Source organism: Nocardia sp. NPDC058480 (assembly GCF_042720495.1).
Classification (GTDB): Bacteria; Actinomycetota; Actinomycetes; order Mycobacteriales; family Mycobacteriaceae; genus Nocardia.
In genome coordinates this window covers 1-56806 of record NZ_JBHXMN010000025.1, presented here as the reverse complement: position 1 = coordinate 56806, position 56806 = coordinate 1, and the positions used below count along the sequence as shown (strand labels likewise).

Sequence of the window (56806 nt, the reverse complement as noted above, 5' to 3'; positions counted from 1 at the left end):
CAGGTGACGATCACCTCGCGCCAGGTGAACGGTTCGTCGGTGTAGGGCAGTTTGCTGCTGATCGCCCAGGTGGCCATCAGCCAGACCAGGCGCAATCCCACGACGACCGCGATCACCGCGACGGTGACCCCGGCCAGCCCCGGCCAATTGTGTCCGGTGGTTTCGATCACCACCCGCAGTTCCAGCCCGATCAGGGCGAACGCGAAACCGGTGATGAGCATTTCGGTGATGTCCCAGAACGAGTCGGCGACCAGGCGATAGTCACGGTCGCCGATTTCGGTGACGGCATCGGTGAGGTACAGCGCGCAGACCAGCACGGCGAGCACCGCCGAGCCCTCCCAGTGTTCGGCGATGCCGTAGGCGGCGAAGGGCAGCAGCAGGCTCAGGGCGACTTGGGCGGTGGCGGTGTCGAGGATCGTGGTGAGTTTGCTGCCGAGCCAGCCGAGCACCAGTCCGACGACAACCCCGACCACCGCGGCGATCGCGAAGTCAGCGAGCGCGTGCCACGGGCTGAACAGGCCGGTCATGACCACCTGGATACCGACGGTGTAGATCACGATCGCGGTGACATCGTTGAACAGGCCTTCGCCGCCCAGGGTGACGATCAGTCGGCGTGGCAGGCCGAGGCGGCCCGCCATCGAGGTGGCCGCCACCGGGTCGGGCGGCGCGACAAGGGCGCCGAGCACCACGGCCGCGGCGACGGCGGTGCCAGGACTCCAGGCCTGGAAGACCGCGGCGACCGCGATCGCGGTGGCGATCACCAGGCCGACTGCGCGCAACGCGATGGTCTGCCAGTTCTCCGCGAACTGCCGCCACGAGGTGCGGCGGGCGGCGGCGTAGAGCAGGGGCGGCAGGACCAGGGGCAGGATCAGCTCGGGCGGGATGTGCAGGGTCGGCACGGCCGGAATCAGGGCGAGCAGGCAGCCGAACAGGGTCATCAGGATCGAGGGCGCGAGACCGATGCGCGCTCCGAGCGGTTCGGCGAGCACGGCCGCGAGCAGGATCACCAGAGTCAGTACCAACTGGTCCATAGCTGACCAGTCTCACCGACATCGGTGACGCGCGGGGATCGACCCGCCGCCGGTCAGGGCTGCGTCCGGCGGACACGACTCACCTGCGCCGACTGCGCCGGACCGGCCAGCTCCACTCACCCGTGTCGACCGCGCAAATGGCCGACTCGGCTTACCACCGTCGACTGCACTGGATGTCTGGTCCGAACGTGATTCACCGCGACATCGACGGCGCGGTGTGATCGAGAGTCACAGCTCAGGGTAGGACGGCTACCGCCGGCGGGAGCAGAATCGGCGGGAGGGGGAACGGGAGTTGCAGAACCGGGGGCGGGGGCGGCGGTGGGGGTGGCGCTGGGGCTGGTTCGGGTTCGAAGACAGGTGGTGGTTCGACAGGCGGGGGCGGCGGCTCGTAGGCGGGCGGCTCGTAGACCGGAGGCGGCGGCGGGGGCTCGAAGGCAGGTGGCGGCGGTGCCTCGACAGGCACGGGCTCAGGGGCCGGTTCGGGTCCGGGCGGCGGGGGTGGTGGCGGCGGGGGTGGCGCGGGAACCGGTGCTGGAGGCTGGACATCGGGAGTGGTCACCGTGCATTGCCATTTGCCGTCGTCGTGGACGCGCCAGTGCGCGGTGATGCCACCGGCCGAGCAGTTTCCGCCGATCCGGCGGGCGGGCCACGGTGGCGCGAATTCCTTGGCTTCGGAGGCTTGTTGATCGGCGCCGGCGATCGGGGGTCCGTTGGCATCGGATCCCATCGGGTTCACCGACGGGTTGTCGTCACCCTGGTCGGCGCGCAGCACCAGACCGAGCGCGACCACCAGCGCGAGGATCGCGGCGAGTACCGCCGCGATCGCGATCATTCGAGTACTGCTGCCGGTCCGTGTTTCGGGACCCTCGCTGCTCTCTGCCATCGCACCGCCTCCGCCGCGGACCAGGTCCCCCGTCCAGCACGCTACCGCAAGGTTGCTCGCAGACCACCGATCTCGGCCGAACAACTACTGGCCAGGGCAGATACCTATATACGATGGTTGCCAGATATTTACTTGATCGCGACCCGCACCTTCACAGCGTCGGCGTCGGTGTTGTGCAGTGCCTGGGCGATCAGCGCGTTCAGATCGAGCTGCGGAGCGGTCGCGGTGACCGATTCGGTGAGTGGGCGCAGCCCGGGCAGCAAGGCCGAGAGCTCGGGGCCGAGCTCGTTCAGCTTGGCGGTGAGCTGCTCGAGCAGCGGCACCAGACCGCCGTCGCGCAGGTATATCTGCGGATCGCCGCCGCTGGCCCGGCCCACCGCCTCGACGAACTGATCGAGCACCTTGCTCAGGCGGATGAACTCGGGCGCTGCCGCGGAGGTGGCAGGTCCCGCCCAGCCGATGTCGCCGGATACGTATTCGAAGTTGTTCTGTAGTTGGCCGATCGCCGGGGCGCGGCTCATGAGCGCCGCGGCGAGCAGGTCGCCCGCCCTGGCCAGCTCGGGGACCACATTCTCGGTGCCGACCATCGCCGTGCCGAGCGTGTCGACCAGGGAGCCGACAACCGCGGGATCGAGCTGCTCGACGGTCTTGGTGACCAACCGCGCGACCTCGGGGATCGACATCGGGGTGCGCACGTTCTCCCCGGTCAGGCGCTGCCCGTCGGTGAGATAGGGCCCGTTGGCGTCGCGCGGTACGAACTGCACGTACGGCTCGCCGAGCGCGGACAGATGCTCGATGGTGACGACGCTGCTCATCGGCACCTTGTGGTCGGCGCCGAACCGGAAGCCGACCTGCACGCGGCCGCTCGCCGAGGTGTCGACCCCGGTGACCTCGCCGATCTCGATACCGGTGAGCAGGATCGGCGAACCGACGCTGAGGCCACCGGAATTCGCGATCTCGATCGAGGCCGCGGTGTAGTCGGCGAGCGGGTCGACGCGCACCACCCCGAAGGTCAGGTAGCTCGCGCCGAGCGCGGTGATGACGGCGATGCCGCCGAGGGAGGCCAGTGCACCGATCTTCATCGCACCATTCCGATCATCCGTAGCGCGGTGACGATCTGCGCCAGCTGGTCTTCCTCGGACACCTCGACACCGGTGACGTTCACCTTCGGTCCGCGCTCGGCGAAGGGAATGATCTTGTCGCGCAGCAGCGCGGTGAGCAGCGCCATGTTGGTCGAGGAGCGCAGGTCGGCCGAGCCGCCGGTGGCCAGCGGCAGGAACGCGTTCGCGGCGGCATCACCGGAGCTCGCGATCGGGGCCAGCCAAGTGAGCGAGGAACCGACCGGGCCCAGTGCCTCGAAGATCTTCATGGTCTTGGCGATCGAGTCCTGTGAGTCCGTGAGCGAAGCCACGGCCGCGGGGGTGAGGATGTTCGTCAGCGCGGTTTCGGTCTCGTCGTGCAAGATCGCCGCATTGCGGGACAATCCGTTGACCAGCAGGTCGACTTTGTCCAGATTCGCGGCCAGGTCGGCGGCGTCAGCGCCCATCACGGCTGAGATGCGCGCGGTTTCCCTTGGATCCTGTGGCATCACCGCGTTGATCCGGCCGAGCATCTCCTGCAGCTGACCGATCGCCCCACCCTGGACGAACAGGGCCATGGTGGCCATCGTGTCTTCCAGTTGCACAGGCGGTTTCGTGCGTTCGATCGGGATCGTGCCGCCGTCGCGCAGCAGCTCACCGAAGCCGTCCTTGGGGGTGGTGAGCGAGAGGTGGATGTCGCCGAGGATGGTGTCCTGGCGCAGTTCGGCGATGGACTTCGCCGGCAACGCGACTGTGTCGAGGATGTCGGCCTCGACGATGACGTAACCGCCGCGGCCCGCGGGGGCGTCGGCGGGCTGGACCACCCGCACACCGTCGACGATGCCGATCTCGGCGCCGTTGGCGATCACCTTGGACTTGGCGGGCAGGTTCAGCGCGCTGCTGAACTCGATCTGCACGCGGTAGGTCGAACCGCTGACAGTCGAGCCGGGCACCGGCACCTCGGCGGGGTCGAAACCACAGCCGCCGACCGCTAGCCCGGCCGCGACCACGAGGGCTATAACACTGTGCCGCAACATCTTTCGGGGGTTCATCGAGCACCTGCCATTCCCAGCACAACCTGCACGAGATTCACATCGGCCAGTCCCTGCGCCGGATCGGGGCACTGTCCCGGAATCAGCGCGTTCACCGCGGTACACACCTGGTCGGCCTCGCCGCTCGGCAGTGCGACCTTCGGCGGCGCGTAGGTGATCGCGGTGCCGCCCGCGGGATCGGTGGCGCTGCGGAACGCCGAGGCGAGCGCGGGCATCTTCGCCACGATCTCGCTCAGGGATCCGACGTTGGCGCGCAACAGCTTCACCAGCGGGACCGCGTCGTCGAGCGCGCCGATCAGCGGGTCGCCGAGGATGATGGCGATGTCGTTGAGCATCGGCAACACCTCGCTGAGACCGTCGAACAGCGAGGTGGCCGGGATGAGCAGGTCGTCGGAGGCCATGTTCAGCAGTGGCGCCAGCCGGACGAGCATCGTCTGCAGGTCACCCCAGTTGGCGGCGACTTTGTTCGACACCGAGGCGAACGCGTCGAAAAGACCGGCGAGATGACCGATATCGGCGTCGGGCTTGTTCATCGCCGAACCGAGAGTGTGGATGAGTTCGTTGATCGTCGGGCCGGTGCCCTCGGTTGCCCGGTTCAGCGAGGACAAACCGTCGGACAGGACGCTGGGCTGACCTGCGGCACCGCCGGCGAGCTGATCGGACAGGCTCGCCAGCGCCGTGAGTGTTTCGGTGATGCTCTTGGGAGTCAGCGTTTTGGTGAGGCAGCCGCCGTCGAGCGGGGGCGCGGTCTTGCCGGTGGTGAGCACCGCCAGATTGCGGTCCGCCGCGATCGAATACGCGACCGTGGTCGCGGAAGCGTCGGAGTAGACCGGGAATTCGGCGTCGACCTCGAATTCGACCCGCACCTTGGCGCCCTCGTTGCGCACCGCGGTCACCTCGCCGACGTTCATGCCGCGCATGGTGACGTGATTGCCAGGGTAGAGGCCGATCGCGTCGGGCATGAGCGCGCAATAGGATTCGGTCTTCTTCATCGGATCGAAGGCGACGAAGTAGCCGCCGGTCACCAGCGCGACGAGCACCGCGACACCGGCGATCGACATGAACGCCTGGGATCCGAGCAGTCGTTTCAGCATCAGCACGCCTTCCCGGGCAGCGGTACGCACACGCGGGCGCTGGACTGGTCGACCACGACACCGGCTTCGGGGGTCGCCAGCTGCGACAACTTGGTCTGCAGCTCGTGGACAGTCCCGATCACCGGCTCGAGTCGGCCGCTGAGTTCCCCCAGTCGCGGCAGCGCGTCGGCCAGCGCCTGCGCCTGCGGTTTCAGCGTGGACTCCCAGCTCGGGGCCAGGGCGGCCAGACGATTCACCACCGAGGTGAGCAACCGAATCGCTTCGGCCAGTTCGGCCTTCTTGCTCAGCAGCAGGTCTTCGAGGAGGTTGACGTTGTCCATCAACCTGCCCAGATCGGTCTTGGCGCCGTCGTACATGGTGACGTACTCGTCGACGACCGCGATCGACTTCGACACCTGGGTGCGCTGACGATCGAGCATGTCGACGTACTTGCCGACGGTGTCCAGCGTGGTGCGCAGCGCCTCCGGCGAGGTCTCGATCGCGGAGTTCGCGGCGGCCAGGTTGTTGCGCACGGTATCGCCGTCGACGGCGGCCAGCGGCGCGGTCGCATCCTGGAAGGTCTCGATCAGGCTGTAGGGCAAGCGAATTCGATCGGAAGGAATCGCCTTGTCGCCCAGGGGTGCCGAACCGGCCGGGTAGAGCGCGACGTAGTGGCCGCCGACCACGGTGAGCATGCGGACATCGAGCGAGGACTTGTCCCCGACGAACACCTCGTCGTTCACGGTGAACTGCATGAGCACCTTGTCGGGCTGCAGTTCCAGGGAGGTGACGCTGCCGACCGAGATGCCGGCCAGACGCACGTCGTCGCCCTCGCGCACCGACTGCGCTTCGCTGAGCTCGGCGGTGTAGGTGTGCTTGCCCAGCGGCACCACGTAGACCACGCCCGCGGCGATGATGAACAGCACGACCAGGCTCAGGCCGATGATCCCCATCCGCAGTTCCCGTGCGCGTTTGCTCGGTTCGTCGAGGATCGGCCGATTACCGGCGAAGAGCCCGGTCAACTTCGTCAGCGGTTGCATACGGTCACCTTCTGTCCGGCGATCAGCACCCGCAGCGGCGCGGGCACCTCGGCGGCACCGTTGCTGCAGTGCGGCGTGAAGTCGGCGAAGCCGCGCGCGAGCGAGGCGTCGACCGTGGCCAGCAGACCGGGGAGCTTTCCGAACACCTCGACAGCTTCCTGTGGATTCGGGAAAAGCCCGCGGATCATCGCGTCGACATCGGCGCCGCCGCCTTCGACCAGGCCGAGCGAGGCGAGCAACCGGTCCACCGGTGCCAGCACCGAGGGCGCTGTCATCGCGAACTGCGCGACGCCACCGATATTGCGCTGCATCGCCTCGAAGACATCAGTGAGCCGGGCCAGCAGCGGTACCAGGTGTCCGACCCGCCCGCCGTGGCGATCGGACAGTTCGGACAGGTTGTGGATCAGCGTGCTGATCACCTGCTGGCGGTCATCGGCATAGCTCGCGAGCTGGTCGATCGCGGTCAGGGCGGGGCCGAGGCCGGTGCCGTCACCCTCGATCACGGCGAGCATGCTCGCGGTGAACTGGTTGATCGCTTCCGGCGACAGCGTGGCGAGCACCGGCTTGAGGCCGCTGAACAGGCTCGTCACGTCGAAGGACGGGACGGTCATGTTCGCGCCGATCCGCGCGCCCGCGGCGATCGGCGTGCCCGGATCGGGCGCCTGCTGCAGGTCGATATAGCGCTGGCCGGTGAGGTTCTGGTACCGGATGGCCAGCTTGGAGTTGTCGTAGATCGGGGTGTCGGTCTTCACGGTGATCGCGACCTTGGCCTTGTCGCCCTCGAGGCTGATCTTCTCGATCTTGCCCACCTGCACGCCGAACATCCGCACGTCGTTGCCGACCTTGAGACCGTTGGCATCGGTGAACAACGCGTCGTGGGCGTTGGTGTCGCCGTCGACCGGACGCTTGATCAGGGTGAACACGAACCCGAGGATGGCGACCATCACCAGGGTAAAAACGCCGAGGCGCAGTGCGGTTCCGCGAATCTTCATCGCCCACCGTCCTTTCCGAACAGCGGCACCGCGATGCCGGGGACACCGCTGAGCTCGACGTCGAGGTTGAGGACCGGACCGTCGGGTCCGTCGGGCATGGCGCCGCGCAGGTTCTGCAGCAGGGCGGTGAGGTCGGCACCGGTCTGGCGCGGGTTCGGCGACATCTGCGCCAGTGCCACCAGCATCGGGGCGAGCATGTCGGTGGTCTCGGCGAAGTGCCCGCCCGCGGTACTCAAGGTGGTGCTGAGGGCTGGCAGGATGCCGCCGCCGATCACCCCGACACCGATGTCGTAGCGCTCCTTGTCGACTTGAACCACCCGGATCTCGCGGAGCTCGTCGACTACCTTCATGGCGGCGCCCGCGAACTGCCCGCCACCGTCGAAGGCGGGCCCGAGCTTGCCGAACATCTCCGAGGGCATCACATCCTGGTTGTCGGCGATGGTCTTGGAGACGGTGATCAGGGCCTGCACCAGCGGGGTGAATGCCTTGAAATCGGCGGCCAGCTGGGAGATGACGGTCGCCATCTGCGGGCTGGTCACGGTCATGCCGACCTGCGAGAGGCTGCGCAGGATCGCGCTCATCGTGGCGTCGTAGACCCGGTCGCCGTTCGCGCCCGTGAGGTCGAGCACCGCGCCCTCGCGCAGCGGCGAACCGCCCGCACCACGGCGCAATTCGATCTCGGCGATGCCGAACAGGTTGGTCGGGGCGTAGTCGATCGCGAGGCTGTCGTCGATGCCGACCAGCCGGTCGGAGTCGAGCAACAGTGCGATCTGCTGGGTGCCGCGCTCGCCGGGGGTCACCTCGGCGACCTCGCCGACCGTCACGCCGTCGACGCGGACCTGGCTGCCCGCGCTGATGCCGTCACCGAGGTGTTCGGTGTGCAGGGCGATGCGCAGGCCGTCTTCGGTGCGCAGGTTGTTGTAGGTGGCGGTCGCGAGGACTACCACCGCGATGAGGCCGAGGATGATCGCGCCGGTCAGTCGCGCACTGCGCCGATCGGCGGCGACTCCGGGCATTCCGTAGTTAGGCACTAGCTCACCCCGTAAAACTGATCGCCGAGTTGAAGCCCCAGAGCATGATCGAGAGCACCATGTCGATGGCGATGATGGCCACCGTGCTCGCGCGCACGGCGCGGCCCGAGGCGATGCCGACTCCTTCGGGGCCGCCGGTGGCGAAGAACCCGAAGTAGCTGTGGACCAAGATCACGACAGTGCCGAACACGGCCACCTTGATCACCGCGGCGATCACGTCGAAGCCGGTGACGAACTGGAAGAAGTAGTGGTCGTACACGCCGGCCGACTGCCCGTAGACCATCGTGAGCAGCCCGCGGCAGGCGCCGTAGGACAGGATCAGCGCGATCAAGAAGGTGGGCACGATAGCGATGGCGCCCGCGATCACGCGGGTGGTGACGACGAACGGCACCGAACGCAGGCCGAGCGCCTCGATCGCATCGATCTCCTCGGAGATGCGCATCGCGCCGATCTCGGCGGTGATCCGGCAACCGGCCTGGGCGGCGAAGCCGATGGCCGCGGCGATCGGAGCCAGCTCACGCGTCGTGGCGTAGGCCGAGACCACGCCGGAGACCGGGCCCATGCCGAGCATGTCGAGCGTGGCGAACGATTCGACGCCCACTGAAGCGCCCATCACCAGGCCGAGCACGATCATCATCGGGACAGTGCCGCCGCCGACGATGATCGACCCGCGGCCCCAGGTCATATCGGTGACCGCGCGCAGCGTTTCCTCGCGATAACGACGCAGTGTCAGCGGCACCGAGGACAGCACCTGCCAGACGAACACCGCGACGAAGCCGAGCGATTCACCGGCGGTGACGATCCGCTTGCCGATGCCGGCGAGGTTGCGGAGCCAGTGCAGGGAGGTGGGGATATACGAAGAGGCAGCCATCACGCCAACTTCGTCGGTAGGAACATGGCGGTGATCTGGCTGGACAGCAGGTTGACGACCGCGATCGAGACCACCGAGAGCACCACCGCCGCGTTCACCGCGTCGGCCACACCGCGCGGTCCGCCCTTGGCTTCCAGTCCGCGCTGGCACGAGATGATCACGACCAGGAAGCCGAAGATCAGCGCCTTGAGCAGCGACACCCAGACGTCAGCGGCGGTCGCGAACGAACCGAAGGTCGACCAGTAGCTGCCCGGCGTCACACCCTGACCGCCGACGGCGACCGCGTAACCGGCCAGCACGCCGACGAAGATGATCAGCACATTGAGCATCGGGGCGACGATCAGCATCGCGACCATGCGCGGGATGACGAGCCGGTGCACCGGGTTGATGCCCATGGTGTTGAGCGCGTCGATCTCCTCGCGGATGGTGCGCGCGCCGAGGTCGGCCGCGATGGCCGCCGCCCCAGCGCCACCGAGCAGGAAGCCGGTGGCGATGGGCGCGCCCTGCTTGATCACGCCGAGGCCGCCGGTGGCGCCGAGCATGGAATCGGCGCCGAGGCTGTGGATCAGGTTGCCGACCTGGACCGAGACGATCACGCCGAACGGGATCGCCATCAGGACCGCGGGAATGGCGGTGACCATGATCAGGCGCCAGGCCTGCACGAGGGTCTCACGCCACTGGAACTGCCTACGGGCGATGTCGGAGAACGAGCCGCCGACCGATTGCTGTGCGAGATCGACCGCACGCCCGAAGGTCCGCAGCGACGACACGACGGTGTCGGTGAAGTTCTTGCGGACGATCTGGGTAGCGGAATCCGGCTTCGCGGCGTGCAGGTCGAGGGACATCAGGGATGCCTCCGGGCCGCTCGTGAAGCACGGGGCTTGGTGATTTTCATACCGCACTCTCTGGCTTCGGCGTCTTTGCCAACTCCAGCAAGCTAACCGGTACTCTGCGTCACAACAAAATTTCCAGTGGGTGACCCTCGTCGCTTTTCCGCGGTTTCCATGACAGATTCACAGGCCGTGTGATCCGCAACACCCCAGCTACGGGCTTGCGGCGAGGAACACAAATGCCGCGAACAATGCCAGGTGAACGCCACTGTGCAGTAGGGTCGCGCGGCCTGGGACGATCGTCAGCGTGCCGACCACGACGGTCAGTGCGAGCAACACCATCTGGGTGGCGCCGAGACCGAGCACCAGCGGACCACTGAGCCAGATGGTCGCGATCGCGATCACCGGAATGGTCAGGCCGATACTCGCCATCGCCGAACCGAGCGCCAGGTTCAGCCCGATCTGCACCTGATTGCGGCGCGCCGAGTTCACCGCGGCGAGGGTCTCGGGCAGCAGCACCAGCATCGCGATCACCACACCCACCGCCGACTGCGGCAAACCGGCCGAGGCAATCGCCGACTCGAGCGCGGGCGAGACCACCTTGGCCAGGCCGACCACGCAGACCAGGGCCAGCACCAGCATGCCGAGACTGATCAACGCGGCCCGGTTGGACGGTGCGTGACTGTGGGTGTCGCTGTCGTCGACCGCGCCGCCGTCCTCCACCGGGAGGAAATCGTCGGGGTGACGCACCGTCTGCACCATCACGAACAGCCCGTAGAGCGCCAGCGAGGCGACCGCGGCGAAGGCGAGCTGCGCGGGCGAGAACTCCGGGCCCGGCGCACTGGTGGTGAACGTCGGCAGCACCAGACTCAAGGTGGCCAGGGTCGCGACGGTGGCCAGGGCGGCACCGGTGCCTTCCGCGTTGAACACCGCGACCCGCCTGCGCAACGCACCGACGAGCAGCACCAATCCGAAGATGCCGTTGCAGGTGATCATCACCGCGGCGAACACGGTGTCGCGGGCCAGCGACGCCGCCTTGTCGCCACCGGAGATCATCATCGTGACGATCAGCGCCACCTCGATCACGGTCACCGCCACCGCGAGCACCAGCGAACCGTAGGGCTCACCGACCCGGTGGGCCACGACCTCGGCGTGATAGACCGCCGCCAGCACCGCGCCGACCAGGGCGACACTCACCAGCGCGACGATCAATCCCGGTACCGAACGACCCCAGCTGAGTACGAGCACGAGCGCGGCGAGGATGGGCACGTACATGGTCCATTTAGTCGTCAACGCGGCAATCATGGCCCCCATCCTTCCAGCTACGGCCGGGTACACCCCGATCCGTCGACGCCCGATCTCGGCGATGGATTCACTCACACCCGCTCGATGGGGAACAATTCAGCGCGTGCGGACCCAGTTCACCCTCGAGCTCGTCGCTCTGGCCAACGATCTCACCCTGATGTCGCGCGTCGCCCATGACGCGACCGAGCGGGTCACCGCGGCACTGGCCGGCGCCGACCTCGCCGCCACCTACGAGGTGTTCGCGCTCGACGAGCAGCTACAGCTGATGTTCGCCGCCTGCGAATCCCGCACCATGGCACTGCTCGCATTGCAGGCGCCGGTCGCCCGCGATCTGCGTCATGTAGTGACCGCGATTCAGGTCGCCGGTGAGCTGTCACGGATCGGTCGACGCACCGAAACCGCTGGGCAGTACGTATATCGGGCGCATCCGGGCGTGGTCGCGCCCGCATCGGTGATCACCGAACTCGTGTCGATGGGCACGCTCGCGGCCGAGTGCGTCGCGCGCGTGAGTTCGTCGGTGGCCAGCGGTCGGTTCGCCGCCGAAGACGGCAGCGATATCGCGGCGATGGAGACGCTGTGCAAGCAATTGCGCACCGCGCTCACCGAGGCCGACGTGAGCACCGAGGCCGCGATCGACATGGCGTTGCTCGGCAGTCAGTTCCAGCGGTGTGTAGACCATGCCGCCCGCATCGCACGGCTGATCCGGTTCCTGGACACCGGGATTCCGCCGGAATCGGGATCACTGCCCGACTGATCGATTGTGATGTCGATCACCATCCGTTTGCCCTCCTGGATCACTGGTCATCTCCGTCGATAGAGGAACGCTATTGAGCCGCACCCGGTTCGCACTGTGCTGTGCGGAACCTCATAGCGGACAATCACTGACGACAGCTGGTGCGGCCGTTAGGTTGTGCCGGTTCATTTTTCGACGAAGCATCTGGGTGGTACGGGCATGAAGTGGTCTTCGATCAGCGGTTCTCCCCTGGGTCGAGCCCTGCTCGCCCTCGCCGCGGCGGTGTGTCTGGCCGTGGTGGTCACTATCGCGAACTCGTTGCTGGACAAGGTGAGTCCGACCGCGCCCGGCCCTGGTTCGGCGGGTGCGGCGACGGTGTCGGGCAAGGAAGTCGGCGACCTGGTCGCCACCCTCGTCGTCGCGAAGGAAGGCCCGATGACGGGCTACACGCGCGAGAAGTTCCCGCACTGGGACACCAACAAGCCCGAGCACGGCTTCACCGGCGACCTGGCCGAGTACGCGAAATGCACCAGCCGCGAGGTGATGATGCTGCGCGACGCCACCGGCAAGGTCAGCCTCGACGCCAAGACCTGCGATCTGAAAGTCGAGTCCGGCGGCGGCTGGCAGGACCACTACGGTTTCGTCGACAAGAAGACCGGCGAACTCGGGCCGTACAAGTTCATCACCGATCCGTCCAAGGTCGACGCCGAACACATTGTCGCCCTTGCCGAAGCCTGGCGATCCGGTGCGGCCGACCGCGACGAGGACACCCGCCGCCGCATCGCCAACGACTCGATGAACCTGGTCGCCGCCGACCCGTCGGCCAACCGATCCAAGGGTGATCAGGATCCCGCGAACTACTTGCCGCCCGGCAACTTCCGGTGTGCCTATGTCGAGCACTACGTCAAAGTGAAGGTAAAATACGCCTTGACCGTTGATACCGCCGAGCACACCGCGTTGCGCACCGCAGTCGATGACTGCCTCCGCCGAGGAGAGTTCACATAAGCGAGCCCATCGAGATCACCGCCGAGAGCGCCGTCATGACCGAAGAGGAAGGGACGGTGTCCGGCGAGCTCGATGTCATGCTCGACGATGCGGGCAAGGGCCTCGTCCGCTACCGCGGCACCGATACCTGGTACACGATCGGCAACATCGACTGCGAACCTCCGCGCACCTGGGACTGCGTCGCCGACTTGGTGAAGGCGATCAAGAAGGACGCGGGCACCCGCGATGTCGCCGGGAACACGGTCGTCTTCGAAGCCTGAGGCTCCAGCTGGCAATCTGGTAGCCATGCCGACTGCCTATCGACAGCCTCCGCCCCCTGACGTCGCGTGGACCTCGCTGTGCCGCCGGACGCCGATCGTGGCAGCTCTGATCGCGACCGCGGCGGTGCTGATCACCGCCCTCACCTGGCAGGTCACCAGCGGCATCAGCGGGATGGACACCGGGGTACTCGACTGGATGATCGCGCACCGAGGCGAACCGCTCACCAGCATCGCCGCGGTGATCACCGACCTGGGCGACACGCTGTCGATGGCGATTCTGGCGGCGCTCGCCGTCGGCTGGTTCGTGCTGCGGCGCAATCTACCGGTAGCCACTCTGGTCGCGATCACGTCGCTGGGAGCGGGTGTACTGGTGTGGGTGATCAAACGTCTCGTCGGGCGCAATCGGCCGCCCGAAACGTCGCGGATGGTCTTCGAACCCAGCCTGTCCTATCCGTCGGGGCACACGCTCGGCTCCACGGTGGTCGTCGGCATCGTGGCGATCGTCCTGATTCCCCAGATCACCAAGCACTGGGTCCGGATGGCCGCGACCGTGCTGGCGGTCGTCTTTCCCGTCGCCGTCGGGTTGTCGCGCATCTACCTCGGCGTCCATTGGACCACCGATGTGCTGGCCGGTTGGATCATCGGGCTGCTGTGGCTCGTCCTGTGTGTCACCGCCTTCACCCGCGGGTGGCAGACACCGGAGCGCGGATAGCCCTCGGTCGCCTGCCGTGACCGAGGGCGGTGCGGGTCAGCCCGCGGTAGCGGCCGATTCCGCCTGCACGGGCGCGTTCCAATCGATGCGGTAACGCCGTTCGGCGCCCATCGTCTTCTCCGGGTTCATCACCGTTCTGACCATGAGCGGCATCATCGCGTTCATCATCTTGCGGGCGAACGGGCCAGGGGTCTTGCTGTGGTTGATCTTCGCCGCGCGCGCCGCGACGCCTTCCACGCGCGCCCGGCGCAACCGCTCGTAGACCGCGAAAGCCTCGGTCGGCGCGGCGATATCGCGCAGGCAGCGCGCCAGCTGCACGGCGCTCTCGATCGCCAGTGACGCACCCTGTCCCGAGCTGTTCGACGGTGCGTGCACCGAGTCACCGACCAGCACCATGCGGTCGCGATACCAGTGCGGCACCGGCGGCATGATGTGCAGCGCACCGGTTATCTCGAGGTTTTGTGCCGTGGTGCGGCGGGCGAATTCGGCGCCGGGAGAGTCGGGGGCGTAGGTCTCGCGTAGCACCTCCAGCCAGTGCTCGGCGGGCAGGCCACGTGCTTCGGTGAGCGAAAGGTATTGCTTGCTCGGCAGATTCGCACCCCACGCCACCCGACCGTCGGCCAGCTTCCAGTACAGGTAGTAGGCCTTGGCGCCGAAGGCGAACACCATGGTGTCGTCGGGCAGGTCGAGACCGGATTCGACCAGGGCACCGAAGCCGAGCATGCCGGTGTAGTCGGGTCCCGGCGCGGCCGGGTCGATCAAACTTCGTACGGTGGAACGGATTCCGTCGGCTCCGAGGAGGACGTCGGCGGTCGCGGTGGAGCCGTCGGTGAAGTGCGCGGTGACGCCCTCGGGATGTTCGTCGACGCTCGTCAGCCGCTTGTCGTAGCTGAACGGCACGCCCGCGGCGACCGCGTGATCGTGCAGGGTCCGGTGCAATTCACCGCGGTCGACGGCCTGTAGCGGCGGCTGATCGGCCAGCACCGGCAAAACGTGTTCGCGACCGCTGACGCGCAATCGCATCTGCGCGACCGGCAAGGCGATCTCGCGCACCGCGTCGCCTGCACCGATGATGTCGAGCGCCGCGACGCCGTTGGGTGCCAGCGCGAGCCCGGAGCCGATGCCCTCGGACGGACCGGAATAGGCCTCGTAGACGTGGGCGTCGATGCCCGCTTTATGGAGGGCGGTGGCGGCGACGGGTCCGGCGATGCCGCCGCCGATGATCAATGCGGAACGGGTGGTGGACATGGGTGATCTCCAGATCAGTGTCGGCGCCACCCAGCTATCCTGTGGTTGCCTCACCTCGAGGCCGGGCGCGCCTGGTTTCGGGACGGTTTCTCGGGCTCGGTGGGGTGTTGCCGCACACCACCGGGTCCGGGTCTTGGGCGGAGCTAGTCGTTCCCCCTCTCGCCGAGTTCGGGAATCTTGTCGGCGGGCATGCCGTCGACATGCCACTGCCGCCAAAGCTCGAGGCCCTCGAAGGTGCCCGCGGCGAGTTCGTCACGCAGGGAGCGCGCCCAGCTCGCCTCGGCTTCCAGCATCGCCAAGCCGAATTCGGATTCGACGAGAAACAGCCGCGGCAGCGTCAGTTCGGTCAGCTCGGCCCTGGTGGTCGCGATGGTCTGCTCCAAGGCCGCGATCCGTGTGCCGAGCAGGACGGCCACCTCGTCCGGTGGCAGCACCGCCAGAATCGACAGGCCCGCGGTGAACCGGTGGTGTTCGGGCTCGGGCGCGGCGAGCAGTTCGCGGGTCCAGTCCGCCATCTCGGCGCGGCCCGCGTCGGTGATCCGGTAGATCACCCGCTCGGGGCGCGCGCCGTCACGTTCGCTGCCGATCACCTCGAGGAATCCGGCTTTCTCCATGTTCTGCACGACGGTGTAGAGCGAGCCCCACTTGATGTCCATGTCGCGGTCTTTGCCGTGGGCGCGCAGGGTGGCGGCGATCTCGTAGCGGTGCATCGGACGCTGCACGATCACCGAGAGCACGGCGAGCGCCAGCAGGTTGTTCACTTTGCGCTTCGTAGCCATCACTACCTCCTTACTCGTCTACGAATATACGTCTACGAGTATTCGGCGGCAAGGTTTGTCCAGCGGAGTGAACAGCCGAATTCAGACTTTCGATACCTCGCTGCTATCAGCGCCCTGGTCGAGCAACTGGGCCGCGATCTTCGACAGCGCCTCGTCCAGCAGTGCGCGGTCTACCGGATCCTCGGAATTCCAGTCGTCGAGACGGTCGCCGAGCCAGCGCCGCCAGCCCGCTCGCAGCTTGTCGACCTCGGCGCTACCGTCGCCGGTCAGCGTGAGGGTGCCCGCGTCATCGCGCAGCAGACCCGCGTCGGCGGCCTGCCGGAAGACCGGCGAGAGCACCTCTACCGGCAGCCGGTGTCGGTAGGCGATGGCATACACCGAGGCAGGCGCACCCTCCTTGGCGTAGAGGTACACCTGCCCCAGCGCCCACGCCGCGTCCGGCCGCAGCGTGCTGCCGGAGGCCGCGATGAGCTCGGGGATGAGCGGTTTCTCCGCCCTGGCCTTGCGCACCGTCGTGGCGACCGCACGTTCGAGCTGCACCACCCGGTCGGGCGAATCGGGCACCGAGAATCCCTCGCCGACATCGCCTGCACCGTGGCGGGCGCTGTCACGCAGCCGCACCTGCGGCAGGAACCAGGCGACGACGAAACCGACCAGCGCCACCGGAACGACCCAGCGGAACACGTGGTCGATCGACTGCGCGTAGGCGTCGACGATGGGCGCCGCCTGCTCGTGGGGCAGTTCCCGCAGCAGCTTCGGATTCGCCGCCACCTCGGGCGAGACGCCGGGCGTCTGTCTCAACGCGTTCTCCAGCGCGGTCGTGCTCTGGTTGGTGTAGAGCGTGCCGAAGACCGCGGTACCGAACGCGCTGCCGAGGGTGCGGAAGAAGGTGACGCCCGAGGTAGCGGTGCCGAGATCGGCGTAGGGCACGGTGTTCTGCACGACGATGGTGAGCACCTGCATCGACAAGCCGAGTCCGGCGCCGAGAATCAGCATGTACAGCGATTCCAGCCAGATGCTCGTCTCGTATCCCATCGTCGACATCAGGCCAAGACCCACCGCCATCACGGCCATGCCGACGACCGGGAAGTACCGGTACTGCCCGGTCTTTCCGACGACCTGACCGGAGAAGATCGACGTGATGAACAGCCCGACCACCAGCGGCAGCGTTCGCACGCCGGAGATCGTCGCCGTCGCACCGTCGACATATTGCAGGTAGGCGGGCAGGTAGGTCATCGAGCCGAGCATCGCGAAGCCGACGATGAAACTGAGCACCGACGACACCGTGAACACCCGGCTGCTGAACAACCGCATCGGCAGCATCGGTGCCTTCGCCCGGTTCTCCACCAGCACGAACCCGGTGATCAGCAGCACGGCCAGCACGAACAAGCCGATGATCTGCCAAGAGCCCCACGGATATTCGTTGCCGCCGAACTCGAGCCCGAGGATCAGCGCCGAGACCCCGAGCGCGATCAGGCCGATGCCGAGGTAGTCGATCACCGGCCGGGCGACCGCGCGCAGGTGCGGCAGCGTACGCGCCGCCATCACCACCATGATGATCGCGATCGGCACATTCACGTAGAAGCACCAGCGCCAGCTGGCGTGGTCGGTGAACAGGCCACCGAGGGTTGGCCCGATGACGGTGGTCACGCCGAACACCGCGCCGAGCGCGCCCTGATATTTGCCGCGTTCACGCAGCGGAATGGTGTCGGCGATCAGGGCCATCGAGGTGACCATCAACCCGCCAGCGCCGACACCCTGGATCCCGCGCGCCACGATCAGCATGACCATGCCGCCCGCGACACCGGCCAGCGCCGAGCCCGCGATGAAGATGATGCCGCTGATCTGGAACAGCAGCTTGCGGCCGAACAGGTCACCGAGTTTGCCCGCGAGCACGGTCGCGACGGCCTCGGCGAGCAGGTAAGCGGTCACCACCCAGGCCATGTGCCCCGCGCTGCCGAGGTCGGCGACGATCGAGGGCAGCGCTGCCGACACGATGGTCTGGTCGAGTGCGGCCATGAGCATGCCGAGCACGACCGTCGCGAAGACGATGTTGATCTTCGCCTTGCTCATCGGTTCGACGGGCCTGTCTACAGCAACACCATCCGGCATTGGCCCAGTATGGGCTTTCAGGTCCGGCACCGGAGCCCAGTGACACGGCAGCAATCGCCGCCGATCACTCAGCGCACGGCGTAATTTCCCAGCCCGGGCTCGAGCGCGTCGAAGGCGATCTCGGCATCGCGGGTCAGCGCAGTGGCGATCTCGGTGGCGGATTCACCGTCGAGCGTGCGGCGTGTGATCTCGTCGAACAACACCCGCTGGACACTGGCGAGTTGGGCCGCGGCGACGCGCGGGGTGATATCGCCCGGGTCGGCGCCCGTCTCCGTGGCGAGCGCTTTCGCCAGCGCCACCTGACGGTCGTCGTGGAACTCGCGCACGCGCGCCGTCAGCGCGGGGCTGTCGGCGATCATTCTCGCGAACGGCTCTCCGCTGAAGCCGATGATTTGGCTCTGCGCCGCCACCGCCGCCAGGTAGGCGTGGCGCAGCGCGGCCAGTGCCGATTGGCCCGGCGCGCGTTCGCGCACGATCGCGGCGAGCTGGTCGATGTAGATCTCCCCCAGGTCGAGGGCGAGGTCTTCTTTGCGGGGGAAGTAGTTGGTGACCGTCATCTTGGCGACGTCGGCGGCTGCCGCCACCTCGGCGATGGTCACCCGGTCGAATCCGCGAGCCAGGAACAGCTCGGTCGCCCGGTCCGAGATCTGCTCCCTGGTCTGCTGCTTCTTCCTCGCCCGTAGGCCCGGTTGCGTCGTCATGTCTCCAGCGTATCTGAATTCGTCCTAAATTTGTTCTTGACATATTTTTAGGTTCGTTCTAAGTTTGTGTTCGTCGCCGCAAGCGACACGATCGAAGGAGACAGCGCATGCCGCACGGAACCGATATCGCCGCCGAGCCCCTCAGTGCCCGTTCCACCCACGAAGGAGCAGCCGATATGGCCCGATACACGACATTCCGCGACGCACTCTCCGCGCCGGAGCCGCTGACCTTGCCGACGCCGCGCCGGGCCAGCGCGGCCGCACAGTTCCCGTCCACGCGCCGAAGCGGCTCCGGTTCGGCGATCCGCGGTGCGCAGACCCGCTCGACCACCGTGCGCCGTCCGATCCGCATCCCCGGACGCTGACCAACCCGACCGGCGGGGCGATCCACTCGCCCCGCCGGTTGCCGGCCCACCCTGTTCGTCGCACACCCCGGGAGCTCTCTTGACCGTCACCGCCGACCCCATTCGCGACTACCTGACCGCCATCGGCCGCACTCCCCTGCTGACCGCCGAGCAGGAATACGCCCTCGGAGCACGCATTGCCACCGGTGCCGCCGCGCGCGCCGAATTGGCCGAAAATGATTCAGCCGGTGTCGAACTCACCGCAGCACGACGAGAGCTGTTGCGCCGCGACGAACTCGACGGTCTGCGCGCGAAAGATCAGATGGTGCGGGCGAATCTGCGCCTGGTCGTCTCCATCGCGCGCCGGTTTCCGACCAACACCGGCATGTCGCTGCTCGATCTGATCCAGGAGGGCACGCTCGGGCTGATGCGCGCGGTGGAGAAGTTCGACCACGAGCGCGGACTCAAGCTCTCCACCTACGCGACGTACTGGATCCGGCAGTCGATCGGTCGCGCGCTCACCGATCAGGGGCGCACGATCCGGCTGCCCTCGAATGTGGCCGACGTGCTGCACCGGGTGATCCGGGTGCGGCGCGAGCTCACCCACCGGTTGGGGCGCGCGGCCACGACGGAGGAACTGGCCGCGGGCGCCGAGCTCACCGTCGCGCAGGTCGAGGCGGTGCTGCGGCACGAAGCCGAGCCGGTATCGCTGCACGCGCCCGTCGGCGAGGACACCGACCTGGGCTCACTACTGCCCGACAACACGCCCGCGCCGGCGGATGTGGTCGCGGATCGGATGCTCGGCGGCTACGTCGAGGCGGCCTTGGCGGTGCTCACCGAACGCGAATCCGCCGTCATCCGGCTGCGTTTCGGCCTCGACCGCGGTGAAGGCCGCACGCTGGAGGAGGTGGGCTCGGTGCTCGGCTTCTCCCGCGAACGGGCACGCCAGATCGAGGCGAAAGCCATGACCAAGCTGCGCAAACCTGCCTGCGCCCGTACGCTGACCGGATTACTCGGCTGACGCTTCCCTCCTATCTTACTCCGGAGTAAGATAGGCGCATGGCATGGAAACCAACTGACATCGCGGACCAGTCCGGGCGCACATTCGTGATCACCGGGGCCAACGGCGGCCTCGGTGCCGAAACCACCAAGGCGCTGGCAGGCAAAGGCGCCACCGTGATCATGGCCTGCCGCAATGCGAGCAAGGCGCAGCCGATCGCCGACGCCATCCCCGGCGACGTACGGGTGGCCACGCTAGACCTGGCCGACCTGGCTTCCGTGCGCGAATTCGCCGACCAGCAGGGCGAATTCGATGTGCTGATCAATAACGCGGGCCTGATGAACATCCCGTTCTCGCGTACCGCCGACGGGTTCGAAACCCAGTTCGGTGTCAACCACCTCGGCCATTTCGCGCTCACGGGACTGCTGCTCGACCGCGTCCGCGACCGGGTGGTGTCGATCGCCAGCATCGCGCACAAGCAGACGCCGAAGCTATGGATCGACGACCTCAACTACGAGAACCGTCGCTACCAGCGCAATCTCGCCTACGCCCAGGCCAAGCTCGCCAACCTGATGTTCGGCCGTGAACTACAGCGCAGGCTCACCGAAGCCGGCTCGGCGAAGAAGTCCTACGCCGTGCACCCCGGGGTCTCGGCGACGGACCTGTTCGCCCGCACCGAGACCCCCCTCGACAAGGTCAGCAAGCCGTTCATCAAGCTCATCGGCCACCCGCCGCACAAGGCCGCCCACTCCACCCTGTTCGCGGCGACCGAACCCGACGCCGACCCCACCACCTATTGGGGCCCCAATCGGTTGATGCAGTCGCAGGGGCCGGTCGAGGCGTGCCCGTCGAGCAAGATCTCGCGCGACCCGGAGCTGCTGCGCAGGCTGTGGGAGGAATCCGAGCGGATGACCGGGATCAGCTACAAGTTCTGATAATTCTCATTCCACAACCGAGAGCACGATCTTGCCGCGGGTGCGCTGATTGTCGCTGATCTCGTGGGCCTTGCTCACGAGATCCAGCGGCAGAACGGTCGCCACGTGAGGTCGCAGCGCACCTGTTTCGACCAGGTCCGCGATGGCGCGCATGCCCGCACGGTCGGCTTCGACGATCATGAACCCGGCACGCAGGCCGAGCGGGTGGGCAACTTCCACCAAGGCGGCTTCCGCCGGGGAAGCCAGCGAGACGACGATGCCGCCGGGGCGCAGGGTCCGCAGGGAACGCGGGCCGTATTCGCCGCCGATGGTGTCGACGACGATGTCGATGTCCGCGGCCGCGTCGACGAAATCTGTTGTCGTGTAGTCGATCACCTCGTCGGCACCGAGATCGCGGACGAAGTCGTGATTGTCGGCGCGTGCCGTGGCGATGACGTACGCGCCGCGCGCCTTGGCGATCTGCACCGCGACGTGGCCGACCCCGCCCGCGGCGGCGTGGATCAGGACGCGCTGTCCTGGCTGTACGTCGGCGGTGTCGACGAGTGCTTGCCAGGCGGTCAGTGAGACCAGCGGCAGGGCAGCCGCCTCGACGTGGGTGAGGTTCGACGGCTTGTGCGCGAGATGGCGGGCCGGTGAGGTGATGTACTCGGCGTAGGCGCCCGCGGCGCGCGGCTGACGCGGCATGCCGAACACCTCGTCGCCGGGCACGAACAGGGTGACCCCGGTGCCGACGGCCTCGACCACGCCGGACACATCCCAACCCAGTGGTGCGATCGCGCCGAGCAGTCCGCCGGTGCCGCGATGCCACGAATCGGTGGGGTTCACCCCGGCCGCGTGCACGCGGATCAGCACCTCGGCCGGTCCTGGACTCGGCTTGTCGACCTCGATCACGCGCAGCACCTCGGGTCCGCCGAAGGTGTCCTGACCGATTGCCCGCATGGCTTGTCTCCCTGTGTATCCCAGGCCGATTCGGAGCGATCCGACCGTGTGGAGACCACGATGCCGGGTCAGTGATCCGGCGACGAGTGGCAAGAAAGCCAAGATGTGCAAGGATCTTGCCATGCATCGCGTGGTGGTTCTGGCCGTAGACGGCGTGTATCCGTTCGAACTCGGCATTCCCGCCAGAATTTTCGGCACCGCGGCCGCGACCGATGGCGCGCCGCTCTACGAAATCCGTACCTGCAGCTTCGACGGCGCCCCGGTGCAGACCAACGCTGACTACTTGATCTCGGTGTCCGGTGACAGCACCACGCTCGACGAGGCCGACACCCTGGTAATTCCCCCGTTCTCCGGTTGCGACGGTGCCGAAACAGACTGGATGCCACCGGAATTACCGGACGCGCTGGCCAGACTGCCTCCCGGAGCCCGCATCGTCAGCTTCTGCACGGCGGCCTTCGCACTGGCCAACCTCGGCCTCCTCGATGACCGGAAGGCAACCACCCACTGGGCACAAGCCGACCGTTTCCGCGCGCTGTTTCCGCAGGTACGCATGGACGCCGACGTGCTGTTCGTCGACGACGACCGCATTCTCACCGCGGCGGGCAGCGCCGCGGGCATCGACCTGTGCCTGCACCTGGTGCGCCGCGATCACGGCAGCGCCGTCGCCAATCGGGTCGCTCGCTTGTGCATCGTGCCGCCGTGGCGCGACGGCGGGCAAGCCCAGTTCATCGATCGCCCGATCCCGGAAACCGCCGCCGAGAGCACCGCCGAGACCCGCGCGTGGGCGATGACCCACCTGGACCGTCCGCTCCCGCTCACCGAACTCGCCGCCCACGCCCGCATGAGTGTGCGCACCTTCTGCCGCCGCTTCCGCGAGGAAACCGGGCTGCCACCCGGCCGGTGGTTGATCCGCCAACGCGTCGATCATGCTCGTCACCTGCTCGAAGTCACCGAGCTGCCGATCGACCGCGTCGCCGCCGAAGCAGGCCTCGGCACCGCCGCCTCCTTGCGCCAGCACCTCGCGGCCACCATCGGTGTCTCCCCCACCGCCTACCGGCAGACCTTCCGTACGAGGGCACCGCACTGACTACTCGACCGGAACCACCCGACCGCACGCCATCACCACCGACCGAGGCTCACGTGTGGCATCGATTCCGGCCCACGGGCGACGGTCGCGGCGCAGCGGGCATGAACGCTGGTCCCCCGAGCACCGAGCACGGTGGTCCGGCGTGCACCCCGGACCACCGTGCTGTGCTGTGACGTCCGCCTCCGGGGTTCGCCGCGGCTGCGACCTGCCCCTACGCAGCCTGTAGTAGGCGGGTACCGTGGAGCGCGTGTCCGTTCCACCTCCTCGCCCGGCGTACAACCGTCCGGCCCTGATCGCGCTGGTCTGTGTCGTCGCGCTCGGCTGTCTGGCGCTGGCCTGGTGGCAGTGGGAGCGGTTCGATTCGGTGTCGGGGACCGGCAAGAATCTCGGCTACGCACTGCAGTGGCCGCTGTTCGCCGCGTTCGCGGTGTTCGCCTATGTGCGGTTCGTGCGACTGGAACGCGAGGCCGACGAGCCCGCGCCGCCGAGTACGGGCAAAGCCGAGGCGCCACGCGAGATCCCCGCGGGCATCCTGCCCGAACGCCCGAAGGCCGCCCCGGCCGACGACCCGGAAACGGCCGCCTACAACCAGTACCTGGCGCAACTGCACGCCAGCGACATCGATGCGCAGGTCCGCACCGCCGGCTTGCGCTCCCCCGAGAGGAACGCCGGGTGACCGACAACAACACCACCGCACCGTCGCTGGACAAAGACATCGCCGCGCCCGCGGGCAGCGCCCCTGCGGGCAGCGCCCCCACCGCCAAGATCGCCTCGGCGCTGCAGCGCTACCGCGTGCTCGCCTGGGTCACCGGCCTGTGGCTGCTGCTGCTCACCATCGAGATGATCGCCAAGTACGGCTTCGGCGTCGACACCCCCAGCTGGATCGCGGTCGTGCACGGCTGGGTGTACTTCGCCTACCTGCTGGTCACCGCCGACCTCGCCGTGAAGGTTCGCTGGCCCATCGGCCGCACCGTCGGCACCCTCATCGCAGGCACCATCCCCCTGCTGTCGTTCTTCGTCGAGCACCGCAACGCCAAGGACGTCAAGCAGCAATACAGCGTCTGACCTAGCCGAAAAGCGCCGCCGCCCCGGTAATCCGGAGCGGCGGCGCTGTCGTTGTACGGTTATCTGCCTGGACGGGGGATCACCAGGCCTTCACGCAAGCAACGCCTGAGAGAGATTCTGCAGCAGAGCCTGTTGATCTTGGTTCGAGACGTCAGGCAAGGCCGGCCAGGGCCGGGATCAGTTGGGTGAGGGCGCGGCCACGGTGCGAGATCGCGTCCTTCTCGGCGGGGGTGAGTTCGGCGGCGCTGCCGGTGCCGCCCTCAGGGAGGAACAGCGGGTCGTAGCCGAAACCGCCGTCGCCGTTGGGTTCGCGGGCGATGGTGCCCGGCCATTCGCCGCGCACCACCGTGGTCGTGCCGTCGGGCAGTACCAGCGCGCAGGTGGAGACGAAGCGGGCGCCGCGACGGTCGTCGGGGACGTCGCCGAGCTGAGCGAGCAGCAGGGTGTTGTTCGCGGCATCGTCGCCGTGGCCGCCTGCCCACCGGGCCGACAGCACACCGGGCATCCCGTTCAGCGCATCCACTTCGATGCCGGAATCGTCTGCCACGCACGGCAATCCGGTCGCGACAGCACCGTCACGCGCTTTCGCGATCGCGTTCTCCTCGAAGGTGGCGCCGGTTTCGGGTGCCTCCTCGTAGGGCGGCACCTCGTTCAGGCTCACCAATTCGACGCCGGCCACACCGGCTTCATCGAGAATTCGGCGAAGCTCCTTCAGCTTCTTGGCATTTCGGCTGGCCACCAGCACGCGCGCGGCCACGACTACTTCTTCGCGGACGGCTCGGGCAGGGTGCCCGGGTACGGCAGCGCCAGCGCCGCCTTCTGGATCGCGAACAGCTGCTCGGCGCCGGCGAAGGCCGAGTCCAGCATCTTGTCCAGGGTCGACCGCGGGAAGGTCGCGCCCTCGCCGGTGCCCTGGATCTCGACCAGCGTTCCGGTGTCGGTGGCGACCACGTTCATGTCGACCTCGGCGCGCGAGTCTTCCTCGTAGGGCAGGTCCAGGCGAACGCGCCCATCGACCACACCCACGCTGACCGCGGCGATCATGCACGAAATCGGCTGCGGGTCAGCCAGTTTGCCCGCGGCGGCCAGATAGGTCACCGCATCCGAGAGCGCCACATACGCGCCGGTGATCGCGGCGGTGCGGGTGCCACCGTCGGCCTGCAGCACATCGCAGTCGAGCGCGATCGTGTTCTCGCCCAGCGCGGCCAGGTCGATGCAGGCCCGCAGCGACCGCCCGATCAGCCTGCTGATCTCCTGCGTCCGCCCACCGACCTTGCCCTTCACCGATTCCCGCCCACTGCGGGTGTGCGTGGCGGCGGGCAGCATCGCGTACTCCGCGGTGAGCCAGCCGAGGCCCGAATCCCGGCGCCACGGCGGCACCCCCTCGGTGACGCTCGCGGTACACATCACCCGCGTCTGCCCGAATTCCACCAGCACCGACCCCGCCGGGTGCGTGGTGAAACCCCGAGTGATCTTCACGTCGCGGAGTTCGTCATCCGCCCTACCATCAGCTCGTCTAGACACGCTGGACAGACTAACCCGCACTCCCCCACCCACACCGCACACCCCAAATCCGCCAGGCAATCCCCGCCTACAGGTCGAACGTCTCCCCCGGCGACACCGCGTGCACCGGCCCCGAAAACGCCGCCTTGGCCTCCGCGATCACATCCTCGCGCGAAGTCCACGGCGGAATGTGGGTCAGCAACAGCTCCTTGGCCCCGGCGCGGGTGGCGATCTCGCCCGCCTCGGTGCCCGAAAGATGAATCCCCGCAGGACGATTGGCCGGATCGTGGGTCCACGACGCCTCAGCCATGAGCACGTCGGCACCCTGCGATAACTCGACAACGGCATCGCACATCGCGGTGTCGCCGGTGTAGACGAAGACCCGACCGTCGGCCGCGGTGATCCGCAGCCCGTAGGACTCCGGCGGGTGGAACATCCGCCGAGCTTCCACCGTGTGACCGGGCCCGAACGGGATCGGCGTGTTCTCGACCCACGCCTGCGAGTCGATCACATCGGACCAATCGTCGGTCTCGCCCCCGATCTCCGCGGACGCGTTTCCGATCCGCAGCGGCGCGTCGGACGGCCCGCGCACCAGCGCCTTGCCGGTCGGCGGATTCGGGTGATAGCGACGCCACACCAGCAGCGCGGGCAGATCCAAGCAGTGATCCGCGTGCAGGTGGGTGAGGAAGATGTCGACATCGGCCGGGTTCATGTGCTTCTGCAACGCGCCGAAAATGCCGGGACCGAAGTCGATGACGGTCGGCCGCATATCAGGAGCCGTCAGCAAGTAGCCCGACGCTGGAGAGTCCGGGCCGGACACGCTGCCCGAGCACCCGAGAACGGTGAGGCGCATGCCCCCATGCTGCCACGACGTGCTGGTACTCACTGCAGGATCCCCCCAATTTCCATACCGGACCCCCGGTTACCGCGTTGGTATTGCGCGGCCGACCGAGGCTCCACGGCGGCGTCGACGTTCATCTGACGAGAGTACCCAGCCCGCGAGGACTCCACCCACCGCCCCGAAAAGATGCCCCTGCCAAGAAATTCGAGGGTCGCTCGGCAGCACCCCCCACAGCATCGAGCCGTAGAACACGAGGATCACCAGCCCCACCACGATCTGCCCCACATTGCGCGCGAACCACCCACGGCAGATCAGATAAGTCAGCCAGCCGAACACGATCGACGACGCTCCGACGTGCACACTCCCCGCCGACCCGGTGAGCCAGGTGCCGATGCCCGCGATCACCCAGATGATCGCCGTCGCCGCGATCCCACGCCCGATCCCGGAGAGCAACACGAGGAACCCGAGCACCAGCAACGGCAGCGTGTTGGCGAACAGATGTTCCCACCCACCGTGCAGCAGCGGCGCCCACAGAATGCCGTCCAGCCCCGCTACCGCACGCGGCTCGATGCCTGCCGCGTCCAGTTCGCCGGGCGCCCCGGGTGGCCGATCGTGGGAGAGCACCATGTCGACGCCCTCGATCACATACAGAGCCCCCACAAAGCCCAGAATCGCCACCACCGCCCGGACCCACGACCCACCACGCGAGGCACCGGTCCCGGGACTCGCGCTACCGCGCAACCCCGAGATCCGGTCGGGATCGAACGAGGCTCCCACCCCACCGCTCATCGACATCGCCTCCACTCCGGCAAGGGACCGTCGAACAGCCCATTGACCTGAGCGTACCGAAGCCGGGTGACATCGGGTCAGGCCCAGAGTTGCCCGTCCAGCTTCTCCTCGGCTTCGTCCAGCGTGCCGTCGTATGCCCCGGTAGACAAATACTTCCAGCCACCATCGGCGACCACGAACGCGATATCGGCCCGCTTCCCGGCCTTGTGCGCCTTCTTGGCGATACCGAGCGCGGCGTGCAGGATCGCCCCGGTGGAGATCCCGGCGAAGATTCCCTCCTCGCCGACCAGTTCGCGTGTCCGCTTCACCGCGTCGTAGGGCCCCACCGAGAATCGGGTGGTGAGCACTTTCTCGTCGTAGAGCTCGGGAATGAACCCCTCGTCGATATTGCGCAGGCCATAGACCAGCTCGCCGTACCGGGGTTCAGCGGCCACGATCTCGATTCCCGGCACCTGTTCGCGCAGGTAGCGCCCGGTGCCCATCAGGGTCCCGGTAGTCCCGAGCCCCGCGACGAAATGCGTGATCTCCGGCAGATCGGCCAGCAATTCCGGCCCGGTCCCCTCATAGTGCGCGAGTGCGTTGGCCGGATTGCCGTACTGGTACAGCATCACCCAATCCGGGTTCTCCGCCGCGATCTGCTTGGCCTTGGCCACCGCCTGATTCGACCCACCCGCCGCGGGCGAGTCGATGATCTCGGCGCCGAACATCGTCAGCAACTGACGCCGCTCCACCGAGGTGTTCTCCGGCATCACGCACACAATCCGGTAACCCTTGAGCTTGGCCGCCATGGCGAGCGAAATCCCGGTATTGCCGCTGGTCGGCTCCAGAATCGTGCACCCGGGTGTGAGCCGACCATCGGCCTCGGCCTGTTCGATCATCCGCAGCGCGGGACGGTCCTTGATCGACCCCGTGGGATTGCGGTCCTCGAGCTTGGCCCACAGCCGCACATGATCGTCGCCGTCCCATTGCGGTGACAATTTCTGCAATCCGACCAGCGGCGTATTACCGAGCGTCGCGATCAGCGATTCGTAGCGGGCCACGGTCTCAGGCGCCGCCGGCCACGGCGGGCAGGATGGTCACCGACGCGCCCGCGGGCACCTCGGCTGCCAGTCCACCGGAGAAGCGCACGTCCTCGTCGTCGACGTAGATGTTGACGTAGCGGTTGAGCTTGCCGTCGGACAGCAGCTTCTCGGCCAGCCCGGGGTGATTCGCGTCGAGGTCGGCGATGAGCGCGGACAGGGTCGAGCCCTCGCCCTGCACTCGCTTCTCACCTCCGGTGATACCACGCATGATGGTCGGAATGGACACGGTTACCGGCATGAGGGACTCCTCGGGGGTGGTGGCTTTTCTCGGACGGGTTCAGTAGGAATCGACGATGCGCACCGGTTCTTCGGTGACCTCGCCGTCGACGATGCGGTAGCTGCGCAGTTCGTGGGTCTGCGGGTCGCGCGTGGAGACCAGCACGTAGTGCGCGTCCGGTTCGGCGGCGTAGGAGATGTCGGTGCGGCTCGGGTAGGCCTCGGTGGCGGTGTGCGAGTGGTAGATGACGACCGGCACTTCGTCGGCGTCGTCCATCGCGCGCCACACGCGCAGTTGTTCACCGGAATCGAACCGGTAGAAAGTGGGCGAACGTTCGGCGTTGACCATCGCGACGAACCGTTCGGGCCGGTCACTGCCCTCGGGCCCGGCGATGATGCCGCAGGCCTCGTCCGGGTGGTCGGCGCGGGCGTGCGCCACCATCGCGTCAACGAGATCGGCCCTGATCACCAGCACTTCATCGACCCTTTCCACAACCTGCATGCGTGCTGTCGAGCACCTTCCTCGACAACCACTCACCCTATTCGGGTATTCCACGGGACACACACTCCGGTCCACCGCCGGTGCGGCAAGTCGCCGCGGGGCTGGTCAACAGGGGGCCGCACGGCGGCCGGGTCGACCGAGGGCGGGCGATGCCGACCGAATCGGGCGGAGCCGCCGATCAGTGCGGAAACAGGTCGTAGTAGGCGGGAATTCCGGCGATCGAAGTCGCGGTGAGCACGGCGTCGACGACCGCGCGTTCGACCACCACCGCCGCTGCCGTACACAGCTGGTCTAGCAGCAGCAGGTCCGAGGGGAACGCGGGCGGCAGCGCGAGCGGGGCGACGTCGATCGTGCCGGTGGACAGCGCGAACAGCGTGTCGCCGTCGAGCGGGGAGTGCACGGGCCGGATCGCCCGGGCGAGTCCGTCGTGCGCGGTGGCGGCCATCCTCCGACAGCCGGCCGGGTCGAGGGCGGCGTCGGTGGCGACGACCCCGATCGTCGTGTTGAGCACGATGGTCTTGGCCGGCAGCGCGGCAAGCGCGGCGATCTCGTCCGGCGTCCCCGTCCGCAGCCCGAAGAAGTCAGGTCCGTCGGTGCCGACTCCCCACGGCAACCCGGTGCGCGGATCGACGACCGATCCGACCGGATTGACCACGATCACCGCACCGACGGTGACACCAGCACCCGGACCGTCACCGAGAACCACACTCGCCGAACCGATTCCACCCTTGAGCGCACCCGCCCGCGCACCGACACCGGCCCCGGCGGTGCCCCGGGCGAACTCGGTCGACGCTGCCGCTGCCGCGCGATAACCGAAGTCCGCGCCGGGCCGGATGCCCCAGTCGCCGACCGGCAGATCGAAGATCACCGCGCCCGGCACGATCGGCACCACGCGGCTCGGATCGGTCGGGTCCATCGGAATGCCCTCGCCGTGTTCCTCGCACCAGCGCATCACACCGTCGGCGGCGGCCAGGCCGTACGCACTGCCGCCGGTGAGGAGCACCGCGTTGAGTCGGCGGACGGTGTTGGCCGGGTCGAGCAGGTCGGTTTCTCTGGTACCCGGTCCGCCGCCGCGCACGTCGACCGAGGCGGTCGCGCCACCAGGGACCCGCACGACGGTGCAGCCCGTCGCGGCACCGGCACCGGGCGTGGCGTCTGCGTCGAGCGCCTGGTGGTGGCCTACCAGCACACCGGCGACGTCGGTGATCGAGTTGCGTACCCCGGGGCCGCTGCGCATCGTGTCGTCCTTCGTTCGATCAGCGAATCCGGCCATCGCACGCGGGTCAGCTCACCCGCGAGAGCAGGTCAGGGAGCGAGCGCCTGAAGCAGGGAATCCTGCATCCAGGTCAGCCAGTGGTAGACGTCCAGATGCGGAGCGCGCGGATCTTCCGGATCGAAATGGTCGGGCGTGTCGTCGTCGATGTCGAGCAGGGTGCCCAGCGCGAGACGGACATCGGTGAGGGCGGCCAGCCACGCGTCGGCCTGCTCGGGCGTGAGCGCGATCTTGCCGCCCACTTCCGGGCAACTGTCGAGCACAGCCTGTCCAGCGGCCAGTTTCGCGTCGATGATCTCCGGCTCGTGCAGGCTGCGCAGCGCACTGTTGAGATCGGCGCGCTTGGCATCGGGGGAACCCGGTTCGGCGCGGTGGAAATCGGGCAGCAGGCGCAGCAGTTGCGGATCGTCGGGCGGGGTGGTGTTGCCGGTACGCAAGCCGGTGAGCGCGGCGAGTTCGTCTTCGGGGGCGTCGGCCGCGCGGTCACTGAGCAGTCCGGACACCGCGCCGATCAGGGAGCGAAGGACGGTGGCCTCGTGCTCGTCCATTTCGGATCGAAGCTTGAGGCCACTCAGTGAGTTCTTCCTGCTCCACTTACGCACAGGGCCCAGGTTAGTCCAGTGCTCAGTCGCGCTGCATGGTTGCCCAGAGGCCCGCCGCGTGCAATCGGCGCACGTCCTGCTCCATTTTGTCGCGCGAACCCGAGGACACCACCGCCTTGCCCTCGTTGTGCACCTGCATCATCAACTCGGTCGCCTTGGCTTTGCTGTAGCCGAAAAGCTTCTGGAAGATGTAGGTGACGTAGTGCATGAGATTCACCGGATCGTCCCAGACGACGGTGACCCAGGGCCGGTCCTCGGCCTCCAGGATCTCGGTGTATTCGGTGGTTTCCGGCGTCGCCTGCGGTGCCGACAGTGCGGCGTTCACAGCGTCGGTGACGGCGCCGGCCCGAACGGAATTGCACACGGCCATGAAAACCAGGGTACGACGAGGCCCCCAGGAAACAACACCCGCGGTGACTAGAGTTTCTGGTGTGCAGATCCGTGACGAGTTCGCCAGCACCGCGCTGCTGACCGACCAGTACGAGTTGACGATGCTGGCCGCGGCGCTGGCCGACGGCTCGGCCCGTAGACAGTGCACCTTCGAGGTGTTCGCCCGGCGGTTGCCGAACGGTCGCCGCTACGGCGTGGTCGCGGGCACTGCTCGCCTGCTCGACGCGCTGGCCCATTTCCGTTTCGGCCCCGACGAGCTGGCCGTGGTCGCGAAGTTCCTCGACCCAGCCACCGTCGAATGGTTGCGCGAATATCGCTTCGCCGGCGATATCGACGGCTACGCCGAAGGTGAGCTGTATTTCCCCGGCTCGCCGATCCTCACCGTGCGCGGCAGTTTCGCCGAATGCGTGCTCCTCGAGACCCTCGCGCTGTCGATCTTCAATCACGACAGCGCGATCGCCTCGTCGGCCGCGCGCATGGTGAGCGCGGCGGCCGGTCGGCGGATGATCGAAATGGGCTCGCGGCGTACACACGAACTCGCCGCACCGTCGAGCTCGCGCGCCGCCTATCTGGCCGGATTCGACGCCACCTCCAACCTCGAGTCCGTGCGCGGGTTCGGCGTGCCCGGTGCGGGCACCAGCGCCCACGCGTTCACCCTGCTGCACAGCGGCGCCGACGGCGAACACGAGGCAGCGGCGTTCCGCAGCCAGATCGACACGCTCGGCATCGGCACCACCCTGCTGGTCGACACCTTCGACATCACCAGGGGCGTCGCCACCGCCATCGAGGTGGCCGGTCCCGAACTGGGCGGTGTGCGCATCGACTCCGGCGCCCTCGGCGTGCTCGCAAGACAGGTCCGCGACCAGCTCGACGAGCTCGGCGCCACCGGCACCCGCATCGTGGTCTCCGGAGATCTGGACGAGTACGCCATCGCGGCGCTGCGTGCCGAACCGGTCGACGTGTACGGCGTCGGCACGTCGGTGGTCACCGGTTCGGGTGCCCCGACCGCGGGCATGGTCTACAAGCTGGTCGAGGTCGACGGCATCCCGGTCGCCAAACGGTCGAGTCACAAGCAGTCGCGCGGGGGTACCAAGAAGGCCGTGCGATTGGCCCGCGCCACCGGCACGATCGTCGAAGAGATCGTCTACCCCGAAGGCGGAGAAGCACCGGCTACCAACGGTTTTCAGGTGCGGGAGCTGCAGGTTCCGCTGGTTCGTGGCGGCAAGGTGGTCGACAATGTCGCGACGCTGGCGCAGAGTCGCGAACTGGTCGCGCGCGGCCTGGTCAGCCTGCCGTGGGAAGGTCTCAAACTCTCCGCCGGCGAGCCCGCCGTGCCGACGACGTTCCTCGGCTGAGGACCGCTGTTCGCCGAGCGGTGGCGCCCCTCGGCGATGTCCGCCATCCTCGGAGACCGGGTGGCCGCTCGGCGTTTCGCGGCGGAGAATGGTTCTGCTCGAACAAGGTGGAGGATGACATGGCACGCGGCCTGATAATCGTGGATGTACAGAACGACTTCTGCGAGGGCGGCTCCCTCGCGGTAGCAGGCGGCGCGGCAGTGGCCGCCGCGATCACCGACTTCGTCGCACGCGAGCACTACGCAGCCGTAGTGGCCACCCGCGACTGGCACATCGATCCCGGCCCCCACTTCTCCACCGACCCCGACTACGTCGACTCGTGGCCACCCCACTGCCGAGTGGGCACCCCCGGCGCCGATTTCCACCCGGCTCTCGACGTTTCGCCCATCCAGGAAACCTTCTCCAAGGGTGAATACACCGCCGCGTACTCCGGCTTCGAAGGCGCGTCGGCGGACGGCACCACCCTCACCGATTGGCTCCGAGCCCACAACATCGACGCCGTGGACGTAGTCGGCATCGCCACCGACCACTGTGTCCGAGCCACCGCTCTCGACGCCGCCGAAGCCGGATTCGACACCACCGTCCTGCTCGACCTCACCGCGGGTGTCGCCCCGGACACCACCGAGACCGCCCTGACCACCCTCCGCGATGCGGGCGTACAACTGCGTCCCTGAATACTTCTCCCATGGATTATCGATTCCCGGCGCACACCCGACCAGCCCTGACGAAGGCACTCGCCGAGACCGACAGCATCCACGACGCCGCCGACACCGTCTTCTGGTCGAACCCCGCCACCGACGATCTCCAGCGCCTCGGCATCGGCGCGTTCGGCAAGCTCCCCCCGGCCTTCTCGAACCTGCTGGCACTGTCGAGCCTGCACACCAGCGTCCTCGAAGCGGGTTTCTCGAGCTACCTGAAATCCCGCCGCAGCGAACTCCCCTGGGCCACAAGAGGTCTCCGCGCAGCAGGCATGCCCCAACTGGCCGCCGCGGCCATCATCGCCGCCCGCGACGCCTCCATGAGCTCCCCCAACGACGACCTAGACCGCTTCTGGGAAGACGAACACCAAACCCTCGCCACCCCCGACCAGATCCGCCGCCCCACCGGCGACCGCGCCGAAGACCCCGACGAGATCTACGACATCAACGAACCGCAAGACTTCGAACAGCGAGTCCTCGACTACGTCCGCGACCACATCAACGACTTCGTCCGCGAGTCCTGACCGGGCTCGCCGCAGCTCGGGCGAACGTGTCCGAGGGTGCGGATAAGCTGCCAGCGTGCCCGAACTTCCTCCCGTCGCCGACCTGCTCGTCACCGCCGTGCATGCCCTCGGCGGGAAGGAACGCACCGGGCAGACCACCATGGCCACCGCCGTCGACCACGCGATCGACACCAAGGAGCACCTGGCGGTCCAGGCGGGCACCGGCACCGGTAAATCGCTGGCCTACCTCATCCCGAGCCTGCGCCACGCGGTACGCACCGGCCGCACCGTGGTGGTCTCCACCGCCACGATCGCGCTGCAACGCCAGCTCGTCGACCGCGATCTGCCGCGGCTGGCGGAGGCGCTCACCACACCACTCGGCCGGGCGCCCAAGTTCGCGATCCTCAAGGGCCGCAACAACTATCTCTGCCTGAACAAGATCAACAGCGTCATCCCGGAGGACACCGGCGGCGAGGCCGAACTGTTCGACGCCTTCGCCATCTCCCGCCTCGGCCGCGAAGTCCAGCGCCTCAACGAATGGGCCTCCGACACCGAAACCGGCGACCGCGACGAACTCGCCCCCGGCGTCACCGACCGCGCTTGGCGCCAGGTGAGCGTCGGCTCGCGCGAATGCCTCGGCAAGTCGCGCTGCCAGTTCGGCCAGGACTGCTTCGCCGAGAAGGCGCGCGCGGAATCGGCCCAGTCCGACGTGGTGGTGACCAACCACGCGCTGCTGGCCATCGACGCCATCAGCGGCATCCAGATCCTGCCCGAACACGACGTGGTGGTGATCGACGAAGCGCACGAACTGGTCGACCGCGTCACCGGCGTCGCCACCGCCGAATTGGCCGCGACCGCGATCAGCGCCGCCGCCCGCCGCTGCACCAAACTGATCGACGAACGCGAGGTCGACCGGCTCGAAGGCGCCGCGGAAGCTTTCCACCAGGCTCTCGAGGACCTGCCGCCAGGCCGCTGGGATCAACTGCCCGACGGCATCGCACCCGTGCTCGCCCTGGTCCGCGATGCTGCCTGGAACGCGCGCACCGCCATCGCTCCGACCGGCAGCGTCAAAACCCAGGACGACCCCGACAACGCCGCCGCCCGCACCATGGCCGTGGCCGCCATCGACGACGTGCACGAGGCCGCGGTCCGCGCGCTCACCGCGTTCGAGGAGGCCGATCCCGCCGCCCGCCGCGATGTCATCTGGTTGTCGGCCGACGAGATGCGCGGCGTCGCCCGCCGCACCTTGCGGATGGCGCCGCTCTCGGTCGGCGGACTGCTGCGCAGCAGGTTGTTCGGCACCGCGACGGTCGTGCTCACCTCGGCCACCCTGCAGATCGGCGGCTCGTTCGACGGGCTCGCGATCACCTGGGGCCTGCCGTCGCAGTCGGGCGGCAAGGTCGATCCGGCCATGGCCAACGGCGCCACCGCACCCGCCGACCTGGAATCGGTGCGCTGGAACGCCCTCGACGTCGGTTCCCCGTTCGACCACGCCAAGTCCGGCATCCTCTACGTGGCCAAACACCTGCCCGCGCCGGGCCGCGACGGGCTCTCACCCGCCTATCTCGACGAGATCGAACAGCTCATCACCGCCGCCGGTGGCCGCACGCTCGGCCTGTTCTCCTCGATGCGCGCCGCCAAGGCCGCCACCGAGGCGCTGCGTGAACGGCTCGACACCCCGGTGCTGTGCCAGGGCGACGATTCGATGGGCGCGCTGGTGCGCAAATTCGCCGACGACCCGGCCACTTCCCTGTTCGGCACCCTCACCCTCTGGCAGGGCGTCGACGTGCCCGGCCCGTCGCTGAGTCTCGTTATCCTGGACCGCATTCCGTTCCCGCGCCCCGACGACCCGCTGCTCACCGCGCGTCAGCGGGCGGTGGAGTCGCGCGGCGGCAACGGTTTCATGACCGTGGCCGCCAATCACGCCGCGCTGCTGCTGGCCCAGGGCACCGGCCGGTTGCTGCGCAGCGTCGACGACCGCGGCGTGGTCGCGATCCTCGATTCCCGGCTGGCCACCGCCCGTTACGGCAGCTACCTGCGCGCATCGCTGCCGCCGTACTGGGAGACCAGCGATCCCGAAGTGGTCGCCAAGGCACTGCGCCGGCTCACCGACACCGCCTGAGCGAAGCCGACATTCGCAAGTCGAGTCTTGCAATCGCGATGACCACACTCGTGAATCCGCGAGCGTGCGAACGCAACTCGTGAGAACGTGTGGTGATGATGCACCACGCCGATGGCGAGGTACTCGGCGAATTTCTGGTCAGTGCACGATCTTTGGCCGAGTACCGCGCGATGTTCCATCTCTCCGACGATGATCTTTCCGGTCGTCGTGTCCTCGATTGTCCCGGTGGCGCAGCGAGTTTCGCGGCCGAGGCGAGCGCGCTGGGCGCGGAAGTCACCGCGATCGATCCCATCTACGCCACTCCACCGACCGAACTGGCCGCTCGCGCGACCCCCGAAACCGAACGGGCGGTGGCCTGGGCGCACTCCCACGCCGATCGCTACCGCTGGGACTGGTACGGCTCCACCACCGAGCACGCCACGATCCGCCGCGGCGCCGCCGTCCGCTTCGCCGACGACGTGCGCGCCGCACCTCACCGCTACCTGGCCGGCTCCTTACCCTCGCTCCCCTGCCCCGACGACGCGTTCGATCTGGCCCTGAGCTCGCACCTGCTGTTCAGCTACGCCGACCGGCTCGACGCCGACTTCCACCTGGCCGCCCTGCTCGAATTGGCCCGCGTCGCCACCACCGAAACCCGCGTCTACCCGCTGCTCGACTACACCGGCGCCCCACTCGACGACCTCATCGACCACCTGCGCGCCGAACTCCACGACAAAGGCATCACCACCGCCCTGCAGAAGACCGGCTATGAGTTCCATCACGGCGCCGACACCATGTTGACGTTGCGTCCGGCCGCCTGATGGGCGCGAACTCAGCGCGCTCCGAGGTTGTTCGCGCTTGGCCGGTGCGACCGAAACGGCGGGCCTGACCGTGCGGGCCCGGCCCGCCGAGAACGGTTCGCCGCCAGCCGTACCCGCTTTCATGTCGTTTTCCTACCGAAGTCGGTCCGCCGCCGAGCGCCGTCGACCCCGCGCGGTAAGTTCTTAGTCGTGCATACGATGCGGGCCGGCCGGTAGTACGGCCGTGGCGGAGAGATCTCGAGGCGTGGCACTTCCACGCACGACCCTGACGCTACTTCTGCTACTCGGCACCGCCGTCTCAGGCGTAACGCTGCTGTTCACCACCATGGATCCGTGGATGGACAGTGGCGGCATTCTCGTCGGCGGTCTCGACGTGCACATCTACCGCGACGGCGGCTGGCGCGTGGTGCACGAACGAGCGCTCTACATCGATCCGACGCACTACGGCTTGCTCTACACCTACACACCGTTCTCGGCCCTGGTGTTCCTGCCGCTGCTGCTGATTCCGTGGGCGCACGTCACCACGACGTGGTTGGTGCTCAACCTGCTGGTGCTGTTCGGGGTTGTGCTGCAAAGCTTCCGGATGCTCGGCTACCGCGTCACCCCCAAACTGGCCGCCGTCAGCGCGCTGCTCACCCTGGCCTGCACGTTCGCCGAACCGGTGCGCACCACGCTCTACTACGGGCAGATCAATCTGGTGCTGATGCTGGTGGTGCTGTGGGACTTCTCCCGCGCCGAGAACAGCACCTTGCGCGGTGTCGGCGTCGGCATCGCCGCGGGCATCAAACTGACCCCGCTGTACTTCATCGCCCAGTACCTCGCCCAACGGCAGTGGCGCGCGGCCGCGACCGGTGCCCTCACCTTCATCGCGTCGATCGGCCTGACCGCGCTGGTACTGCCGAGCGATTCCTATCAGTACTGGACCTCGACGTTCTTCCATTCCGGCCGCATCGCCCCCGACGTCCACCCCGCCAACCAGTCTCTGCGCGGCGCCATCGCCCACCTCACCCACGGCCCCGCGCCGGTGTGGTTGTGGCTGTTGATCGCCGTGCCGATCGCACTGGTCGCGCTGTGGCTGGCCGCGGTCCTGGCCCGCCGCGGCGAACCCCTGCTCTCGGTCACCCTCGGTGGCCTCACCGCCTGCGCCATCTCCCCGTATTCCTGGGGCCACCACTGGGTCTGGTTCGTCCCACTGCTCGTCTACCTGATCCACCGCGCCCAGACCCGCGCTCGCTGGTGGCTCGCCGCGGCCGGTCTTTACGTGGCCGTCGCCGCCTGGACCTACACCTACACCCCCACCTGGGTGAGCGTGGGAACCTTCCTGCTGCCCCCGTGGTGGCCGCTGCCCCAGGTCCTGATGAACATCTACGTGATCATCTACCTGATCACGCTGGCAGGCATCGCCCTGCACATCCGCACGCGCAAACTACCCCCGGCCCCCATCGAGCCGGCCATCGATCTCCCTGCCCCTGAACAACTTTCACCCGAAACCCGGACCGCCGCCGCCCCGCACCCCGACGACGACCGCCCGGCGATGATGAACTGAACTACCCGCAGGACCAATCGAAAACGCCCGACTCCAAGTCGAGTTGGGCATTGCCGCCGCCGAAGTTCATGCCGGAGATCTCTTCGATCTCCAGGTAGTACGGGGTCAGCCCCTCGGGCAGAGCCTGAACGGGGAAGGCGGTGCCGCCGAGGTGGGAGCGACCGAAGAGGGGTTCGGCCCACGTGGTCCAGCCGGAGTCTTCGGTGAGGGGGTCCTGGTACTTGGTGTTCGGCTCGTATTCGACCGGGGGGATGCCGACGTTGGGGTCGGCGGTGCGCTCGGCGAGCCAGACGCCGACGGTGGGGTGGACATCATCCCAGGCATTGCGGCCTTCATCGCTCGCGGCCGGAGATCCGGGCCGGCGAACGTCGGCGGGCGGAGCGACCGGGCCGCCGGCGAATTCCTTCTCGGTGAGCCAGATCAGCGCGAAAGCCCCACCGATCTCGTCGTGCATGATCTGCGATTTCGGATGCGGGCGGGTGGCGACCAGATCGCGCGCAAGGGGGTCCTCCGATGCCGCGTCCGCCTCGACCGCGTCGGTCCCGGCGAACTGCCCCTCCCCTTGGAAGAGCGCGATGGCGGGAAACCCGGGACCGCGGCGCTGGAAATCGGTGGGCAGGCGCAAGGTGAGCGCGTGCATCATCGGCAGGCCGGTGACAGGCCCGCGCGGCCAGGTAGCCGGATCGATGGCAGGCCCTTCACTGCCGATCCACCCGGAACGCACCGGCGCGCCCAGCACCAACAGCTCACCGTCCGGCGTCTCGGCCAATTTGTCCGCCGAGTCTCCGAAACCCAGGTCGTAAGCCTTCATCGCAGCTCTCCTCTTCCATCCGCGGACAATGCGTGGCGCCGCTGAGAACAAGCGCCGCCACGAGGTTAATCGCTGCTACCGACTCCCCGCGCGTGCTCGGTGGAACCACGGGCATACGACCGATGACGAATCGGCTCGGCGTCGAACGAAAGAGGCGGCGCGGCAACCGAATCCCGGTCACCGCGCCGCCTCCCGACAACGATCGGATCAGAGCACAGCCTTGAAGATCAACGTCACCACCGCGGCCACGACGGCGAGCGCGACGGCCCCGCCGCCCCACACCACGCCCTGTCGCTGCCACGGCCGCCCGGCGTCGAGCGAAAATCGACCCGGCCCGGTGAATGCCAACGCGGTCGCGGCCAGCGCGAACAGCAGCGGCGTCGAGAAGCCCATCACCGTCGGATCGGCGGGGAACAGCCCACCGCTCCACAGCGCGTTGATGGCATTGATCATCGTCCCGAGCACGATGGCGGCGGCCAACGGCGTGAACAGCCCGAACACCAGCAACAGCCCACCGACCAACTCGGCGAGCCCGGCCAGTGTGCCGAAGAGTTCGCCGGGGTTGTAGCCCATGGCGGTGAAACCGTCGGCATTGGCGCCCCAGCCGGGTCCGTGCAACCAGCCGAACAGTTTCTGGGCTCCATAGGCGGCCATCAGTCCGCCGAAGCCGACGCGCAACACCAGCAGGCCGATACCTGCGGCGTTGGCCTCGTCGGTGGTGGTGGCGGTAGGAGTGATGCGGGTAGCGGTGTCGGTCATCGTTTCCTCATCTGCGATTCGAAACTTGCCCGCAACCGGACCGTGGTCCGATTGCCTTCCTCGATCACAACCCTGGGTCCGCTGCCACTATTTCACGCCATTCCTGGCAATTCTGTGATCCCAGTCACAAAAAATCGAAAAGGGCCGCCCCAGCGGGACGGCCCTGATCAAAAAACTCCTCAGATCACCACGCCATGGTGGCGTAGCTGACCAGGGTCTGCTCGGACTCCTGCGACAGCTTCCAGGTGCCGTCGATGTCCTTCCAGGTCACCGGGATCGGGAAGGCGTAGTCGCCGAGGCGGCTGTTCAGGGTGGCCGAGAGGGTGTCGCCGTCGACAGTGACCGGGCCGGAGACATCCCAGCTGTAGCCGGGGATGCGGTTCACGGTGTCGCGCACGACCGAGAGGCCGCCGGCATTGCCCGACTCGAGCTCGGCTGCCGAGCCGTTCATGGCCGCCTGCAGCTTGCCGTACAGCTGACCAGCCGAGGGCGTGGCCGGCGCGGCGATCGCGGCGGGGGCGGTGGCGACAACAGCAGCGGTGACCGGCGCGAAGATGGTGGCAAACGCCATCGACGCGGCAACGAGCGAGCGCTTCATAAGTGGATCTCCTTCAAGCTTGGCTAGGCTAGCCTAAGTATAGACACAGCTATGGCTCGAAGGCCTACTCGACCAAGAAGATGAAGTACGCGAGGAACAGCACCATCAGCGCCCACATAGCCGGGTGCACGTCCTTGATGCGTCCCTTGGCCACCATCACGATCGGGTAGAAGATCATGCCCATCGCCAGCCCGTTGGCGATGGAATACGTCAGCGGCATCATGATGACGGTGATGAACGCGGGCACCGAGTACTCGAGATTCTGCCAGTCGATATCACCGAGCGAACGCGCCATCAGGATGCCGACCACGATCAGCGCGGCCGAGGTGATCTCGGCCGATGCCGCGACCACCGAGAAGATCGGATAGCAGAACATCGCGATCAGGAACCAGCCCGCCGTGGTCACCGCGGTGAGTCCCGTTCGGCCACCCGCCGACACACCCGCCGTCGATTCGACATAGGCGGTGGTGGTGGAGGTACCGATGATCGCGCCCGCGGTGGTACCGACCGAGTCCGCCGCCAGCGCGCTCGCCGCGCGGGGCAGGGTGCCGTCCTTGTTCAGCAGACCGGCCTGGTTGGCGACGCCGATCAGAGTGCCCGAGGCATCGAAGAAGTCGACGAACAGCATGGTGAGGACGACCACGATCATCTGCCCGGTGAAGGCATCCGGCAGGTGGATGATCGCCTGGCCGAAGGTCTGATCCAGGCCCTTCGGCATCTCGGCGATGCCGTCCGGCACACCGACCAGACCGGTCACCATGCCCAGGATCGTGGTCGCGACGATGCCGTAGAGCACCGCACCGTGCCAGCCGATCACCAGGAAGATCACGGTCACGATCAGGCCGAACATGGCAAGCAGGGTGGTGCCCTTGGTGAAATCGCCGAGCGCCACCAGCGTCGCGTCACTGTTGACGACGATGCCCGCGTTCTTCAAACCGAGGAACGCCACGAACAAACCGATACCCGCGCCGACCGCGAATTTCATCTGCAACGGAATCGCGTTGAGGATCCGTTCCCGGACCTTTGTGACCGCCAAGATGAAGAAGATGATGCCCGACAGCAAGGTGCCCGACAGCGCCACCTGCCACGGGATGCCCATGCTGAGCACCACCGTGTAAGCGAAGAACGCGTTGAGACCCATGCCCGGCGCGAGCGCGATCGGGTACTTCGCCCAGATGCCCATGACGAGCGTGCCGAAGACCGCGGCGACGGCAGTGGCCGTGAAGACCGCCTGCATCGGGATGCCCTTGTCGCCGAGGGCACCCTCGTCACCGAGGATCGACGGGTTCACCGCCAGCACATACGACATCGCCAGGAACGTGACCGTGCCCGCCATCGCCTCGCGCTTGAAGGTGGACCCGCTCGACGAGACACCGAAGTATCCGTCGATGCGCCCTCGGACGCGGGTTACGACATCGGTGGCCATGACTCTCCTCTATGTTCGACCCCGGAACGGTAGCGGAAAGTTCACTGAATCGAACAACCCGGCACTGGTGTCACCGTGTACGGTTACGCGCCCGCGACAGCCACCAAGCCCAGTTCGGCGGCGGAGGCGAACGACCCGTGGTGCGCAAGCACCCGCACCGTGTACCCGACCGCGCCCGACAGCGGAACCGGAGCCTGGATCGAATACAGCTCGCTGCCGTCGTCGGTGCCGGTGTGGCGCATCTCGATGGTGGTCGTGTCGGAGAGGTCGTCGGTCGGCGAGACCCGGCCGAGCACCGCCTGCACCACCACATCCGACGGCGCGAGCCCGCCGAGGTCGATGCGCGCGTGCAGGGACAGTTCCGCGCCGATCACCGGGGTGTCGGGCAGGCCCGAGCTGTCCACCTGTGCGATCCGTACCGACGACCACGCGGCGTCGACGCGCTTGCGGTACTCGGCGACCTCAACGGCACCCGCGAACTTGTCGGCGGCGGCGCGGCCGAACGCGGCGGCCGCGGGTCCGTAGTACTGCTCGGCGTAGTCGCGCACCATCCGCGATGCCAGGACCTTCGGGCTGGTGGTCTGCAAGGTGTGGCGCACCATTTCGGTCCAGCGAACCGGCACACCGCTGCCGTCACGGTCGTAGAAGCGCGGTGCGACAGTGCGTTCGACGAGTTCGTAGAGTGCCGAGGCCTCGAGGTCGTCGCGGCGGGCCTCGTCGCGGATACCGTCGGCGGTGGGGATGGCCCAGCCGTTCTCGCCGTCGTACATCTCGTCCCACCAGCCATCGCGGATGGACAGATTGAGACCGCCGTTGAGCGCGGACTTCATTCCCGAGGTGCCGCAGGCTTCGAGCGGACGCAGCGGATTGTTCAGCCACACATCGCAACCCCAGTACAGGTAGCGGGCCATCGACATGTCGTAGTCGGGCAGGAACACGATGCGCTTGCGCACCTCGGGGTCGTCGGCGAACCGCACGACCTGCTGGATCAACGCCTTGCCGCCGTCGTCGGCGGGGTGGCTCTTGCCCGCGACCACCAGTTGCACCGGACGTTGCGGGTCTAGCAGCAGCGCGCGCAGACGTTGCGGGTCGCGCAGCATGAGGGTGAGCCGCTTGTAGGTGGGTACGCGGCGGGCGAAACCGATGGTGAGCACGTTCGGATCGAAGACATCGTCGATCCAGCCGAGTTCGGCGTCGGCGGCGCCGCGCTGTCGCCATGACTCGCGCAACCTGCGCCGTACTTCATCGATCAGTACTCCGCGCAACGTGTTTCGCGTCGACCACAGCTGACCGAGGTCGACATCGCTGAGCTTCTCCCAGCCCCGCGCCTCCTCGACCAGTTCGGGGCCGACGAGTTCGCGTGCCTTGTCGATCCACTCGCGCGCGGCCCAGGTCGGGGCGTGCACACCATTGGTGACCGAGCCGATCGGCACCTCGGCCGCGTCGAATCCCGGCCACAGCGCCGCGAACATCTCCCGGCTGACTTCACCGTGCAGTTTCGATACGCCGTTGGCGCGCTGAGCCATTCGCAGACCCATGTGCGCCATATTGAACACCGAGGGATCGCCCTCCCGACCGAACGCGAGGATCCGGTCGACGGAAAGCCCTGGCAGCAAAGCGGATTCGGACTCACCATGTGAACCACCGAAGTACCTGCGTACCAATGGCATCGGGAAACGGTCGATGCCCGCGGGAACCGGGGTGTGCGTGGTGAAGACGGTGCCCGCTCGCACCGCGGCGAGCGCGGTCTCGAAATCCAGTCCACCCGCGATGAATTCACGCATGCGCTCGACGCCGAGGAAACCCGCGTGCCCCTCGTTCATATGAAAGACATCGGGATCCGGGAGGCCGTTGGCACGGGTGTAGGCGCGCACCGCGCGAACGCCACCGATACCCGCCAGGATCTCCTGTTTGATGCGGTGGTCCTGGTCGCCGCCGTAGAGCCGGTCGGTGACGGCGCGCAGTTCGGGATCGTTCTCGGCGATATCGGAATCGAGCAGCAGCAGCGGAATTCGGCCCACCTGCGCGATCCACACCCTGGCTCGCAGCACCCGGCCCTCCGCCATGCCGACGTGGATGAGCACCGGCGAGCCGTCGCTGGTGAGCAGCCGCAGCGGCAGGCCCTGCGGGTCCAGCGCCGGGTAGTGCTCCATCTGCCAGCCGTCGGCCGACAGCGACTGCCGGAAGTACCCCGAGCGATAGAGCAGCCCGACGCCGATCAGCGGCAAACCCAGATCCGACGCGGCCTTGAGATGGTCACCGGCGAGAATGCCGAGACCGCCGGAGTAGTTCGGCAGCACCTCGGTGACACCGAACTCCATCGAGAAGTAGGCGATCCCCGCGATGTCGGTGCCGGTCTGCTCCTGGAACCAGCGCGGCCTGGTCAGATAGTCCCGCAAGCCCGCGGCGGCCGCGTCGACCCGCGCGGTGTACCCGGGATCGGCGGCGAGCGCGTCGAGCCGCTCGGCGGGTACCTCGCCCAGCATCCGCACCGGGTCCTGGCCGACGGTTCGCCACAGCTGCGGGTCGAGTTCGGCGAACAGATCCTGCGTCGGGCCGTGCCACGACCACCGCAGGTTCGTCGACAACTCACCCAGCGCGGCGAGCCGCTCCGGCAAATGGGCACGGACAGTGAACCGACGGAGTGCCTTCACCCCGGAAGAATAAACGATCGCGCCCGCGCAGGGGGCCTACGAAATCCGTTCGCCACCCGCCGACACTCCGTGCCACCATGCACTGATGCCGCACTGGGTCGATGTCCTCCCCGAATTCCTGGTCGCCGCCATGATCTTGGCCGCGCTTCCCGGGCCCGCGACGGCGCTGTTCCTCCAGCGCTCGGTGCGCGACGGGCGAACCGCTGGTCTGGCCGCTGTGGTGGGCAACGAGATCGGGATTCTCGGCTGGACGCTCGCGGGCGGCACCGGGCTGTCGATTCTGCTGGCGGCCAATCGCTGGCTCAACACCACCATGCACGTCGTCGGCGCCGTCGTGCTGATCTGGCTCGGCGTCCAGTCCTGGCGCCACGCCCGCGGCCGCCACGACGACTTCGGCGCCGCACTCACCGCGAAACTCCCCGGCGGCAACACCCCCGCCGCCGCCTTCCGCGCCTCGCTGATCTCGATCGCCGCCAACCCGAAGGCCGCCGTCTTCGGCATGACGATCCTGCCACAGTTCCTCCCGGACGAAGGCCCCGTCCTGCCCACCTTGCTCATCCTCGCCACCATCCAGGTCATCGTCGACGGCGCCTGGTGCGTGGGCGTGGTCCTGGCCGCCGACCGAGCGGGCGCCTGGCTCCGCCGCGCGACAATCCGCCAACGGATGGAAAGAACCCTCGCCGCGATCCTGGTTGCCCTCGGTCTGGGCCTGGCAGCCGATACCCGCTGAACCCAGCCACACCACACCCCGCCCACCAACGCTCCCACCCAGCGAAAATGCAGTAAGTTAGCCGAGTGACCGGCCGGATTGCCATCGATGACATCGCCCCGTCCATCCCCGGCGGCCGCCCGGCCAAAGCCGCAGTCGGCGAGGTGTTTCCCGTCCGCGCCGTCGTCTGGCGCGAAGGTCACGACGCGGTAGCCGCCACCCTGGCCGTCCGAGCCCCCGGCTCGTCCCGGATCACCCGTATCCGCATGTCCCCCGACTACCAACCCGACGTCTTCAACGCCCTGTTCACCCCCAACACCCCGGGCGTGTGGACCTACCGCATCGAAGGCTGGAGCGACCCCGTCGCCACCTGGCGCTCGGCCGTCGAAGCGAAATTGTCCGTCGGCCAGACCGCCGCCGACCTGGCCAACGATCTGGAAACCGGCGCCATCCTCTTCGAACGCGCCGCCCAAGCCGTCCCGAAGAAGCAGTTCGAACGCCTACGCGCCGCCGCCACCGCCCTGCGCGGCGACGAACAACTCCCGGCCAGGGTCGCCCCCGCGTTCTCCGAGGAGGTCGCCGAGATCCTGCGCGCCACCCCGCTGCGCGAGATGGTCACCCGCGGCACCCAGTTCTCGGTCCTGGTCGAACGCCGCCGCGCCCTGGTCGGGTCCTGGTACGAGTTCTTCCCCCGCTCCACCGGCGGCCGCGACGCCGAAGGCAACCCGGTGCACGGCACCTTCGCCACGGCGGCGCGCGAACTCCCCCGCATCGCGGGCATGGGCTTCGACATCGTCTACCTCCCCCCGATCCACCCGGTCGGCGAGGTCAACCGCAAGGGCCGCAACAACACGCTCACCACCGAGCCCGGCGACGTGGGCTCCCCCTGGGCCATCGGCTCGGCGGACGGCGGACACGATGCTGTGAACCCGCTCCTCGGCACCGAGGCGGACTTCGTCGAATTCGTCTCCGAGGCAACCACTCTCGGCCTCGAGGTCGCCATCGACCTGGCCCTGCAATGCGCCCCGGACCATCCCTGGGTCGCCACCCACCCGGAGTGGTTCACCACCCTCCCCGACGGCACCATCGCCTACGCCGAGAACCCGCCGAAGAAGTACCAGGACATCTACCCGGTCAACTTCGACAACGACCCCGACGGTCTCTACGCCGAGATCCTGCGCGTGGTCCGGCACTGGATCTCCTTGGGCATCACCATCTTCCGTGTGGACAACCCGCACACCAAGCCAGCCGATTTCTGGGAGTGGCTGATCACGGAGCTGCGCCGCACCGACCCCGACGTGATCTTCCTGTCCGAAGCGTTCACCCGCCCGGCCCGCCTCTACGGCCTGGCCCGCCGCGGTTTCAGCCAGTCGTACACGTATTTCACCTGGCGCGTGCACAAGTGGGAACTCACCGAGTTCGGCAACGAGATCGCCGCCAAAGCCGACGAAGCCAGACCGAATCTGTTCGTGAACACCCCCGATATCCTGCACGAAAGCTTGCAGTACGGCGGCCCTGGCATGTTCGCCATCCGCGCCGCCCTGGCGGCCACCCTGTCCCCCACCTGGGGTGTGTACTCCGGTTTCGAACTGTTCGAACACGAGGCGGTCCGCGAGGGCAGCGAGGAATACCTCGACTCGGAGAAGTACGAACTGCGTCCCCGCGATTTCGCCGGCGCCCTCGAACGCGGCGAATCATTGGAACCGTGGCTCACCCGCCTCAACGAGATCCGTCGCAATCACCCCGCGCTGCAACAGTTGCGCTGCATCCACTTCCATCACGTCGACAACGACGCGCTGATCGCCTACTCCAAGATCGACCCGGTCACCGGCGACGCGGTCCTTGTCATCGTGAACCTGAACCCCTATGCCGCTGAGCAGGGCCACATTTCGCTCGACCTCCCCGCGATCGGCCGCGAATGGCACGACCACCCGGTGGTCTTCGACGAGATCAGCGGCGAGGAATACCACTGGGGCCAGCATAATTTCGTTCGCCTCGACCCCGCGCGCGCGGTCGCGCACATCCTGTCGCTGCCAGCAGTTCCCGCCGCCGCCCGCGCACCGCTGGCCTACCGCGAGACACTGTGATGAAGCGCCGCGATCTCCTGCTGCTGGCCGCGGGCACCCATCCCGACCCGCACACGGTCCTCGGGGCACATTCCCATGCCGACGGCACCGCGGTCCGAGTCCTGCGCCCCCACGCCGACACGGTGACGGTGCTCGTCGGCGAGTCCGAACATCGGCTGAAGTCGTTGGGCCACGGCATTTTCGACGCCGTCCTGCCCTATCCGCAGATCGACGACTACCGGGTCCGTGCCGAATACCCGGGCGGCCAGACCGTGATCTCCGCCGATGGCTACCGCTTCCTGCCCACCGTCGGCGAATTCGACCTGCACCTCATCGGCGAAGGCAGGCACACCCGCCTCTGGGAGGTACTCGGCGCCCACCCACGCCATTACACCACTCTCGACGGCGAGGTGGACGGCACCTCCTTCGCGGTGTGGGCACCGAATGCCCGCGGTGTCACCGTCTTCGGCGATTTCGACCACTGGAGCGGCACCTCGGCGCCGATGCGCGCACTGGGCGGTTCCGGGGTGTGGGAGGTGTTCGTGCCCGGCGTCGGACCGGGCACGCGCTACAAGTTCCGGATCCATGGTGCCGACGGTCGCGTCGTGGATCACGCTGATCCCCTTGCCTTTTCGACCGAGGTACCCCCCGCGACCGCGTCGGTGGTCACCCGCGCCGACCACGTCTGGACCGACAGCGACTGGCTCGACCAGCGCGCGAAAACCGACGCGGTCCGCTCCCCCATGAGCGCCTACGAGATCCACCTCGGTTCCTGGCGACCCGGCCTCGGCTACCGCGAACTGGCCCACCAGCTGGCCGATTACCTGCGCGCGACCGGATTCACCCACGTCGAACTGCTGCCGGTCGCCGAGCACCCGTTCGGTGGGTCATGGGGATACCAGGTCACCTCGTATTACGCCCCGACCTCACGTTTCGGCAGCCCCGACGACTTCCGCTACTTCGTCGACCACCTGCACAACGCGGGCATCGGGGTGCTGCTGGACTGGGTCCCCGCGCACTTCCCCCGCGACGAATGGGCACTGGCCCGTTTCGACGGCACCCCGCTCTACGAGCACCCCGACCCGCGTCGTGGCGAGCAACTCGACTGGGGCACCTACGTTTTCGACTTCGGTCGCAATGAGGTCCGCAACTTCCTGGTCGCCAATGCCGCCTTCTGGATCGAGGAGTTCCACCTCGACGGCCTGCGCGTGGACGCCGTCGCCTCGATGCTGTACCTGGACTACTCCCGCCCCGAGGGCGGCTGGGAGCCGAATATCTATGGCGGCCGGGAGAATCTGGAAGCGGTCGAGTTCCTGCAAGAACTCAACGACACCGTGCACGGCGCCCATCCCGGCGTGGTGACCATCGCCGAGGAGTCGACCACCTGGCCCGGCGTCACCCGCGGCACCGACGTCGGCGGCCTCGGTTTCACCATGAAGTGGAACATGGGCTGGATGCACGACACCCTCGGCTACCTGGGCCGCGACCCGATCCACCGCTCCTGGCACCACAACGAGATGACGTTCTCGCTGGTCTACGCGTGGAGCGAGAACTATGTGCTGCCGATCAGCCACGACGAGGTCGTGCACGGCAAGGGCACGCTGTGGACCCGCATGCCCGGCGACGACTTCGCCAAGGCCGGTGGCGTGCGCGCCCTACTCGCCTACATGTGGGCCCACCCCGGCAAGCAACTGCTGTTCATGGGCCAGGAATTCGGTCAGTTCCGCGAATGGGACAACGACCGCGGCCTGGACTGGCACGAGCTGGAAAACCCACTCCACCTGGGCATTTCAACCATGGTCGCCGACCTGAACCGCACCTATACCGCCCACCCCGCCCTCTGGACGCAAGACGCCACCCCCGGTGGCCACTCCTGGATCGAAGCCGACGACAGCACCGCCAACGTCTTCGCCTTTCTCCGCTGGGGCACCGACGGCAGCGCGGTGGCGGCCATCTTCAATTTCTCCGGCTCCACCCGCGAGAACTACCGCATCGGATTGCCCCACCCCGGTTCCTGGCACGAGATCCTCAACACCGACGCCCATGAATACGCGGGCTCCGGCATCGGCAACCTCGGCATCGTCACCGCGGGCAACACTCCCAGCCACGGCCACCCTGCCTCGGCCACCGTCACCATGGCCCCCCACAGCGCCCTCTGGCTGTCCTCGAACCCCTGATTCGCGCACAACCGAGCATCCCTGCGCCGGAGGTGCGCTCAACGCTCCAGGTCGACCCGAATCGTCAGCAGGTCGGTACCGAATGCCCGCACCGCGGTGCTGTTGTAGCGCGGCAACTGCCGCAGCCTGGCCCGCGCATCGTCGTCGGGCAGTAGCACGGCGCTCCCCGGGTACCAGCGTCCGCCGAGGCGCACCCGGACCGAGTTGTCGGCCTTGATGTTGCGCACATACTGCGAACGATCCCCGAACTCGGAGACCAGCCAGAACTCGTCGCCGACGCGCCGACCGCCGATCGGCGTGACCCGTGGCTGCCCACTCACCCGTCCGACCGTCTCGAGCAGCTGCTGACCTGGCAGCCTGCCGAGGATCGGATTCAGCCGCCGCTGCAACGCGGTGACAATCCGATGCTGAATATCATTCTTGGACGCCATATTTCGACCGTAGCACCGCCAACCAGGTCAACCCTTGTGCGCGATGTAGTAGGTGTTGAGCGGGTCGCCGTCCACGTACCGGGTCAGCACATCGGTGAATCCCGCGTCGGCCAGCATCGACAGCGCGCGCTGCTCACCCCAGACCGTGCCGAGCCCATCGCCACCCTGACCGAGCGAAACCGACATGCAGTGCATCGTCGACACGGTGTAGAGGAACGGGCCGAGCGGCAGGTCGATGTTCTCCTCGAGCATGCTCGACGCGTGGATGTCGACCATCAGGAAGACCCCACCCGGCCGCAGCGCTTCCGCGATGTTGGCGAGCACTCGCGCCGGGTGCGCCTGATCGTGAATGGCATCGAAAACGGTGATCAGATCGCAAGATTCGGGCCTATGCAGCTCGGCGACGTCGTGCACAGCGAACTCGACATTGGTCAGGCCCATCGCGGCCGCCTCGGCCGCACCCACCTCGACCGCGTCCTCGGAGAAGTCGTATCCGGTGAACCGGCTGGCGGGAAAGGCCCGCGCCGCCAGATTCACGGCATGCCCACTGCCGCAGCCGATGTCGGCCACATCGATGCCGGCCCGCAGTCGTTCGGGCAAGCCAGGCGCCATCGGCAGGATCACGTCGAGCAGCGCGGCATCGAACACCTCGGCACTCTCCTCCGCCATCAGCGCGTGGAACCGTCCGTAATCCTCGTACGACAGGCCACCGCCGACGCGGAAACGCTCGACGATCTTCGGCTCCACCTCACCGAGCTGGGAGATGAACTGCATGAGGCGGGCCAGGTTATCCGGTCCGGCGGCTCTGGTCAGGCACGCCGCGTGGGCGGGCGGCAGGGTGTAGGTCGAGGTGGCCGGGTCGTAGTCCACGATGGCGGCGGTGGTGACCGCGCCGAGCCATTCGCGCACGTACCGCTCGTCGAGGCCCGCGGCTGCGGCGAGCTGTGGACTGGTCGCGCCGGGACGGGTGGCCATCGTGTCGAACAGGCCCACCTGGTGGCCCATGCTGATCATCAACGCGGTGCTCGCCTGATCGAGCACCCCGATCATCTTCGCCGCGAAGGCTTCCACGTCTGCCTGATCCATCGCGGCCGAGTGGTCGAGTGAAGTCATGAGGTACTCCTCGAGTCAGCTCGCGACGGGCGCCGCGGGTCTATCGAGAAATACGTGGGGACCGCCCCGGCAGTTCAGTCGGGACGGCCGACGATGCGATCAGTACAGGGCGGCGGCGAGCTTGCGCCGGGCGGCGATCACGAAGGGCTCGGCGGGGTCGAACAGCTCGAACAGCTCGAGCAGGCGGGTGCGGGCCGTGGTGCGGTCGTCACCCGCGGTGCGCTTGATGATCGCGATGATCCGCTCGAAGGCCGCCTCGGGGCGCTGCTCGAACATTTCGATGTCGGCGGCGTCGAGTGCGGCGTCCAGATTCGCCGGGTCGGCGTCGGCGGTGGCGACCACGGCCGGGTCGAGCTGCTGGGCCCTGGTCAGGAAGCGCAGCTGACGCAGGGCCGCCTTGGCTTCCTCGTTGCCGGGCTCCTCGGCGATGATCGCCTCGTAGGCCGCCTCGGCGCCGGCGAAGTCACCTTCGGACAGCTTGTCCTCCGCGTCGACGAAGCGCGGGTCGTCCTCGACCTCGGGTTCGGCGGGGGCCGCGTCGGGGTCGCCCTCGAGCTTGCCCGCGGTCGCGTCCATCACCGCGTCCAGCCACTGCCGCACCTGCGGGTCCGGCTGCGCGCCTTCGAAATCGGCCAGCGGCTGCCCGCCCGCCACCGCGATCACCGTCGGAATGCCCTGCACACGCAGCGCCTGGACGATGTTCATATTGGGTTCGGCCTCGATGGCGGCCAGATCCCAGGCACCGCGGTCTTCGACGTTGAACCGTTCCAGCGTGCGAACCAGCTCGACGCTGCCCGCGCTGCGCTGCGAGAACAGCACAACCACCACGGGCACCTGCGTCGAGCGCCGGATCACCTTGGCTTCGAAATCCGCCTCGGTAACCGTGTGGTTCCCCGAGGCCGGAGCAGCGGCACCGCCGGGTGCGGCGGGCGGCTGCTTCAGCGCGGACAGATCCACCGCGCCGGACATGGCGGCGGCAGCGGTGGGGGAAGGACGACGGGCAGCGGGTCGAGTCACGCTTTCCAGTTTGTCATGAAGCTGTCGAGGTGGCAGCCGCGGAGCCCTTGCTCGCCTCGGCGCTCAACTCACCCAGCTGACCGGTGCGCACTGCCCAGACCTCGAAGATCACGGTGAACAGCGGCGGAATGCTCGACGCCAGCGCCAGCAGCGTGGTCTTCCAGTTCCAGTTCAGTTCACGCGAGGCCAGCAGCGCCATGATCACGAACAGCACGAAGATCGCACCGTGCACCGGTCCGAAGATCTTCACGCCGATCTCGTTGCCCTCCGCGGGCAGGTACTTGAACGCCATACCGGTCAGCAGCCCGATCCAGGACAGCGCCTCGAGCACCGCGAAGAACCGAAACCGACTGGCCGTAGACCGCAAATCGAAGAAACCCATGCCACCCATTGTGCAGCATGATCTACGACACCACGTAGTTGGACCGGTCACAACGAAAGCCCTGGTACTCGCGAGGAGTACCAGGGCTTTCGTGACCGAACAGGATCAGGCAGGCACGCGGATGATCAGCGCGTCGCCCTGACCGCCACCACCACACAGCGCGGCAGCACCGACGCCACCACCGCGGCGCTTCAGCTCCAGCGCCAGGTGCAGCAGGATGCGCGCGCCGGACATGCCGAGCGGGTGCCCGATAGCGATGGCGCCACCGTTGACATTGACCTTCTCCGGGTCGAAGCCGAGCTTGCGGGTCGAAGACACACCGACAGCCGCGAACGCCTCGTTGATCTCGATCAGGTCCAGATCGGCGGGCGTGATGCCCTCCTTCGCGCACGCGGCGAGGATGGCGTTGGCAGGCTGGTCCTGCAGGGTCGAATCCGGACCGGCGACCTGGCCCGCGGCGCCGATCTCGGCGATCCACTCCAGCCCGAGCTCTTCGGCCTTGGCCTTGCTCATCACGATCACCGCGGCCGCACCATCGGAGATCTGCGAGGCGGTGCCCGCGGTGACGGTGCCGTCCTTGCGGAAGGCCGGACGCAGCTTGCCGAGCGACTCGACGGTGGTGTCGGCACGAATGCCCTCGTCCTCGGTCACGTAGACCGGGTCACCCTTGCGCTGCGGCACGGCGACCGGCACGACCTCGTCTTCGAACAGCCCGTTCTTCCACGCGGCGGCAGCGCGCTGGTGCGAGGCCGCGGCCAGCGCGTCCTGCTCCTCGCGGCTCACCTTGTCCAGGTCGTTGCGATCCTCGGTGAGCAGGCCCATGGCCTGGTCGGTGATCACGTCGTGCAGGCCGTCGTAGGCCATGTGGTCGACGAGGGTGGTGTCGCCGTACTTGAAACCCTCACGGCTCTTGGGCAGCAGATGCGGGGTCTGGCTCATCGACTCCATGCCACCGGCGACCACGATCTCGTGCTCACCCGCGCGGATCAGCTGATCGGCCAACGCGATCGCGTTGATGCCCGACAGACAGACCTTGTTGATCAGCAGCGACGGCACATCCATCGGGATGCCCGCGGCGATGCCCGCCTGACGCGCGGGCAGCTGCCCCGCACCGGCCTGCAGCACCTGGCCCAGGATCACGTAGTCGACCTGCTCGGGCGCGACGCCGCCCTTCTCGAGCGCGGCCTTGATCGCGACACCGGCCAGATCCGAGGCCTTGAAGCCCTTCAGACCGCCGAGCAGCCGACCGACCGGGGTGCGCGCACCGGACACGATGACAGAAGTGGTCACGAAAGCCTCGCATTCATTGAGTCGAACCTCGCCGGACGCAGGCGGCATCGCCGCACGGGTTCAGGAGTTGACCTCCACGGTAACCGGTATCGGCCCGCGCCCGGCACGCAGGTCGGCGTACCTGCGTCTACGTTGCGGCCGTGCACAACGCGCGGGCGGGCTCCCCACTCGCACAGACAAGCGCTAGCTTCGTGGGGTGACCAATGAGAACTTCATCCCCGCCGACTACGTCATCGCCATCGACCATGTGGGCATCGCCGTGCCCGACCTCGATACCGCGGTGGCCTGGTACACCGACAATCTCGGCATGGTCGAGACCCACCGCGAGGTGAACGAGGCCCAGGGCGTCGTGGAGGCCATGCTGTCGTGCCCCGCCGCCGCCGACCGCGCGACCGCCCTGCAGTTGCTGGCCCCGCTCACCCCCGAGTCGACCATCGCCAAGTTCATCGACCGCAGCGGCCCCGGACTGCAGCAGCTGGCCTACCGGGTCACCGATATCGAGGCGGTTTCGGGCTTCCTGCGCGGGCGCGGCGTGCGTTTGCTGTACGAAGCCCCTCGCCACGGGACGGCCGATTCCCGCATCAATTTCATCCATCCGAAGGATGCTGGCGGTGTGCTGGTCGAGCTCGTGGAGCCGAACCCGGATGTTACGCACTAGTACGCCGGTACTGTCGGTAAATCTCGGCGAGATCACAATCACGGTCGAGTCTCCATAGCCTCGCTCGAGGCTGTATTTTGTGTGCCATGTCGTCACCTGAGTCCGATCGCAATCGCTTCGTTGCACTGCCCTTCACCGTTGTGCGCAAGGGTTATGCGCAAGACGAGGTGCGCAACTACTTCGACCGCTTCGACGCTGAGCTCCGCGTCACCGCCACCGACCGGGATGCTGCCGCCGCGCAGGCCCGCAATCTCGCCAGCCAGCTGGAAGATGCACGTGACGAGATCGACGAGCTCCGCAAGGAGGTCGACCGGCTTTCCGTGCCGCCGACCACCGCCGAAGGCATGTCCGACCGTATCTCGCGCATGCTGCGCCTTGCCTCGGACGAAGCGTCCGAGGTTCGCGCGCTGGCGCAGGCCGAAGCCGCCGAGATGGTGTCGATCGCCGAGCAGCAGGCCACCGAGATGCGTGGCAAGTACGAGTCGCTGCTCGCGGAGACCAAGGAGAAGCGCGAGGCGCTCGAGATCGAGTTCGAGCAGACCCTCGCGAACGCGCGCACCGAGTCCGCCAAGATCATCGAGGCCGCCCAGGCCGATGTGGAACGTCTCGGCAAGGAGGCCGAGGCCAAGCGCAAGGCCACCCAGCAGGACTTCGAGGCCACCATGAACGATCGGCGCACCAAGCTGACCCGTGCCATGGAGGAGCTCGAGGCCACCAGTCGTGCCGAGGCCGCTCAGCGGATCAAGGACGCGACCGACGAGTCGAACCGCCTGATCAGCTCCGCCACCCAGACCTCCGAGCGCAAGATCGCGCACGCGAAGGAACTGGCCGAGGAGATGCGCGTGCTGCGCGGCCGGGTGCTCGCCCAGCTGCTCGGAATCCGCGGTCAGCTCGACTCCGTGCCCGCCATGCTCGCCGCGGTCAACCGCGAGAGCGAACTGCTCGACGGCACTCCCGAGCGCAAGTCGATCAGCAACAACGGCAACAAGTCGGTGTCGAGCTCGCGCCAGAACAAGGCCATCCCGGAGGTCGCCGACGAGGACATCGTCGACGAGGACCGCGAGAGCGCCGACGTTAACTAATCAGTCTGTCGGACTCGTCACGACATTCACCTGGAAAACCGAAGGCCGCCTCGAATCATCGAGGCGGCCTTCGGTTTTCGTTCTCTGAGAGCCAGGCGCGTCAGGACCAGCGGCGGGTGATGCCGCGGGTGCGTCTGCCGTTCCAGCAACCCTGATGCCAGTGCCTTCGGTCATCCTCGCCGCCCTCGGCGGCCCAGGCGACGATATGGGCGACCCCGACCGCGATCTCGTGGTCGCAGCCGGGACACCGATAGGTCTTCACCGCGCGGGCACCGGGAACGGTTCGCACGATATAGGTTTCGTCACCGGGACCGTCCTCGGTGCGGCCGTAGACGTCGCCGATCGGCGCGGGCCCCGTAGGACGTCCGGTGCGTGGTTTACGTCGCGGCATCCCACTTCCTCCTAGAACAGGCGGAAAACGTTGCTCTCCGTGCCACGCAGCTCGTCGTAATCGAGCGTGAGGCAGCGGATTCCACGGTACTCGGCCAGCGTCTTCGCCTGCGGCTTGATCTGCTGCGCCGCGAACACCCCGGCCACCGGCGCCAGCAACGGGTCGCGGTTGAGCAGTTCGAGGTAGCGGGTGAGCTGCTCGACACCGTCGATGTCACCACGGCGCTTGATCTCCACGGCCACGGTGGCGCCGTCGGCATCGCGGCACAGCAGGTCCACCGGGCCGATCGCGGTCATGTACTCGCGTCGCACCAGGGTGTACCCCTCCCCGAGCTTCGTCACGTGTTCGGCGAGCAGCTCCTGCAGATGCGCTTCGACGCCGTCCTTCACCAGACCGGGGTCGACACCGAGTTCGTGCGAGGAATCGTGCTCGATCTCCTCGATGGTGATCCGCAATTCCTCGCCGGCCTTGTTGGTCACCACCCACAGCGCCTTCGCGATCACCGGCTCCGGCGTCTGCCCCTCCCGCAGTGGTGTGACACCGTCGGGCAACTCGGCGACCATCGCGTCCGGGACGTCCTGTTCCACCAGCCAGCACGGCGGACTCATCCAGTTCAGCGGCTTGTAGGAGCCGCCGTCGGAGTGCACGAGCACCGACCCGTCGGCCTTGATCAGCAACAGCCGGCGAGCCATCGGGAGGTGGGCGGTCAGTCGACCGACATAGTCGACCTGGCAACGAGCAATGACGAGGCGCACCCAAAGCACTGTAGGCGACGGTCCTCGGAACGCAAAAAGGCCCCCAACCAATGGTTGAGGGCATTTCGCAATGATGTTCCGGCAGTGTCCTACTCTCCCACACCCTGTCGAGTGCAGTACCATCGGCGCAGGTGGCCTTAGCTTCCGGGTTCGGAATG

Annotated in this window: 59 protein-coding genes (1 of these 59 cut by a window edge); 21 read left to right on the top strand and 38 right to left on the bottom strand. The window is 67.5% G+C overall.

The window, feature by feature from the left end:
- The 11 genes from ACFWO8_RS32290 to ACFWO8_RS32240 all read right to left on the bottom strand — a co-directional run.
- Positions 1–1031 carry the 5' portion of a Na+/H+ antiporter gene (locus ACFWO8_RS32290; RefSeq protein ID WP_378973785.1) on the bottom strand. The gene continues 541 nt to the left of window position 1, outside the view, so the window shows 1031 of its 1572 coding nt (coding positions 1–1031); it begins with the start codon at positions 1029–1031; its stop codon lies off the left edge, out of view.
- A gap of 235 nt (positions 1032–1266) precedes the next feature.
- Positions 1267–1914: a hypothetical protein gene (locus ACFWO8_RS32285; protein WP_378973778.1), complete on the bottom strand. Its 648-nt coding sequence runs from the start codon at positions 1912–1914 to the stop codon at positions 1267–1269.
- A 128-nt stretch (positions 1915–2042) separates the two neighbouring features.
- Positions 2043–2996, bottom strand: coding sequence for an MlaD family protein (locus tag ACFWO8_RS32280; RefSeq protein ID WP_378973774.1), 954 nt, complete (start codon positions 2994–2996; stop codon positions 2043–2045).
- On the bottom strand, positions 2993–4045 hold the full coding sequence (locus tag ACFWO8_RS32275; protein ID WP_378973769.1) for an MlaD family protein: 1053 nt from the start codon (positions 4043–4045) through the stop codon (positions 2993–2995). The genes ACFWO8_RS32280 and ACFWO8_RS32275 overlap by 4 nt, the downstream gene beginning before the upstream one ends.
- Positions 4042–5139, bottom strand: coding sequence for an MlaD family protein (locus ACFWO8_RS32270; RefSeq protein WP_378973761.1), 1098 nt, complete (start codon positions 5137–5139; stop codon positions 4042–4044). The genes ACFWO8_RS32275 and ACFWO8_RS32270 overlap by 4 nt, the downstream gene beginning before the upstream one ends.
- Positions 5139–6158 carry an MlaD family protein gene (locus ACFWO8_RS32265; protein WP_378973754.1) on the bottom strand — a complete coding sequence of 340 codons (1020 nt, stop codon included), beginning with the start codon at positions 6156–6158 and terminating at the stop codon, positions 5139–5141. The genes ACFWO8_RS32270 and ACFWO8_RS32265 overlap by 1 nt, the downstream gene beginning before the upstream one ends.
- Positions 6146–7150 (bottom strand): MlaD family protein, encoded by a 1005-nt coding sequence (locus ACFWO8_RS32260; RefSeq protein ID WP_378973745.1) that lies wholly within the window; start codon positions 7148–7150, stop codon positions 6146–6148. The genes ACFWO8_RS32265 and ACFWO8_RS32260 overlap by 13 nt, the downstream gene beginning before the upstream one ends.
- Positions 7147–8181, bottom strand: a complete 1035-nt coding sequence (locus ACFWO8_RS32255) for an MlaD family protein (RefSeq protein WP_378973740.1) — start codon at positions 8179–8181, stop codon at positions 7147–7149. The genes ACFWO8_RS32260 and ACFWO8_RS32255 overlap by 4 nt, the downstream gene beginning before the upstream one ends.
- A gap of 4 nt (positions 8182–8185) precedes the next feature.
- Positions 8186–9052: an MlaE family ABC transporter permease gene (locus ACFWO8_RS32250; protein WP_378973737.1), complete on the bottom strand. Its 867-nt coding sequence runs from the start codon at positions 9050–9052 to the stop codon at positions 8186–8188.
- Positions 9052–9897: an MlaE family ABC transporter permease gene (locus tag ACFWO8_RS32245; RefSeq protein WP_378973732.1), complete on the bottom strand. Its 846-nt coding sequence runs from the start codon at positions 9895–9897 to the stop codon at positions 9052–9054. The genes ACFWO8_RS32250 and ACFWO8_RS32245 overlap by 1 nt, the downstream gene beginning before the upstream one ends.
- A gap of 198 nt (positions 9898–10095) precedes the next feature.
- Entirely contained in the window at positions 10096–11187 is a 1092-nt protein-coding gene (locus tag ACFWO8_RS32240; protein ID WP_378973726.1) for a calcium:proton antiporter, read from the bottom strand.
- Between the two features lie 103 nt (positions 11188–11290).
- Between ACFWO8_RS32240 and ACFWO8_RS32235 the strand changes: the two genes are divergently transcribed.
- From ACFWO8_RS32235 to ACFWO8_RS32220, 4 genes are all read left to right on the top strand, one after another.
- Positions 11291–11941: a phosphate uptake regulator PhoU gene (locus ACFWO8_RS32235; protein WP_378973720.1), complete on the top strand. Its 651-nt coding sequence runs from the start codon at positions 11291–11293 to the stop codon at positions 11939–11941.
- 198 nt (positions 11942–12139) lie between these two features.
- Entirely contained in the window at positions 12140–12925 is a 786-nt protein-coding gene (locus ACFWO8_RS32230) for an HNH endonuclease family protein (protein ID WP_378973717.1), read from the top strand.
- A 35-nt stretch (positions 12926–12960) separates the two neighbouring features.
- Positions 12961–13185, top strand: a complete 225-nt coding sequence (locus tag ACFWO8_RS32225; protein ID WP_266296076.1) for a hypothetical protein — start codon at positions 12961–12963, stop codon at positions 13183–13185.
- Between the two features lie 97 nt (positions 13186–13282).
- Positions 13283–13897 (top strand): phosphatase PAP2 family protein, encoded by a 615-nt coding sequence (locus ACFWO8_RS32220; RefSeq protein WP_378973712.1) that lies wholly within the window; start codon positions 13283–13285, stop codon positions 13895–13897.
- Between the two features lie 36 nt (positions 13898–13933).
- Here ACFWO8_RS32220 and ACFWO8_RS32215 read toward each other — a convergent pair whose 3' ends face one another.
- The 4 genes from ACFWO8_RS32215 to ACFWO8_RS32200 form a co-directional block, all read right to left on the bottom strand.
- Positions 13934–15145: an FAD-dependent oxidoreductase gene (locus tag ACFWO8_RS32215; RefSeq protein WP_378973705.1), complete on the bottom strand. Its 1212-nt coding sequence runs from the start codon at positions 15143–15145 to the stop codon at positions 13934–13936.
- Between the two features lie 143 nt (positions 15146–15288).
- On the bottom strand, positions 15289–15924 hold the full coding sequence (locus ACFWO8_RS32210) for a PadR family transcriptional regulator (RefSeq protein WP_378973700.1): 636 nt from the start codon (positions 15922–15924) through the stop codon (positions 15289–15291).
- Positions 15925–16005: 81 nt separating this feature from the next.
- Positions 16006–17997: an MDR family MFS transporter gene (locus ACFWO8_RS32205; protein ID WP_378973695.1), complete on the bottom strand. Its 1992-nt coding sequence runs from the start codon at positions 17995–17997 to the stop codon at positions 16006–16008.
- A 107-nt stretch (positions 17998–18104) separates the two neighbouring features.
- Positions 18105–18737, bottom strand: coding sequence for a TetR/AcrR family transcriptional regulator (locus tag ACFWO8_RS32200; RefSeq protein ID WP_378973686.1), 633 nt, complete (start codon positions 18735–18737; stop codon positions 18105–18107).
- Between the two features lie 107 nt (positions 18738–18844).
- On the opposite strand from ACFWO8_RS32200, the gene ACFWO8_RS32195 reads away from it, so the two are divergent.
- The 3 genes from ACFWO8_RS32195 to ACFWO8_RS32185 all read left to right on the top strand — a co-directional run bounded on the left by ACFWO8_RS32195 (position 18845) and on the right by ACFWO8_RS32185 (position 21016).
- Positions 18845–19102 carry a hypothetical protein gene (locus ACFWO8_RS32195; protein WP_378973681.1) on the top strand — a complete coding sequence of 86 codons (258 nt, stop codon included), beginning with the start codon at positions 18845–18847 and terminating at the stop codon, positions 19100–19102.
- A 79-nt stretch (positions 19103–19181) separates the two neighbouring features.
- Entirely contained in the window at positions 19182–20102 is a 921-nt protein-coding gene (locus ACFWO8_RS32190; protein ID WP_378973678.1) for an RNA polymerase sigma factor RpoD/SigA, read from the top strand.
- Between the two features lie 38 nt (positions 20103–20140).
- Positions 20141–21016 carry an oxidoreductase gene (locus ACFWO8_RS32185; protein ID WP_378973673.1) on the top strand — a complete coding sequence of 292 codons (876 nt, stop codon included), beginning with the start codon at positions 20141–20143 and terminating at the stop codon, positions 21014–21016.
- A gap of 6 nt (positions 21017–21022) precedes the next feature.
- Here ACFWO8_RS32185 and ACFWO8_RS32180 read toward each other — a convergent pair whose 3' ends face one another.
- Entirely contained in the window at positions 21023–21955 is a 933-nt protein-coding gene (locus tag ACFWO8_RS32180; protein WP_378973669.1) for an NADP-dependent oxidoreductase, read from the bottom strand.
- A 121-nt stretch (positions 21956–22076) separates the two neighbouring features.
- Between ACFWO8_RS32180 and ACFWO8_RS32175 the strand changes: the two genes are divergently transcribed.
- The 3 genes from ACFWO8_RS32175 to ACFWO8_RS32165 all read left to right on the top strand — a co-directional run bounded on the left by ACFWO8_RS32175 (position 22077) and on the right by ACFWO8_RS32165 (position 24107).
- Positions 22077–23042, top strand: coding sequence for a GlxA family transcriptional regulator (locus ACFWO8_RS32175; protein WP_378973663.1), 966 nt, complete (start codon positions 22077–22079; stop codon positions 23040–23042).
- Positions 23043–23289: 247 nt separating this feature from the next.
- Positions 23290–23718, top strand: a complete 429-nt coding sequence (locus ACFWO8_RS32170; protein WP_378973658.1) for a transcriptional regulator — start codon at positions 23290–23292, stop codon at positions 23716–23718.
- Positions 23719–23756: 38 nt separating this feature from the next.
- On the top strand, positions 23757–24107 hold the full coding sequence (locus tag ACFWO8_RS32165; protein ID WP_378973832.1) for a DUF3817 domain-containing protein: 351 nt from the start codon (positions 23757–23759) through the stop codon (positions 24105–24107).
- A gap of 151 nt (positions 24108–24258) precedes the next feature.
- On the opposite strand, the gene rdgB is transcribed toward ACFWO8_RS32165, so the two are convergent.
- The 10 genes from rdgB to clpS form a co-directional block, all read right to left on the bottom strand.
- Complete coding sequence (gene rdgB, locus ACFWO8_RS32160; protein WP_378973653.1) at positions 24259–24864, bottom strand: RdgB/HAM1 family non-canonical purine NTP pyrophosphatase; 606 nt, start codon at positions 24862–24864, stop codon at positions 24259–24261.
- Between the two features lie 2 nt (positions 24865–24866).
- Positions 24867–25631 carry a ribonuclease PH gene (gene rph, locus ACFWO8_RS32155; protein ID WP_378638916.1) on the bottom strand — a complete coding sequence of 255 codons (765 nt, stop codon included), beginning with the start codon at positions 25629–25631 and terminating at the stop codon, positions 24867–24869.
- Positions 25632–25698: 67 nt separating this feature from the next.
- Positions 25699–26463 carry a cyclic nucleotide-degrading phosphodiesterase gene (locus ACFWO8_RS32150; protein WP_378973827.1) on the bottom strand — a complete coding sequence of 255 codons (765 nt, stop codon included), beginning with the start codon at positions 26461–26463 and terminating at the stop codon, positions 25699–25701.
- 69 nt (positions 26464–26532) lie between these two features.
- Positions 26533–27240, bottom strand: a complete 708-nt coding sequence (locus ACFWO8_RS32145; protein WP_378973641.1) for a rhomboid family intramembrane serine protease — start codon at positions 27238–27240, stop codon at positions 26533–26535.
- 77 nt (positions 27241–27317) lie between these two features.
- Positions 27318–28280, bottom strand: coding sequence for a PLP-dependent cysteine synthase family protein (locus ACFWO8_RS32140; RefSeq protein ID WP_378973633.1), 963 nt, complete (start codon positions 28278–28280; stop codon positions 27318–27320).
- Between the two features lie 4 nt (positions 28281–28284).
- Positions 28285–28560: a MoaD/ThiS family protein gene (locus tag ACFWO8_RS32135; protein ID WP_378973626.1), complete on the bottom strand. Its 276-nt coding sequence runs from the start codon at positions 28558–28560 to the stop codon at positions 28285–28287.
- Positions 28561–28599: 39 nt separating this feature from the next.
- A complete protein-coding gene (locus ACFWO8_RS32130; protein WP_378973823.1) occupies positions 28600–29013 on the bottom strand; it encodes a Mov34/MPN/PAD-1 family protein in 414 nt (137 codons plus the stop codon).
- Positions 29014–29218: 205 nt separating this feature from the next.
- Positions 29219–30277 carry a P1 family peptidase gene (locus ACFWO8_RS32125; RefSeq protein ID WP_378973621.1) on the bottom strand — a complete coding sequence of 353 codons (1059 nt, stop codon included), beginning with the start codon at positions 30275–30277 and terminating at the stop codon, positions 29219–29221.
- Between the two features lie 68 nt (positions 30278–30345).
- A complete protein-coding gene (locus ACFWO8_RS32120) occupies positions 30346–30915 on the bottom strand; it encodes a DUF2017 domain-containing protein (protein WP_378973617.1) in 570 nt (189 codons plus the stop codon).
- Between the two features lie 22 nt (positions 30916–30937).
- The gene (gene clpS, locus ACFWO8_RS32115; RefSeq protein ID WP_378921633.1) at positions 30938–31285 is read right to left on the bottom strand and encodes an ATP-dependent Clp protease adapter ClpS; all 348 of its coding nucleotides are present in this window, start codon (positions 31283–31285) and stop codon (positions 30938–30940) included.
- A gap of 61 nt (positions 31286–31346) precedes the next feature.
- On the opposite strand from clpS, the gene ACFWO8_RS32110 reads away from it, so the two are divergent.
- From ACFWO8_RS32110 to ACFWO8_RS32085, 6 genes are all read left to right on the top strand, one after another.
- Entirely contained in the window at positions 31347–32660 is a 1314-nt protein-coding gene (locus tag ACFWO8_RS32110; RefSeq protein ID WP_378973612.1) for a nicotinate phosphoribosyltransferase, read from the top strand.
- Positions 32661–32779: 119 nt separating this feature from the next.
- The gene (locus tag ACFWO8_RS32105) at positions 32780–33334 is read left to right on the top strand and encodes an isochorismatase family protein (protein WP_378973603.1); all 555 of its coding nucleotides are present in this window, start codon (positions 32780–32782) and stop codon (positions 33332–33334) included.
- A gap of 11 nt (positions 33335–33345) precedes the next feature.
- Complete coding sequence (locus ACFWO8_RS32100; RefSeq protein WP_378973600.1) at positions 33346–33882, top strand: hypothetical protein; 537 nt, start codon at positions 33346–33348, stop codon at positions 33880–33882.
- Between the two features lie 55 nt (positions 33883–33937).
- Positions 33938–35983, top strand: coding sequence for an ATP-dependent DNA helicase (locus tag ACFWO8_RS32095; RefSeq protein ID WP_378973596.1), 2046 nt, complete (start codon positions 33938–33940; stop codon positions 35981–35983).
- 95 nt (positions 35984–36078) lie between these two features.
- Positions 36079–36783 (top strand): hypothetical protein, encoded by a 705-nt coding sequence (locus tag ACFWO8_RS32090; protein WP_378973591.1) that lies wholly within the window; start codon positions 36079–36081, stop codon positions 36781–36783.
- Between the two features lie 244 nt (positions 36784–37027).
- Positions 37028–38329, top strand: coding sequence for a glycosyltransferase 87 family protein (locus ACFWO8_RS32085; RefSeq protein ID WP_378973588.1), 1302 nt, complete (start codon positions 37028–37030; stop codon positions 38327–38329).
- Position 38330: 1 nt separating this feature from the next.
- On the opposite strand, the gene ACFWO8_RS32080 is transcribed toward ACFWO8_RS32085, so the two are convergent.
- The 5 genes from ACFWO8_RS32080 to glgP all read right to left on the bottom strand — a co-directional run bounded on the left by ACFWO8_RS32080 (position 38331) and on the right by glgP (position 44577).
- A complete protein-coding gene (locus ACFWO8_RS32080; protein WP_378973582.1) occupies positions 38331–39140 on the bottom strand; it encodes a hypothetical protein in 810 nt (269 codons plus the stop codon).
- A 207-nt stretch (positions 39141–39347) separates the two neighbouring features.
- A complete protein-coding gene (locus ACFWO8_RS32075) occupies positions 39348–39899 on the bottom strand; it encodes a DoxX family protein (protein WP_378973577.1) in 552 nt (183 codons plus the stop codon).
- A 184-nt stretch (positions 39900–40083) separates the two neighbouring features.
- Entirely contained in the window at positions 40084–40497 is a 414-nt protein-coding gene (locus ACFWO8_RS32070) for a hypothetical protein (RefSeq protein WP_378973573.1), read from the bottom strand.
- A 64-nt stretch (positions 40498–40561) separates the two neighbouring features.
- Positions 40562–41923, bottom strand: a complete 1362-nt coding sequence (locus tag ACFWO8_RS32065; protein ID WP_378973570.1) for an NCS2 family permease — start codon at positions 41921–41923, stop codon at positions 40562–40564.
- A gap of 83 nt (positions 41924–42006) precedes the next feature.
- Positions 42007–44577 carry an alpha-glucan family phosphorylase gene (glgP, locus tag ACFWO8_RS32060; protein WP_378973565.1) on the bottom strand — a complete coding sequence of 857 codons (2571 nt, stop codon included), beginning with the start codon at positions 44575–44577 and terminating at the stop codon, positions 42007–42009.
- A gap of 85 nt (positions 44578–44662) precedes the next feature.
- Between glgP and ACFWO8_RS32055 the strand changes: the two genes are divergently transcribed.
- From ACFWO8_RS32055 to glgB, 3 genes are all read left to right on the top strand, one after another.
- The gene (locus tag ACFWO8_RS32055; protein ID WP_378973560.1) at positions 44663–45307 is read left to right on the top strand and encodes a LysE family translocator; all 645 of its coding nucleotides are present in this window, start codon (positions 44663–44665) and stop codon (positions 45305–45307) included.
- A gap of 65 nt (positions 45308–45372) precedes the next feature.
- Entirely contained in the window at positions 45373–47373 is a 2001-nt protein-coding gene (locus ACFWO8_RS32050; RefSeq protein ID WP_378973554.1) for a maltotransferase domain-containing protein, read from the top strand.
- Positions 47373–49529, top strand: a complete 2157-nt coding sequence (gene glgB / locus ACFWO8_RS32045) for a 1,4-alpha-glucan branching protein GlgB (RefSeq protein WP_378973546.1) — start codon at positions 47373–47375, stop codon at positions 49527–49529. Before ACFWO8_RS32050 ends, glgB begins: the two co-directional genes overlap by 1 nt.
- A gap of 38 nt (positions 49530–49567) precedes the next feature.
- Here glgB and ACFWO8_RS32040 read toward each other — a convergent pair whose 3' ends face one another.
- The 5 genes from ACFWO8_RS32040 to ACFWO8_RS32020 all read right to left on the bottom strand — a co-directional run bounded on the left by ACFWO8_RS32040 (position 49568) and on the right by ACFWO8_RS32020 (position 53762).
- Positions 49568–49960: a nitroreductase/quinone reductase family protein gene (locus ACFWO8_RS32040; protein ID WP_378973538.1), complete on the bottom strand. Its 393-nt coding sequence runs from the start codon at positions 49958–49960 to the stop codon at positions 49568–49570.
- Positions 49961–49987: 27 nt separating this feature from the next.
- Complete coding sequence (locus ACFWO8_RS32035; RefSeq protein WP_378973527.1) at positions 49988–51073, bottom strand: class I SAM-dependent methyltransferase; 1086 nt, start codon at positions 51071–51073, stop codon at positions 49988–49990.
- A gap of 99 nt (positions 51074–51172) precedes the next feature.
- Positions 51173–52042 (bottom strand): tetratricopeptide repeat protein, encoded by an 870-nt coding sequence (locus tag ACFWO8_RS32030; protein ID WP_378973814.1) that lies wholly within the window; start codon positions 52040–52042, stop codon positions 51173–51175.
- 61 nt (positions 52043–52103) lie between these two features.
- Entirely contained in the window at positions 52104–52472 is a 369-nt protein-coding gene (locus tag ACFWO8_RS32025; RefSeq protein WP_378973521.1) for a DUF3817 domain-containing protein, read from the bottom strand.
- Positions 52473–52577: 105 nt separating this feature from the next.
- On the bottom strand, positions 52578–53762 hold the full coding sequence (locus tag ACFWO8_RS32020; protein WP_378973515.1) for an acetyl-CoA C-acetyltransferase: 1185 nt from the start codon (positions 53760–53762) through the stop codon (positions 52578–52580).
- 196 nt (positions 53763–53958) lie between these two features.
- On the opposite strand from ACFWO8_RS32020, the gene mce reads away from it, so the two are divergent.
- Both mce and ACFWO8_RS32010 read left to right on the top strand, forming a co-directional pair.
- Positions 53959–54420 (top strand): methylmalonyl-CoA epimerase, encoded by a 462-nt coding sequence (gene mce, locus ACFWO8_RS32015; protein WP_378973508.1) that lies wholly within the window; start codon positions 53959–53961, stop codon positions 54418–54420.
- An 86-nt stretch (positions 54421–54506) separates the two neighbouring features.
- Positions 54507–55502 (top strand): hypothetical protein, encoded by a 996-nt coding sequence (locus ACFWO8_RS32010; protein WP_084473310.1) that lies wholly within the window; start codon positions 54507–54509, stop codon positions 55500–55502.
- Positions 55503–55602: 100 nt separating this feature from the next.
- Here ACFWO8_RS32010 and ACFWO8_RS32005 read toward each other — a convergent pair whose 3' ends face one another.
- Both ACFWO8_RS32005 and nucS read right to left on the bottom strand, forming a co-directional pair.
- A complete protein-coding gene (locus ACFWO8_RS32005) occupies positions 55603–55893 on the bottom strand; it encodes an ATP/GTP-binding protein (protein ID WP_378921592.1) in 291 nt (96 codons plus the stop codon).
- Between the two features lie 11 nt (positions 55894–55904).
- Entirely contained in the window at positions 55905–56648 is a 744-nt protein-coding gene (gene nucS, locus ACFWO8_RS32000) for an endonuclease NucS (protein WP_378973498.1), read from the bottom strand.
- Between the last annotated feature and the right edge of the window lie 158 nt (positions 56649–56806).

What these genes read in the sequence shown, in the direction of transcription:
- ACFWO8_RS32285 (WP_378973778.1), bottom strand. Translation starts at nt 1,914, where the DNA reads ATGGCAGAGAGCAGCGAGGGTCCCGAAACACGGACCGGCAGCAGTACT.
- ACFWO8_RS32280 (WP_378973774.1), bottom strand. Translation starts at nt 2,996, where the DNA reads ATGAAGATCGGTGCACTGGCCTCCCTCGGCGGCATCGCCGTCATCACC.
- ACFWO8_RS32275 (WP_378973769.1), bottom strand. Translation starts at nt 4,045, where the DNA reads ATGAACCCCCGAAAGATGTTGCGGCACAGTGTTATAGCCCTCGTGGTC.
- ACFWO8_RS32270 (WP_378973761.1), bottom strand. Translation starts at nt 5,139, where the DNA reads ATGCTGAAACGACTGCTCGGATCCCAGGCGTTCATGTCGATCGCCGGT.
- ACFWO8_RS32265 (WP_378973754.1), bottom strand. Translation starts at nt 6,158, where the DNA reads ATGCAACCGCTGACGAAGTTGACCGGGCTCTTCGCCGGTAATCGGCCG.
- ACFWO8_RS32260 (WP_378973745.1), bottom strand. Translation starts at nt 7,150, where the DNA reads ATGAAGATTCGCGGAACCGCACTGCGCCTCGGCGTTTTTACCCTGGTG.
- ACFWO8_RS32250 (WP_378973737.1), bottom strand. Translation starts at nt 9,052, where the DNA reads ATGGCTGCCTCTTCGTATATCCCCACCTCCCTGCACTGGCTCCGCAAC.
- ACFWO8_RS32245 (WP_378973732.1), bottom strand. Translation starts at nt 9,897, where the DNA reads ATGTCCCTCGACCTGCACGCCGCGAAGCCGGATTCCGCTACCCAGATC.
- ACFWO8_RS32240 (WP_378973726.1), bottom strand. Translation starts at nt 11,187, where the DNA reads ATGATTGCCGCGTTGACGACTAAATGGACCATGTACGTGCCCATCCTC.
- ACFWO8_RS32230 (WP_378973717.1), top strand. Translation starts at nt 12,140, where the DNA reads ATGAAGTGGTCTTCGATCAGCGGTTCTCCCCTGGGTCGAGCCCTGCTC.
- ACFWO8_RS32225 (WP_266296076.1), top strand. Translation starts at nt 12,961, where the DNA reads ATGACCGAAGAGGAAGGGACGGTGTCCGGCGAGCTCGATGTCATGCTC.
- ACFWO8_RS32215 (WP_378973705.1), bottom strand. Translation starts at nt 15,145, where the DNA reads ATGTCCACCACCCGTTCCGCATTGATCATCGGCGGCGGCATCGCCGGA.
- ACFWO8_RS32210 (WP_378973700.1), bottom strand. Translation starts at nt 15,924, where the DNA reads ATGGCTACGAAGCGCAAAGTGAACAACCTGCTGGCGCTCGCCGTGCTC.
- ACFWO8_RS32205 (WP_378973695.1), bottom strand. Translation starts at nt 17,997, where the DNA reads ATGAGCAAGGCGAAGATCAACATCGTCTTCGCGACGGTCGTGCTCGGC.
- ACFWO8_RS32200 (WP_378973686.1), bottom strand. Translation starts at nt 18,737, where the DNA reads ATGACGACGCAACCGGGCCTACGGGCGAGGAAGAAGCAGCAGACCAGG.
- ACFWO8_RS32195 (WP_378973681.1), top strand. Translation starts at nt 18,845, where the DNA reads ATGCCGCACGGAACCGATATCGCCGCCGAGCCCCTCAGTGCCCGTTCC.
- ACFWO8_RS32185 (WP_378973673.1), top strand. Translation starts at nt 20,141, where the DNA reads ATGGCATGGAAACCAACTGACATCGCGGACCAGTCCGGGCGCACATTC.
- ACFWO8_RS32180 (WP_378973669.1), bottom strand. Translation starts at nt 21,955, where the DNA reads ATGCGGGCAATCGGTCAGGACACCTTCGGCGGACCCGAGGTGCTGCGC.
- ACFWO8_RS32175 (WP_378973663.1), top strand. Translation starts at nt 22,077, where the DNA reads ATGCATCGCGTGGTGGTTCTGGCCGTAGACGGCGTGTATCCGTTCGAA.
- ACFWO8_RS32150 (WP_378973827.1), bottom strand. Translation starts at nt 26,463, where the DNA reads ATGCGCCTCACCGTTCTCGGGTGCTCGGGCAGCGTGTCCGGCCCGGAC.
- ACFWO8_RS32145 (WP_378973641.1), bottom strand. Translation starts at nt 27,240, where the DNA reads ATGAGCGGTGGGGTGGGAGCCTCGTTCGATCCCGACCGGATCTCGGGG.
- ACFWO8_RS32135 (WP_378973626.1), bottom strand. Translation starts at nt 28,560, where the DNA reads ATGCCGGTAACCGTGTCCATTCCGACCATCATGCGTGGTATCACCGGA.
- ACFWO8_RS32125 (WP_378973621.1), bottom strand. Translation starts at nt 30,277, where the DNA reads ATGCGCAGCGGCCCCGGGGTACGCAACTCGATCACCGACGTCGCCGGT.
- clpS (WP_378921633.1), bottom strand. Translation starts at nt 31,285, where the DNA reads ATGGCCGTGTGCAATTCCGTTCGGGCCGGCGCCGTCACCGACGCTGTG.
- ACFWO8_RS32105 (WP_378973603.1), top strand. Translation starts at nt 32,780, where the DNA reads ATGGCACGCGGCCTGATAATCGTGGATGTACAGAACGACTTCTGCGAG.
- ACFWO8_RS32100 (WP_378973600.1), top strand. Translation starts at nt 33,346, where the DNA reads ATGGATTATCGATTCCCGGCGCACACCCGACCAGCCCTGACGAAGGCA.
- ACFWO8_RS32090 (WP_378973591.1), top strand. Translation starts at nt 36,079, where the DNA reads ATGATGCACCACGCCGATGGCGAGGTACTCGGCGAATTTCTGGTCAGT.
- ACFWO8_RS32080 (WP_378973582.1), bottom strand. Translation starts at nt 39,140, where the DNA reads ATGAAGGCTTACGACCTGGGTTTCGGAGACTCGGCGGACAAATTGGCC.
- ACFWO8_RS32075 (WP_378973577.1), bottom strand. Translation starts at nt 39,899, where the DNA reads ATGACCGACACCGCTACCCGCATCACTCCTACCGCCACCACCACCGAC.
- ACFWO8_RS32070 (WP_378973573.1), bottom strand. Translation starts at nt 40,497, where the DNA reads ATGAAGCGCTCGCTCGTTGCCGCGTCGATGGCGTTTGCCACCATCTTC.
- ACFWO8_RS32065 (WP_378973570.1), bottom strand. Translation starts at nt 41,923, where the DNA reads ATGGCCACCGATGTCGTAACCCGCGTCCGAGGGCGCATCGACGGATAC.
- ACFWO8_RS32055 (WP_378973560.1), top strand. Translation starts at nt 44,663, where the DNA reads ATGCCGCACTGGGTCGATGTCCTCCCCGAATTCCTGGTCGCCGCCATG.
- glgB (WP_378973546.1), top strand. Translation starts at nt 47,373, where the DNA reads ATGAAGCGCCGCGATCTCCTGCTGCTGGCCGCGGGCACCCATCCCGAC.
- ACFWO8_RS32040 (WP_378973538.1), bottom strand. Translation starts at nt 49,960, where the DNA reads ATGGCGTCCAAGAATGATATTCAGCATCGGATTGTCACCGCGTTGCAG.
- ACFWO8_RS32035 (WP_378973527.1), bottom strand. Translation starts at nt 51,073, where the DNA reads ATGACTTCACTCGACCACTCGGCCGCGATGGATCAGGCAGACGTGGAA.
- ACFWO8_RS32030 (WP_378973814.1), bottom strand. Translation starts at nt 52,042, where the DNA reads ATGTCCGGCGCGGTGGATCTGTCCGCGCTGAAGCAGCCGCCCGCCGCA.
- ACFWO8_RS32025 (WP_378973521.1), bottom strand. Translation starts at nt 52,472, where the DNA reads ATGGGTTTCTTCGATTTGCGGTCTACGGCCAGTCGGTTTCGGTTCTTC.
- ACFWO8_RS32010 (WP_084473310.1), top strand. Translation starts at nt 54,507, where the DNA reads ATGTCGTCACCTGAGTCCGATCGCAATCGCTTCGTTGCACTGCCCTTC.
- ACFWO8_RS32005 (WP_378921592.1), bottom strand. Translation starts at nt 55,893, where the DNA reads ATGCCGCGACGTAAACCACGCACCGGACGTCCTACGGGGCCCGCGCCG.